This is a genomic window from Loktanella agnita, assembly GCF_046640325.1.
GTDB lineage: Bacteria > Pseudomonadota > Alphaproteobacteria > Rhodobacterales > Rhodobacteraceae > Yoonia > Yoonia agnita.
Window position 1 is genome coordinate 166,388 of record NZ_JBJMBF010000003.1, and the last position, 54,319, is coordinate 220,706.

Consider the following 54,319-nt stretch of genomic DNA (forward strand, 5'->3'; position numbering starts at 1 on the left):
CTTGATCGTCTTTGCCCCCAGTGCCAGCGCCAGCATCTGGTGCCCAAGGCAGATGCCAAAGACCGGCAGGTCGGCCTCAAGCACACCTTTGATGGTCGGAACGGCATATGCGCCGGTCGCCGCCGGATCCCCCGGACCATTTGACAGAAACACCCCGTCGGGGTTCAGCGCCAAAACATCTGCAGCTGTGGCGGTTGCGGGCAGGACCGTGACGTCGCAACCTGCGCTGGCAAGGCAGCGCAGAATGTTGCGTTTCGCGCCGTAGTCGATGGCGACAACTTTATGCTTGGGCTCGGTTTGGGGTTTGTACCCTTCCGGCCAAGCCCAACGCATTTCATCCCAACGATAAGATTGCGCACAGGTAACATCCTTGGCCAGATCAAGCCCCTCAAGCCCTTGAAAGGCACGGGCTTTTGCAACCAAGGATTCGATGTCGAAATTGCCATCAGGATCATGGGCCAGCGCCACATGCGGTGCGCCTTGCTGCCGGATGGCGCGGGTCAGCCGCCGGGTATCGACGCCGCCGATCCCGATCCGGTTGCGCCGCGAAAGCCAGGTGGTCAGGTTCTCTGTGGCGCGCCAGCTTGATGGCTCTGTCGGGTCCCATTTCACGACCATGCCACAGGCGACCGGATCTGCCGTTTCGTCATCGTCCGGGTTCACACCCGTGTTGCCGATATGCGGAAAGGTGAAGGTCACGATCTGCCCCGCGTAGGATGGGTCCGTCATGATTTCCTGATAGCCGGTCATCGCCGTGTTAAAGCAAAGCTCTGCTGTGGTTTCGCCAGTCGCGCCAAAGCCGAAACCATAGAAGATGGTGCCGTCTGCAAGGGCCAGGCAAGCCGTCGGTTTCTGGATCATCGCATACCGCTCCTGTGGTCAAATTGAGCCGGGTTTACGGGGGCAGCTGCCCCGGGTCAAGGCAGGAATGTGCCTTTGAAACAAGGGCTGACGTCACGCAAGTGCTGCTTGTCAGATGAAGCCGGGCACGATAGGCTGGGCGTTCGTTTGAAGGTGATGAACGGGAACATCCATGGACATGCGTGATAGGGTCAACACGGCCCTGAAGAATGCGATGAAGTCGAAAGAGGCGGATCGCCTGTCGACATTGCGGCTGATCAACGCCGCGATCAAGGACAAGGATATCGCGCGGCGCGGGTCCGGTGATGACACGGATGGCGTATCGGATGACGAGGTGCTGTCGATCATGGGCCGCATGGTCAAACAACGTCAGGAAAGCGCGCGTGCCTATGAAGAAGGCGGGCGGCTGGAGCTGGCAGAGAAAGAACGCTCTGAAATTAAGGTGATCGAAGAGTTCCTTCCGCGTCAATTGAACGCGGGTGAAACCGAAAAAGCGGTTGATGCCGCCATCGCCGAGGTAGGCGCGAGCAGCATTCGGGACATGGGCAAGGTGATGGCCGCACTGAAGGGCCGCTATACCGGCCAGATGGATTTCGGCAAGGTCGGCCCGATGGTGAAGCAGAAACTGGGGTGAGCGTGCAAAGAGCCTGTGAGGGCACGGTGAGGCAAGTCCCGACCATGCGAATAATGACGAGTGTGGAAATTTCGATTGCCACGCCGGTCCGGCTGAAGAGTAGCAAAACACTGCCAAGCACACCGTGAAACCGCTCTGTCGCCAATACCAAAATGATTAATTGCGCGTCGGCGCGTTGCCATTCATCCAAGTGCGTATGCTGCCTGCGTGCAAGGGCAAGCGATGTGGCGATCGTCCAGATGGCGGCCAAAGCTGCGATCATTTAGATCGTCAGGGCCCCCATCGGTTTTAACCAAGGTATGGCAGCGAGAAATATGGCTGCAGGTGCGAAAACGAAAATCAGGTAGCGAGCGGTACATCGGTGAGCTCAAAAATGACAGATAAGATATGCGGTAAGTAAGGCATCCTTGTCATAGAGTGTCGCGTTTTTCTCTGGCGTGATCATTTACCGACCGCCTGAAAGGGCTTGCATGAGTTCGCCATGTAATGCTTGCCGTTCCTCTGGGGTCAGGAAAGCACCCAGTTCAACCTCTCGCCCATTGCCGCGCAGCGTCAGATATTTCTCCACCGGGCCGTCATCGCGGATATGGACGCTGATCCAATAGCGGTTCGCCTCCCATTCCTGAATGTTGCCTGCGGGATTGTGCCGTGTCAGATGTGCCGTTGTGTCATCAACGGTCAGTTCTTCAAGGATTTCACCACGACGGTAGCTAATGTGTAGCGCGTACCAGAGGCCACTCAGCATCAGGGCAAAAAATGGCAAAAGCCCCCAGAGCACTGCTGTCCCAATAGCCGCGACAAGCGGTAGTGCGATCAGTGCAGCAGTGGCACCGATGAACAAAACGAAATCCTTGCGCAGAAGCGACCGATAGGGCCAAAGGCTGAGCTGCCAATGGCGCGTTTCTTGCGGGCTAGGGTGGGACCATTCGACGGGCATGCTGCCTTTGTAGCGAAACGGTGGAGGTGAACAAAGGTGCCGATTTGTCGCTGGCCGGTGGCCGAGCAACCGCCATTTTCTAACGGCTAAATCTATAGGTCAGTAATATGCAGCCATGTCGCTGCTTTAGATTTATTGAAGCTAAAGCACTTCGATTTTTACTAGAATCACAATTCGCTGCCTCTCCCTATCGGTCGAACGCGATTTGTGATGTCTGGTGCCTCAAGTTAAAATCGAAACGCTGTAGTCCAAGCGAGAGCTGAGGGTGATCTGGTGGGGCAGGATTTCCTTATGAAACGCACGGTTTTGTATGTTCTCATGAAAAAAGGCCTTACCTGAAAGGTAAGGCCTTTGTTGTGTCACTCTTACGATTTGGCCTAGTGAGCGTGGCCCTTATCCCAGTCTTCCTGCTTGGGCAGGATTTCGAACGTATGCTCTGGCGGTGGTGATGGTAGTGTCCATTCCAGCGTATCGGCAAATTCGTTCCACGGGTTGTTCTCTGTTACGCGCGCGCCTCTGAGCAGCGTGTAAAACAGCACCCCAATGAAGAACACGAAAGAGATGAAGGACAAGAATGCACCGATGCTCGACACATAGTTCCAGATTGCGAATGCGTCCGGATAATCGATGTAGCGGCGGGGCATCCCCTGACGACCCAAGAAGTGTTGGGGGAAGAATGTCAGGTTAGCACCCACAAACATCATCCAGAAATGCAGTTTGGCCGCCCATTCGGGATACATCTTGCCGGACATTTTTGGCAAGTAGAAGTAGATCCCTGCAAAGATGGCAAAGACTGCACCCAGCGACATCACATAGTGGAAGTGTGCAACGACATAGTAAGTGTCATGATATACCCGGTCGACGCCAGCTTGCGACAGCACGATGCCTGTCACGCCACCGACGGTGAACAGGAACAAGAAGCCAAAGGCCCAGAGCATTGGTGCCTTGAACTCGACCGAGCCGCCCCACATGGTGGCGATCCATGAAAAGATTTTCACCCCGGTTGGCACCGCAATCACCATCGTGGCCAGCATAAAGTAGCTTTGCTGGGTCAGCGACATGCCGACGGTGTACATGTGGTGCGCCCAGACGACGAAGCCCAGAACACCAATAGCAACCATCGCATATACCATCGGAAGGTAGCCAAAGATCGGCTTGCGGCTGAAGGTTGCAATCACGTGGCTGATGATCCCGAAGCCGGGGATAATGATGATATACACTTCCGGATGGCCGAAGAACCAAAGGATGTGCTGATACAGGATCGGATCACCGCCGCCAGCAGGGTCAAAGAAGGTCGTGCCGAAGTTTATATCGGTCAGCAACATTGTGATGGCGCCAGCTAGAACGGGTAGAGCCAGCAGAATTAGCCAAGCAGTCACGAAAATCGACCATGCAAAAAGTGGCACTTTGTGCAGCGTCATGCCGGGGGTACGCATGTTCAGGAAGGTTGTGATCATATTGATCGCACCCAAGATTGAAGATGCGCCGGACAGGTGCACCGCGAAGATCGCAAGCGACATCGGTAGAGCGACTCCGGGTTGCGTCGACAGCGGCGGATACAAAACCCAGCCGGTACCTGCGCCAAAGCCATCATTCCCATTCGGCGCCATCAAAGAGGCAATCCCGAGAGCGGCACCAGCGGTAAACATCCAGAAAGATAGATTATTCAGTCGCGGGAAGGCCATGTCCGGCGCGCCGATCTGCAACGGCATGAAATAGTTACCGAAGCCACCAAAAAGAGCTGGGATGACCACGAAAAACATCATCAAGACGCCGTGATAGGTGATCATTACGTTCCACAGATCTCCATCCGGCGTACAAGGTCGCGAGGCATCTACGAAGAAGCGTGCGCCTTCGGTACACATGTATTGCACGCCAGGGTGCATCAGCTCGAGCCGCATGAAAACCGTGAAGGCAACTGAGACAAAGCCCAGTGCGCCAGCGACCCAAAGATACAGGATCCCGATATCTTTGTGATTTGTTGACATGAACCAACGGGTGAAAAAGCCCCGCTCGTCCTCGTGTGTATCGCCGTGGATGGCTGCATCTGCCATGTTTGGCTCTCCCTCGTCTTGGCTACCTGGGCCGCGCGCCGAGTCAGTTTCTGCGCGCGATTTGTTCGCGTTCTAAACGGTTGCCAGTTAAGGGGCAATAAAGGATGCAGCGGTTCGACTGAGTAATATTGGCGCAGGGCAGGCGGGCAGGCAACAGATCAACAAGCTTGCGGACAACGGATATTGCTGTTTTCCTCATCCAATATCAGCGGAGGTCGGTGCATGGTAGAAGAAAGCCCCCCGTTTACGATTGGTATTGAGGAAGAATACTTGCTGGTTGACCAGCAAAGCTTTGCGCTCGCGCGTGCGCCGGATGCGCTGATGGCGGCTTGCAAGGCGGACCTAAAAGGCAAGGTCAGCCCGGAATTTCTTGAATGCCAGATTGAGGTTGGGACAGGGGTCTGCCGGACTATTTCCGAAGCGCGCGAAGACTTACGCTGCCTTCGGCAAACCGTGGCCGATCACGCGGCCAGTTATGGGCTCGCCCCGATCGCAGCCTCATGTCACCCCTTCGGGGATTGGAAAGAGCAGCATCACACAGACAAGGAACGCTATAATCAGCTGCGTCGCGATCTGGCCGGTGTCGCCCGCCGCATGCTGATCTGCGGCATGCATGTGCATGTGGGTGTTCCGGATAAGAACATGCGGATCGCACTGGTCAATCAGTTGAAATACTTTCTGCCACATCTGCATGCGCTCTCGACATCCTCGCCTTTTTGGCAAGGGATCGATACGGGCATGAATTCTTACCGGTTGTCAGTTTTCGATAACCTGCCGCGCACCGGGCTGCCACCACAGATGCGCGATTGGGCCGCCTATAGTTCGGCTGTTGAGACACTGGTCGATCTGGAGTTGATCGAGGACAGCTCAAAGATCTGGTGGGATTTGCGTCCTTCCGCAAAATTCCCCACGATTGAGGCGCGGATCTTTGATGTGTCCCCGCGGATTGAGGTGACACTGACGCTTGCCGCGCTGACCCAATGCCTGAGCCGGATGATCTGGCGGCGTGGGCAAAACGGGGGCGGATGGCGGGCGATGGATAACTTCATGATTAGCGAAAACCGCTGGCGGGCGCAGCGCTATGGCGTGTCCGAAGGGCAGATTGATTTCGGCCGTAAATGTCTGATCTCATTTAAACAGGTGGTGGACGATATTCTTGAACTGATCGCCGAAGATGCACAGGCGCTAGACTGCGTGGCTGAGGTCGAGGCCGTCCGTATGATTTTGCAGGATGGAACGAGCGCCGATCGGCAGCGGCAGGTACGGGACAAGGCGCTGGCAGATGGGGCAAGCGACCACGAGGCGCTGCAGGCGGTCGTGGAATCGTTGATCGCGGAGTTTCAATCGGGTCTTTGAGGGGGGGGGGCGTGCTGATGTCGTCGCCCCTTGTCCGAAATTCATGTGTAATTGATTTTAACCAATTGGTTTTTCGATACCAGTTATCTCGCTTTTCAAGCCGGGCATTTACAGGATCAGATTTAAGAAAAAGATTTGGCTCTGCGGTTCAGATTTTGCTGATGTATTGATAGGGTGCGAGGCTATTGTATCGACTTATTTTCAAGACGCGTTGTCGCTGGCCCATGTCGTCGCACACGACAATTGACCGCCGTTTGGAGGCGCAAACCAAAGCATTAAAGCGTTTCGATTTTAACTTTAGACATTAAGCATCACAAATCGCGTTCGACCGTTAGGGAGAGGCAGTGTATTGTGATCCAAGGATAAATCGAAACGCTGTAGGTCATGATTTATTTTGATCAACATTAGCAACACACTGATAAAGAGTCGCAATCATTTAGCATCAAAGGCAATCTCGTCGCCAGTATGAGCAAGGGCGGGAATTGTCATGGCATTGCAGTTGTAGAGATATTCATCACTAAAACCATGCGAAGTGTCCCCAATATCGGTCTCGCGATGGCTTTCATGTCATGACATGCGTGAAAAACAACACCTTCAAGAGGTGGTTCTGGTGCGGTCGGGGGGACTCGAACCCCCACGAGTGTTACCTCACAGCGACCTCAACGCTGCGCGTCTACCAATTCCGCCACGACCGCTTTGTCTCAGGCTTGGTAGGCGGGTCTGTAACGAAGTGATCGGCGCTTCTCAAGGGCAAAAATCACACCTTGCGCCCGTACAATGCGCGGCCAGAATATGGGGGTTGCATGACAGGGGTGACTTTCGCATCAGCCACCGCCATATGAGACCCCAAAGGAGACGGGGCCAGCCCCGTGGCGATCATGGTAGAATGGATCATCACCGACGGCTTGACCGCATACCCAGAGGCGCTGGCCTTTATGGAGCAGCGGGTTGATGCGATCGCAAAGGGCGAGGCGGAGGAATGCGTGTGGCTTCTTGAACATCCGCCGCTTTACACCGCAGGTACCTCTGCCAAATCCGCCGACCTGATCGACCCGCAGCGGTTCCCGGTGTTCGATGCGCGGCGCGGCGGTGAGTATACTTATCACGGCCCAGGCCAGCGTGTTGTTTATGTGATGCTCGATCTGAACAGACGCGGGCGGGATATACGCAAATTCGTGCAAAGCTTAGAGCACTGGGTAATCGCCACGCTGGACAGCTTTAACATCAAGGGCGAAATCCGCGAGGGCCGGGTTGGCGTCTGGGTGCAGCGCCCCGAAAAGCCGGCCCAGCCTGACGGCAGTCCGGCAGAAGATAAAATCGCCGCTATCGGCATCAGGATGCGTAAATGGATATCGTTTCATGGTATCTCGATCAATGTGGATCCGGAGCTTGACCATTTCACTGGCATCGTCCCCTGCGGGATCAGCGCGCACGGCGTCACATCGCTTGTTGATCTTGGATTACCCGTAACGATGGACGATCTGGATGTCGCACTGCGGCAGCATTTTGATCGGGTGATGGAAGGGCAGGCTTAGGTCCTACCCATGTCACCGCGCTTATTGATCCTTTGGTGCTTCATTGCAGGTATCCTGCGGGCGTACTAACCTTAAGAAACTACAACAAAAGGTCGGTCGCGATTTGCCACCGTGCCAAAGGTGCAGCGCCGTCCGTAAAGGTCTGACAGGACATGTTCTGTAACCGCGTCTTCGTAAGCTCCGGCAGCGATGATTTTGCCTGCTTTCATCAGCACCACCTCTTCGGCGAAGGCTGTCATGAGGTTGATATCATGCAAGACGACCACGACGGTTTTGTTTTCTTCGCGCACCAATTTTTGCAGCAGCAGCATCGTTTCGAACGCGTGCGCGATATCCAGATGGTTGGTCGGCTCATCAAGCAAGAAAAGCGGTGCCTCTTGTGCCAGAACCAGTGCGATCCAGCTGCGTTGTCGTTGCCCGCCTGAAAGCTGGGCCAGGGTGCGATCGCCCAGACCGTTTAGGTTGGTTTTTGCCAGCGCGCCGGTGATCGCGCTTTTGTCTTGGGTCGACAGCCCTGCAAATGGTTTTCGGTAGGCATAGCGCCCCAGTGCGACAAGGTCATTCACCGTCAGCTCGCTGGGTGCTTCGGGTGACTGCGGCAGCATTGCCAGACGTTGTGCCCGCTGGCCTGCCGGTATCTCGCTGATGATATGTGCGCCCAGTTTCACAGCGCCGGTTGTCGGTTTGACCAAGCCGGACGCGATGTGCAGCAATGTCGATTTGCCTGATCCATTGGGGCCGCAAATAACGGTGAGTTTCCCCGGCGCGAACTGGTGGCTTACGTCATGTAAAACCGGCGCATCATTATATGAAAAGCTTATATTTCCAATATCAAGTGTATCAAACATGGCGTATTTGTCTCAGCAGCAGGAATAGGAAGTAGGGTGCGCCGACCAGCGCTGTCACCGCGCCTGTTGGCAGTTCGAGCGGATAGGCGACAACACGCGCGATGATGTCCGCACATAAGACCATTGCTGCGCCCACGATTGGTGTCACGAACAGCAACCTGTCAGTATCCAGCCCCACCAATGCGCGTGCCGCGTTGGGTGCAATCAGCCCCACAAAGGCAATGCCTCCGGCAAAGGAGACAGCCGCGCTGGTCAGCACCACGGATAAGATCAAGATTACCCCTTTGCCCAGAACCGGTACCAAGCCTGTGGCGGTCGCGGTGGTGTCATCCAGAACCATCTGCCCGATGGACCGGCGCAACAACGCCAAAAGGCACAACACTGTGACAAGCACAATCGACAAGATCGCGGCATCTTCCCAATGGGCCGCGTGCACCGATCCCGCCAACCAGATCAGCGCCTGCGATGCCCGATAGACCGGGCCGAGGATCACCAGCACCGTCACCAAGGATTTGGCAAGTGCGGCCATCGCGATCCCATAGAGGATCAACCGCGCGGGCTGTGCGATGTCGCGCCCGGCCAGTATCGCAACCATGACCGCGAAAGTCGTCGCGCCTGCTGTCGCCGCCATCGGCTGCCACTGAATGGACACCATCAGGGCGTTCGCCTCATTTGAGAATACCCAAAGGAACAGAACGACACCCACGGCCGCACCATCGACGATCCCCAGCACTGATGGCGATGCAATCGGGTTTCGCACGACCCGCTGTAACAACAGCCCTGCCAGCCCAAGTGCCGCCCCGGCCAGAACGGCAAGCGCGACACGGGGCAATCGCAGCGTCCAAATGATGATTGTATCCGTCGCAGAGCCTTGGCCGAAGACTGCCAGCAAAACGCGGTCCGGCCCGATCCATGACGACCCGATACCTGTGGCGAGCAACACCAGCGCAAGCAGCGTTACGGCTGGCCCGACCACACGGGCACTTCTCCATGTGATCTGGTTCATGCGGTGGCCCGCAGCTTTCTGCGGCGGACAAGGCTCACCAATACCGGCGCCCCAACAAGCGCCAGGGTTGCCGTTACAGGCACCTCTTGCGGCGAGGCGACAAGGCGGGCGGCGATATCGGCCAGAATGGCCAAGCATGCCCCGATCAGCGCGGTCAGGGGAAGCAGTTGTGTGTGTGATTGCACCGACAAGAGCCGGGCGAGGTGGGGGGCCACAAGACCCACAAACCCAACAGGTCCCGCGACCACGACCGACAGCGCCGCGAGCACCGTCGCAATGCAAAGTGCAAAGATACGCATCCGTGTCGTATCCACCCCCAGCGCACGCGCCGTGTCGTCGCCAGTGACCATCGCATCAAGCGCATGGGTGAAAAAGCAAACGCCGCAAATCCCAAGCGCCAGCATCGGCGCTGCGGCCCAAAGCAGGGCAGGGTCACGATCCGCGAAACCTCCGGCCAGCCAAAACAACAGAGCCTCCATCGTGCCTTCGTCGGTCACGATGAGGATCTGCGTAATAGACCCAAGGAACGCCGCAAGCGTAACGCCTGCCAGCACGACGGATGTCGGTGTCAGCCTGCCTTTGCCAAGTGTTACAAGCGCGAAAATCCCTAGCATTGCAATGGCTGACCCAAGCAATGCGGCCAGTGAAAGCCCGACGAAACCCGAAATGCCCAAAACCGCAAAGCCGAAGACGACACCAAAGCTGGCACCCGCATTAATCCCCAGCAAGCCGGGATCAGCGAGCGGATTGCGCAGCACCGTTTGCATCAACAAACCTGCCACTGCGAGCGCGGCACCCACAAAGATTGCACCGGCGGTACGTGGCACCCTGAGCCCACGAATAATCAGATCATCCTGCGATTGTGTTGGTGACAAAATTGCCTGAACCACATCGCTTGGCGCATAAATGCGCAGACCGATATGCAGGCTTGCCGTTGCGGCCATGACTAGCATGACAGCGAAGAGGGGGATCGTCCATTTCATCGCTGATTGACTTATCTGAGTTTTTTTATCAAGAAAAGGCCCGACAGAATGAGGAAGCCGCCGCCACTGATATTCTGAGCATGCAAGTCAAAAGGATATCAGTCATGTTTCGCCAATTTTTATGCGCCATTGCGTTTTTTCCGTCCGCGCTTTTCGCAGATACAATCGAACACGCGATGGGCACTACAGAGGTCCCAGAGACACCGGCCCGTGTGGTTGTTCTGACCAATGAAGGCACTGAAGCCGTTCTTGCGCTGGGCATTACACCTGTGGGCGCGGCACAGTCGTGGCTGGGTGATCCATGGTACCCGCATATCGCCGATCAAATGGAAGAGGTCACAAGCCTTGGCAAGGAAAGTGCCATCAATCTGGAACTTATTGCGGCGCTGCAGCCTGACCTGATCCTTGGCAACAAACAGCGCCACGAAGAGATCTATCCGCAGCTTTCCGCAATTGCCCCAACCGTCGTCTCGGAGCGGCTGCGCGGTGACTGGCGCCGGAATTTCGAACTTTATGCCCACGCACTTGGCAAGGCGGATGAGGGTGCGGCATTGCTGACCGCCTTCGAAGACAACGTCAGCAGCTTGTCTGAAAAGCTGGGGGAGCACCTGAACGAAGAGGTCAGCGTTATCCGCTTTCTGCCGACCCAAATCCGTATCTATCAACTCGACAGCTTTTCGGGGTTTATCCTAAGCGAGCTTGGCTTCAACCGCCCTGAAAATCAAAATGTCGATGACTTCGCGATCCGGACCGGGAAAGAAAGCATTCCTGACATGGACGGCGACCGCATTTTCCACTTCACATGGGAGACCGGCGACGGTGAGGGCAATGCCGCGCGTGACGATGCGCTGGAAGACCCGCTGTGGCAATCGCTTGAAGCCGTCAAGGCAGGCAAGGTGCATGAGGTCAGCGATCCGATCTGGAACACCGCTGGCGGCATTCTGGCCGCGCATCTGATGCTGGATGATATCGCAGCGCTTTACGACGTGAAGTGATCAGAAGACTGCGTCAATACTCGGGACTGAACGCCGTATCGCGGCGTTCAGTCCCGATATCCTATACATACACGCCAGCCGCTGCTTAAGGCCATTCCGCGAAAGACACCTCTTCCGTGCGCGTCCGGTAAAGCGGCGTATATGTCCTGCGAAACTGCGCAGGGGCGAGGCTTTCGTGCCTTCGAAAGAAGCGCGTGAAATAGGCTGCGTCACTGAAACCCAGCCGGTAGCCTACCTCTGCAACGTGTAGATTTGTCGTCACCAAAAGCGCCTTGGCTTCTTCCATCAGCCTGCGTTGGATATGCGCATGCGGCGGAATGCCGATGGCGCGCCGCACCGCACCATTCAAACGATCGCGCGACACGCCGATACGCTTTGCGTATTCCGCGATGTTCCACTGGTTTTGCAGGTGCAGCTCCACAAGGCTCAGAAAATTGTCGGATATGCGGTGTGGCTGCTGTTCCATGGATGGCCGCGGTCGCGCGTCTGCGCGCCATATATCGATCAGCATCAATGAAATGCAGTGATGCAGAACGGTTTCACTGCCGGGCGCGGCGTCGCGCAGTTCTGTTTCGATCTTTTCGAACAATGTTGTGAAGGACGCGATTACCTTTGATGACAGATCCGACAGGAACATCCGGCGGCTTACCACTTCGCGCACATGGGCGGATAGCACATCCGTTGGCAAGGCGCGGCCAAGGGCACGCTCTGGCATCCGCAAGAGGTAGCCACGTGCCCCTGCCGTAAGTGCGATGCGTGTCGGCCAGCCTGTCGGGGCCCAGACCATACAAGGGGCCGCGATTTCACGTTCCACATCTTCTGAAAAGAAGGTGCCGCGCCCTGACAACAGTAAAAGCAGGACTGCACGCCCGCCCGATGTGGCGAATTCCGTCTTGGACAAGGCGCTCTTGATACGTTCGGCCTGTATGGTCTGTCGTTCCATGGATACGGTCTGCCTTCATCGGATTGCGTCAAAAGTACCATTCTTTCCCCAAAATGTCTATTACGCGATCCGCTGGACAGGCGTAGCCTATGCAACAGGCCAAGCGTGGAGGACGTGCGGCATCGGAGTGCGGCGCGCAATTGGGTCGCGGCGCCCCGCAAAATAGGGAGGAACACCATGATGAATGCATTTTCGCAGGCAGCTTTCGGCGTCTGCCGTTTTTCTGCGCATGCCGCCACTGCGGCACTGCTGGTCACCGCGGGCGCAACGGCGTCGTTTGCGCAGGATGACGATACGGTCACGATCGGCTACGCCGTGTCCAAATCAGGCCCAAACGCGGGCGGTTCGGATATGACCGTCACACCAAACTACGAACTTTGGGTGGAAGAGGTAAACGCCGCGGGCGGGCTGACACTGCCGGACGGCAGCCAGAAGATGATCGAAGTGATTGCCTATGACGACCGCTCTTCAGCCGAGGAAGTCGTGCGCGCGGTAGAACGCCTCGCCACACAGGATGAGGTCGATTTCATTCTGCCGCCATGGGGCACGGGCTTTAACCTTGCCGTTGCGCCATTGATGGCACGGCACGGCTATCCGCATCTGGCCGGCGCGGCCGTGACCGACAAGGCACCAGACTTTGTGCAGCGTTGGGACTCTAGCTTTTGGTTCATGGGGGGCAGTGCGGATTACGTTGATGCGCTGACCGAAATCCTTGTGGCAGAGCGCGAGGCAGGCACGATCAACAACAATATCGCCATGGTTTCCGTAGCGGACGGCTTCGGTATCGACCTGGTAAAAGCCGCACGTCCCGCCTTCACAGAAGCCGGGTTCGAGATCAGCTATGACAAGAGCTTTCCACCCGAAACCTCTGATTTCGCAACGATCCTGAGCGAAGCCTCAAGCGCGGACGCAAACACCTTTGTGGCCTTTAGCTATCCGCCGCACACATTTGCGCTGACCAAACAGGCGCAGGTTGCCGATTTCAATCCGCCGGTCTTTTATCTTGGCGTTGGGGCAGCCTTTCCAGTCTATCCCGGTATCGCGGGCGGATCGGTCGAAGGTATCATGAGCCTTGGCGGCATTGACCCGGACAACACGCTGAACGCGGCTTACCGTGCCCGGCACGAAGATGTCATCGGTCGTGCGCCCGATTACTGGGGATCTGTGCTCGTATATGCCTCATTGCAGATGCTTGGGGAATCCATCCAACGCGTCGGTCTTGACCGGGCGGCGGTGGCCGAGGAACTGTCGACCGGTACATTTTCTACCGTGCTGGGTGAAGAGACTCGCCTGGAAGACAACCAGCTGCGCGCCATCAACTGGGTTGGCCAGTGGCAGAACGGGCAATTCGTCGCCGTTTCCCCAACGGGCGGTGACGGCATGGCTGCTGCGCAACTGCCCAAGCCTGATTGGGACTAAAGCGGTTCGGTTTTAACCTGAGACATCACAAATCACCAATTGCGTTTGAGCCGCAGGCGAAAGGCAGCGATTGGTGATTCAGGTAAAAATCGAAATGCTCTAATCCGCAGGCAATTTACAATAGGGGCGGAGAGGGATGTCCCCCTCCGCCCACCACGCGAACCAATCGGAACCTTTCATGTTAGAACACGTCGTCAACGGACTCGTGCTCGGTGGCACCTATGCGCTTGTCGCGATGGGGCTGACCATCCAGTACGGGATCGCCCGGATAATGAACCTGAGCTTCGGCGACACGATCATTGCCGCCTGCTTTGCCACATACCTGCTGTTTACGGCGTTCCAGATCGGCCCGATCCTTGCGCTGTTGATTCTTGTGCCCACGGGATACGCCCTGAGCCTTGTCATCTACCGCATCATCATGAAGCCACTGGTGGACCGCGCACCTGACGAGGGCGCGCTGGAGGTGGACAGTATCCTTGTGACGTTTGGTTTACTCTTTGTCATCCAGGGTATCTTGCTGACCGTTTTTGGCGGTGGTTACACCAGCTACAGCTTTCTCAATACGCCTGTTGACGTGTTGGGCACAAAGGTCGCGGCCAACCGCCTGCTGGCACTGGCGCTGAGCCTGATCATCGGGGCCGCATTGGTTGTCGTGTTGTTCCGCACCCGCTGGGGCATGGTGTTACGGGCTGTGGCGCTGGCACCGCAAAGCGCCCCGCTTTTTGGGATCGACACCGACCGCGCCGCACGCACGGCTTTTGCCATGGGCGGCGCGCTGGCGGCCACCGGGGGTGTGGTGCTGTCGATGTTCCAGACCTTCACCGCGACCGGCGGTGTCGTCTTTACCATGAAAGCGCTGATTGTCGTCATTCTTGGCGGTAAGGGCAGCGTGCCGGGGGCGATCGTTGCGGGCCTGCTGCTGGGGTTGGTTGAAACCTTCGTCGCGGCCTATGTCGATCCGGGTCTCACACTGGCGGCGGTCTATACCGTGTTTCTTTTGCTCTTGCTGGTGCGGCCAAACGGCCTGTTCGGAAAGGCCTGAGATATGAAAACATCTTATGCATTTATACTGGCCGCTGTTGCACTGGTCATTCTGGCTGCTGCGCCGCTTTTCATCCCTGAATACTGGACGGGCGTCCTGCTGGGCATGACAGGCTATGTCACGCTCGCGACCGCTTGGGCGCTTTTCTCGGGTCCGACGCGTTATGTTTCGCTCGCCACGGTCGCGTTCTTTGGGGTCGGTGCCTATACTGTGGCCGTTCTGAACGAAACGCTGCCCTATCCGCTGGTGCTGCTTTGCGCCGCCGGAATCGGTGCGGTGATGGCGCTGGTTGTGGGGTTGTCGACCTTACGCCTTGCGGGGGTTTACTTCGTGATATTCACCTTCGGGCTTGCGGAACTGGTCCGCCAGACCGTTAGCTGGTGGGAGGTCAACGTGACCTACACGATGGGCCGCTATGTGTTTCTGCCGTTTGAAGGGCGGCATATCTACTGGCAATTGCTGGCGCTGGCGACAGTCACGCTGTTGATCTCTTGGGCGATTGGCCGGTCGCGTATCGGGCTGGCGATGAAGGCCATCGGCGATGATGAAACCGTGGCCGCCCATGCGGGTGTGGATGTCACGCGGCTCAAACTGATGCTTTTTGTGATCTCTGCCACGCTGATCACCCTTGTGGGGGCGATCCAGGCCCCGCGCTGGACCTATATCGAGCCTTCTATCGTGTTTAACCCGACCGTTTCATTCATGACGCTGATCATGGCGCTTTTGGGGGGTGCGATGCGACTCTGGGGGCCGCTGGTGGGGGCTGTGCCACTGTTCTTGCTGTTTGAATGGCTCTCCGTCAGCTTTCCCGATCATTTTTCCATCATCCTGGGGCTGCTGTTCATCCTGATCGTGTTTGTCATGCCAAACGGCGTGCTGGCCAAATTTGACGAGTTGCGCAAAGGGGGCCGGACATGAGCGTTACGTTGCAACTGAATAATCTGCACAAGCGGTTCGGCGGGCTGGTGGCGGTCAAGGACGTGTCCTTTACGCTGTCACCGGGCGAGGTGGTCGGCCTGCTGGGGCCAAACGGATCCGGCAAAACCACGGTGATGAACATGATCTCTGGTGCGCTGCCTTGTGACGGGGGCCGTGTGACAGTCGGTGCGAAAGACATCACCCGGATGAAGCCACATCGTGTGGCCAAACACGGGGTCGCGCGGACCTTTCAACTGGTGCGCCCTTTGCCCACGCTGACCGTTGGGGAAAACGTGATGCTGTCGCTTGCCTTTGGGCACAAACGTTACTGGGGCCGTCAGGCACGTGATCTGGCGGAAGAAAAACTTGCTTTCGTTGGCCTTGAAGGGCGGGGCGATGAGGAAGTGAGCAACCTCAACTACATCGATCAGAAACGCATGGAAATGGCGCGCGCGCTGGCGTCAGAGCCAGAAATCCTGCTGCTGGATGAATGGCTGGCAGGGCTGAACCCGTCCGAGCTGAAGATCGGCATTGATCTGGTGCGGCATCTGCAAGGGCAGGGCATGACCGTGCTGCTGGTCGAACATATTATGGAGGCGGTTCGCGCGCTCTGTTCGCGTTGCATTGTAATGCGCACGGGCGAGGTGATCGCCGACGGACCCTCGGAAGAGGTGCTTTCGCAGCCCGCCGTTATCAAGGCCTATCTGGGGGATGATCATGCTTGAACTGAAAAACCTGACTGTCCGCTATGGCAAACACCTTGCGGTGGATGACGTCAGTCTAAACGTCGGTCAAAGCGAGATCGTCGTGGTGCTGGGGGCCAATGGGGCAGGCAAATCGTCAACACTAAAGGCTGTGGCTGGCATGGTGCCTGCGTCAGCGGGCGAGGTGCGCATGGGCGGTGCGACGCTGACTGGCGTTGCCGCACATAAGTTGACCGCCGCCGGATTGGCCTTGGTCCCGGAAGGGCGCGGCGTGGTGGGCCAAATGACGGTCGAAGAAAACCTGCGGCTGGGGGCCACGCCCACGCGGGCCCGGCCTGCCGAAGAAGACACGCTTGCGCAGGTGTTTGAGATTTTCCCAAAGCTGGCCGAGCGGCGCACACAATTGGTGCGAACCATGTCCGGCGGTGAACAGCAGATGGTCGCCGTGGGCCGGGCAATGATGTCCAAGCCGGATTTCCTGCTGCTGGATGAACCAAGCCTTGGGCTCGCGCCGATTGTCGTTGGCGATTTGTTCCGGGCGCTGGCGCGGGTGCGCGAAACCGGTGTTGGCCTGCTTATCGTCGAACAGAACGTCAAGATCAGCCTGCGGCACGCGGATCGCGGCTACTTGCTAGAGGCCGGGCGGATCATCGGGTCCGGCACGGCGGATGAGCTGATGACAGATAACGCGGTGCAGAATTCTTTCCTCGGCGGCGCCGCCTAACTATTGATAACGGAGAAAAATATGAGTGTTCTTGAACTTCTGATCGGTGGCGAAAAAGTGGCTGCCGAGGGCGGGCGCACCTTTACCCGCAACAACCCCCTGACCGGCGGCGTGGCCACCGAAGCGGCCGCCGCCACCACCGCGGATGCGATCCGTGCGGCAGATGCCGCCGCGCAGGCCTTTCCGGAATGGTCCGATACCGGCCCGGCAAAGCGCCGCGCGCTTTTGATGGCTGCCGCTGACAGCCTTGAGGCGCGCCAAGGTGATATCGCAACCGCAATGGCCGAAGAGCTTGGCGCAACTGCGGCTTGGGCCGGCTTTAACGTGACGCTGGCGGCAGGGATGCTGCGCGAGGCAGCGTCGATGACGACGATGATCAAGGGCGAGATTATTCCATCCAACCGCCCCGGCTCTATGGCGATGGCGATCCGGCAACCGGCGGGGGTTGTCCTGTCGATGGCACCTTGGAATGCGCCGGTGATCCTTGGGGTCCGTTCGATCGCCATGCCGCTGGCCTGCGGCAATACCGTGGTGATGAAATCCTCTGAACTCAGCCCGCGCACCCATGCGCTGATCGTCGAGGCGATGCAGGAAGGCGGGCTGACCAAGGGCGTGCTCAACGTCATTTCCAACGCGCCGGACGATGCAGCAGGCATTGTAGAGGCGCTGATCGCGCATAATGCGGTGCGCCGGGTGAATTTCACCGGCTCTACACGTGTTGGCCGCATCATTGCGCGGCTGGCGGCAGAGAACCTCAAGCCCGCATTGTTGGAGCTGGGGGGCAAAGCCCCACTGGTCGTGCTGGATGATGCCGATCTTGACAAAGCAGTCGCCGCAGCGGCCTTTGGGGCCTATATGAACCAAGGCCAGATCTGCATGTCGACAGAGCGTCTGGTGGTGCACGAAGCCGTCGCCGACGCCTTTGTTGAAAAGCTTTCCGAAAAGGTCCGCAGCCTGACAGTCGGCGACCCGCGTGAAGGGAACACCCCGCTTGGCTGCGTGGTGGATCGCGGCGCGGTGGAGCGTATTCTGGGGCTCATCCGCGACGCTGAGGACAAAGGCGCCAAGGTTGTTGCCGGGGGGCAGGCTGACGGTGTGCTGATGCAGGCGACACTGCTTGACCACGTCACGCCAGCGATGCGCATCTACGCCGAAGAAAGCTTTGGTCCCACAGCCTCGGTCGTGCGGGTGGGTTCGATTGACGAGGCGGTTCGCGTGGCCAATGACACCGAATACGGGCTGTCGGCGAGCATCTTTGGCGAAGATACCGTGCGCGCGATGAATATCGCCAAGCGGATCGAAAGCGGCATCTGCCACATCAACGGCCCGACTGTGCATGATGAAGCGCAGATGCCTTTCGGGGGCGTGAAGGATTCCGGCTACGGACGGTTTGGCGGCACGGCGGCGATTGAAGAATTCACCACCCTACGCTGGATCACCGTTCAGGATGGTCAACCGCAGTACCCAATCTAAGGCGCAGATATGTTCGATCTTGAAGGAAAAACATGTCTGATTACCGGCGGGGCGGGCTCCATCGGGCTGGCCGCCGCCTGCCTGCTGCACCAGCAAGGGGCGCGGCTGGCGCTGGTCGATCTTGACCTCGCGGCGCTGGACGCGGCCTGCGTCGCAGCCTTCGGCGATGACGCAAAAAACGTGCTGTGCATCGCAGCGGATGTCAGTGACGAGGCGCAGGTGCACCGTGCTGTTACACGCACGGCACAGCATTTTGGCGGGATCGACGTGCTGTTTTCGAACGCAGGCACTTTCGGAACCGTGGCCACAATCGCAGACTACCCGACAGAGGTTTTCGACAGTGTTCTGGCGGTACATGTGCGCGGGGCGTTCCTGCTGGCCAAACATGCTGTGCCGCATATGCGCAAAGGGGGCAGTATCGTGCTGACCTCCAGCGTGGCGGCGACACGGGGTGATCCGGGGGTTTACGGCTATATCACGGCCAAACACGCGTTAACCGGGCTGATGCGGGTTCTGGCAAAGGATCTGGCCCCGCGCGGAATCCGCGTCAACGCCATTGCACCGGGTCCGATTGGAAATGATTTCCAACAACGGGTCGAGGATGACCTTGGCGCAGAAATCGGTCGCGACGGTACGGCGTTTTTCAACGAGATGATCCCGCTGGGCCGCCACGGCACGGCCGAGGAGATCGCGGCTTCGGTGCTTTACCTCGCCTCTGCGCAATCGGGTTTCACCACCGGCCATTTGCTGATGGCCGATGGCGGGATGTCGGTATGATCTTGGCGGAACAAACCTTCGATGTATTGGTGGACGTCGAAATACCCGTCCGGCTCGCCCGCTTCATCGAGCCAGATCAACGGGCCGATGACCTTGAAATACATTTTCATCGGGTGGGCATGCTCATAAGCGACGCGCGTATGTCCTTCTTTGACGGCAGGCTGGCTAATCGCGGTGACCATCGGCGGTCTCCGGCTGCAAGACTTGGCGCAGATTGCCAACAGATCTCGCGTTCTGCAAATCGAACCTCACATTTCAGTACGATGACAGTTTCAGAAAGGCGTGACGGATGAAGGATTCCGATGCGATCACCGCGGGCGGCGCGATCTTCAGCAAGCTCAAGGCGTTGGGGGTAGAATACGTCTTTACCAATTCCGGCACCGATTTTCCGCCGATCATCGAAGGGCTGGTCGAGGCGCGCCGCGCAGGGCTAGAGCTTCCCACGCCAGTCACCGTACCCCATGAACATGCCGCCGTTTCAATGGCGCACGGCTATTGGCAGGTGACAGGCCGCCCGCAGGCGGTGCTGCTGCATACCAATGTCGGACTGGCGAATGGTGCGACTGCCGCGATCAACGCGTGGTGTGATCAGGTGCCGATGATCCTGATGTCGGGCCGGACCCCGGTGACCGAACATACACGGTTCGGCGCGCGCACTGTGCCCATCGGCTGGGGACAAGAGATGTTCGACCAAGAGGCGCTGATCCGCGAGACGACGAAGTGGCATTATGAATTGCGCTTTCCCGATCAGATTTCCGAACTGATGGATCGCGCCTGGGCGATTGCGAATTCAACGCCTAAGGGGCCTGTGTATCTCAGCCTGCCGCGTGAAGTGCTGTGCGAACCTTGCCCGCGTGCTGGTCTTGATGCGCCATCCCGGATGGCACCGGTCACCACTGCGCCCGATCCTGATGCCCTCTCGCGTGCTGCCGATGCTTTGGCGCAGGCACAAAACCCACTGATCATCGCGCAACGCGGCGCGGGAAGCGCGGCAGGCTTTGCCGCACTTCAGCGCCTCTGCGAAACATTCGCCATTCCCTTGTCGCACTACTGGTCCAACCAGCTTGCGATCCCACTGTCGCACCCGTGCCAAGTGGGTGCCGATCCCGGCCCGTGGCTGGCAGATATAGATGTGGTTCTTGTGCTTGACGCGCTTGCACCATGGTTTCCGGACAAGGTCAGCCTGCGCGAAGATGTGACCGTGATCCACGCTGGCCCCGATCCGCTGTTCACCCGCACCCCGGTGCGTAATTTTGCGGCTGACATCACGTTGGCGGGGCCGACCGACCGTGTGATCAGCGCCCTTGCAGGGGCAATGCCAAGCACCGTGCCGGATACCGAACGCCTTGCGGCGCGACGTGACGCCATCGCGCAGCGGGCGCAAATCAGCCGCGACAGCGCGCGCGCCGCCGCGCAAGATGGTGCTGGAGCGCCGATGACAAAAGATTGGGTCAGCCTCTGCCTTGGGCGCGCGATCAAGGCGCAGACCGAACAGGGGCGGCGTGCTACGGTTTTTCACGAATTGGGCTGCCCGCTGATGCCGCTCGATCTCGATCAGCCTGACAGCTATTTTCAGGAACCGCATTCCGGCGGTCTTGGTTGGGGGCTGCCTGCGGCCATCGGTGCGCAGATGTCTGACCCCGCGCGGCTGGTTTTTGCCACGATGGGCGACGGCAGCTATATGTTCGCCAACCCCACAGCCTGTCATCTGGTCGCCGAAGCCCATGATGTGCCGGTAATCGTGCTGGTTCTGAATAACGAAGAATGGGGCGCGGTCCGCCACTCGGTCGAAGGGCTGTACCCCGATGGGGCCGCGCGTGCGGCGAATGAGGTTCCGCTGACCTCGCTCCGGCCCAGCCCGGATTTCACCCGCACCGCTGCGGCCAGCCGCGCACATACCGAAACCGTCACCGACGGCGCCGACCTGCCAGCCGCGCTGGACCGCGCCATCGCAGTTGCCATCAACGAACGGCGTCAGGTCCTGCTTAATATCGCCATTGCACGCAGTACACCACATTGAACGACCACGATACGTAAACATCAAAGGGAGGATATTATGAGATTTTTCAACATGCTGGCCACGACGGCCATTGCCTTTGCTACCAATGCGGCCATGCGCAAGAAATTCAGTTCAAGTGGAATAACTTTCTGAGCTCGCAAGCCCCGGCGTATCGCCAGGTGCTACAGCCTTAGATTGATCGTATCGCAGAGTCGCCTGACGGTCACGCCTCGATCGCGATTTTCTGTCCATGACACTGGGCGGTAGGCGCGTGATGGCGTGGTGGATCTTGTCTGGATCGTGAACGCTTAAGCGGCAGAGGCTTTCCAAGGACAGAGGTGTTCGAACTGCCCGCGTGCATCAAAGCGACAACGCGGCTGTGAACCGGGCCATGCTGGCCATATATAACGATTACGTTGCAGATGATTTCGAAGGTGTCGTGTTATTCGGCGTGGTCGCGGTCAACGCTTGGTCGATCCTTGCGGGCTGGCTGATGAACCGCCCGTTTCCGGGTGATTTTGAGCTGACCGAAATGGGCATCGCCATCGCCGTCTTTGCGTTTCTGCCCAATTGTCAGCTGGCCGGGGCCAATGTCTCGGTTGATATTTTTACCATACGCGCCAAACCTTGGCAGATTGCGCTGATCGCAGCGCTTGTGGACTGCGCCTTTGCCGCGCTGCTGATCTGGCGCATGTGGCTGGGTCTTGTGGATTACCGACTTATACCGACTTCACCGGCATTCTTGAAATCCCGATCTGGCGGGCTTTATTTCGGGCTGTTCAATGCACCCCCGCCGCTACTGTGGGTGTCGTGATGGTGGCCTTGATCGGTCTGTTTCGCCGCAAGCTGACATTGCCCGCCACCCGCGAGGCATTATTGGAAAGAGCCCGGATCACGGGCATGATTTTCCTGATATTGCTTGGAGCGGAGCTGTTGAAAATATTCATGGCACGCGGCGGCGTCCCGCAGGCCATGGCCGAGCTGATGCGGGTGATCCTGTTGCTTGCGATGCCGGGGATCGTCTTTTTTCTGCCCAGTCTGATCGGCGGTTGACGTTGTAAGGATTGACTTGCGCCCTCAACCCGCGTGACGCTGTGGCGATGCAGTGACGCGAGGCAGGCCGGATGACCACAGATGAGTTGCAGGACGATACCAATGTGGCAGAGGTGCTCACCACGGGGCCAAGCCTGCGGATGCGCGCAATCACATGGTTGCTGCGTCTGAAAGGCAAGCGCGGCGATGATGCCGCGGTACTGCGCCAGACCTATGATGCGCGCGACTATCCAGAGGCACCACCACCGCCGCAACGTCTGCGCCGTGTGTACGATGTCACGATGCGGGACGTAGACGGATGGCCCGTCTATACGGTGACCCCAAAGGCAGACGCACCGACGAAGCATATTATCTATTTGCATGGTGGTTCCTATGTTCATCAGCTGAACCACAATCACTGGAATGCGGTCACGGCGCTGGCCCAAGCCACCGGTGCGCAGATCACCGTGCCGCTTTATCCGCTGGCGCCGGAGTATGATCACGCTGCGGCTTTTGCATTGGTCGACACGCTCTTCACCGCGCTACTGACGACATATGCGGCGGATGATGTGATCTTATGCGGTGATTCCGCAGGGGCAGGGCTGGCGCTGGGGTTTGCCATAGGCCAGCGCGACCAGGGTGGGTCGCTGCCGGGGCGGTTGATCCTCTTTGCACCTTGGCTGGATATCACCATGGCGGACCCTGCGGCGCAGGCGGTGGAATCATCCGATGTCATGCTGAAAATCGATCGGCTGCGCGAGACCGGGCGCTGGTGGGCCGGCGGGCGCGATCCGCGTCATCCGATCCTTAGCCCGCTTTTTGCCAACCTTACCGATCTGCCGCCAATTGATATCTATCAGGGCACTGCGGATGTTTTTATCGTCGATACACGTCGCTTTGCGTGCCGCGCGGAAGGGGCGGTGGTGACGCTTTATGAATTCAATGGGGCCTTCCACGCCTTCCCCGTGGCGACCTTTCTGCCCGAGGCAAAGACCGTTTATCGCCGTATCGCCCGCGATCTGCAGTAACATCTAACGCCTAAGAACCGCATCATTTTCCCCGACGGCAAGTGGGTTTGTTGGCCAGTGATGTGCCCTTGTGCTTCATCGGGATTTGCAGAACACTGCGCCCATAACGAAAAACAGGGGGTTCCCATGAAAATCGCAACCACGGTCATTCTTGGCTCATTGGTGTCTACACTCGCACTACAGGCCAGCGCTGAAACGCTGCGCTGGGCGCGGGCGGGCGATGCGCTGACGCTTGATCCGCATGCCCAAAACGAAGGTCCGACCCACACGATCCGTCACCAGATTTATGAACCGCTGGTGATTCGTGATGTCACGGGCGAATTTGAGCCCGCACTGGCCACCGAATGGGCCCCAAAAGAGGGCGATCCGAACGTTTGGGTGTTCAAATTGCGCGAAGGTGTGAAATTCCACGACGGCGCTGACTTCACGGCAGAGGATGCGGTGTTCAGCTTTGAGCGCGCCATGCAGCCCAATTCGGACATGAAAGAGCTGATCGGTTCAATCACCGAAGTCCGGGCCGTGGATGATTACACCATCGAAATGGTCACCGACGGGCCGAACCCGATCCTGCCATCCAACCTGACCAACCTGTTCATTCTGGACAAGGGCTGGGCCGAGGCGAACAACACAGTTGACGTGCAGGATTTCGAAGGCGGTGAGATCACCTATGCCACCACCAACGCAAATGGTACCGGGCCTTATGTGCTGCAAAGCCGCGAGCCGGATGTGCGCACGGTGATGGTCCGCAATGACAATTACTGGGGCATCGACCAGTTCCCGATGGAAGTGACGGAAATCATCTACACCCCGATCCAGAACGCCGCCACGCGTGTTGCTGCATTGCTGTCGGGTGAGATCAATTTCCTGCAAGATATGCCGGTGCAGGATTTGCAGCGCGTGTCCGAGGCTGATGGCCTGCTGGTCAAGACAGCCCCGCAGAACCGTGTGATCTTTTTCGGTCTGAACATGGGCGCGGATGATATCGAAGCTGATAACATCGATGGTGCCAACCCGCTGGCTGATGTGCGCGTGCGCCGTGCCATGTCGATGGCGATCAACCGCGATGCGATCCGCCAAGTCGTGATGCGTGGCCAGTCAGAGCCAGCAGGCATGATCGCGCCGCCCTTCGTGAACGGCTGGACCGCCGAGATGGACGCCGCCTCTGCCACGGATGTGGACGCTGCAAAAGCCTTGATGGAAGAGGCCGGTTACGGCGATGGGTTCTCTATCCGGTTGGACTGCCCGAATGACCGCTACATCAATGACGAAGGTATCTGTCAGGCGGCTGTCGGGATGCTGGGCCAGATTGGTATCACTGTGAACTTGGATGCCAAGCCAAAGGCGCAGCACTTTCCGCTGATCACCGAAAGCCAGACCGATTTCTACATGCTGGGCTGGGGCGTGCCGACCTATGATTCTGAATATGTTTTCAATTTCCTGGTCCATGGCCGCGAAGACGATATCGGGACATGGAATGGCACCGGATATGACAATGATGAGCTGGACGCGCAGATCAAATCGCTCGCCTCGAACACTGATCTGGACGCCCGTAACGCAGATATCGCGTCAATCTGGGAAACCGTGCAGGACGAACAGCTGTATATCCCTATTCACCACCAGGTGCTGAACTGGGCGATGAGCGAAAATGTAGGTATTGATGTCGATCCCGAAGATCAGCCAAAGGTCAAATACTTTACATTTGACTGAACAATGGAGGCACCCCCGTGATGGGGGTGCCTGACCGCTTGACCCCCTCTTTCTGCCATTTGTAACAAAGGATATTGACCATGTTTCGGACCGCCCGTTTCGCAGCCTTTGCCGCTTTATTCGCGTCTTCCCTGCCAGCTGAGGAATTCCGCTGGGCCGTGACCACAGACCCGCAGACGATGGATCCGCATGCGGTCAATTCCACACCGGTTTTGGGCTTTCTCAACAACGTCTACGAAGGGCTTGTCCGGCGTGGCAAGGACATGCAGGTTGAGCCATCGCTTGCCACCTCATGGGCGCCGATTGGTGACGGTGAAGGCTGGCGCTTTACCCTGCGCGAAGGTGTCACATTCCACGACGGCGCGACGTTCAACGCTGAAGATGTGTTATTTTCCTATCAGCGCGCTGCGGATGAGGCCGCTGATACCCGCAGTTGGTTTGCGTCCGTGTCCGATGTGGTGATCGTTGACGATTACACCGTGGATATCATGACCTCTGCCCCGAACCCGATTTTTCCCGGTTCCATCGCGAACTGGATGATGCTGGATGCGGATTGGGCTGCGGCGAATAATACGACCGTTCCCGACAAGGAAAACGGCAATTACGCGACCTTGAACACCAATGGTACCGGCCCGTTCCGCCTGACCACGCGCGAGCCGGGGCTGCGTACCGTGCTGGAGCCCTTCGAAGGCTGGTGGGACACGGCAGAACACAATGTCACCCGCGCCGAACTGACCCCGATCCAGAACCCGGCAACGGCGCTGGCGGCGCTGCTGTCTGGCGATGTGGATTTCATCAACCCGGTGCCGATTCAGGACGTGGCCCGGTTGCAGCAAAACGCCGATGTGAATGTCATCCAAGGCGTCGAAGCGCGGGTCATCATGCTAGGCTTCCCGCATGAGGCGGACGCATTGAAATATTCTTCTGATGTGACTGATGCCAACCCCTTTGCGGATCCGCGCGTGCGGCTGGCAGTGGCCCATGCGGTGAATGTGCCTGCGATCTTGCAGACCATCATGCGCGGCAATGCCGAAGCCGTCAGCCAGATGATCACCCCCACGATGAGCGGCTATTCCGCCGCGCTGGCAGATCGCCCCGCCCATGACCCCGATCAGGCCCGCGCGCTGCTGGCCGAGGCAGGCTATCCCGATGGGTTTTCTTTCGGGCTGAAATGCCCCAACAACCGCTATCTGAATGACGAGGCCGTGTGTCAGGCGATCACCGGCATGCTGGCGCAGGTCGGGATGCGCGCCACGTTGGACGCGATGCCGGTGCAGAATTACTGGCCGGAACTGCGGGCTGATAATCACGATATGTACTTGCTGGGCTGGTCCTCTGGCACGCTGGACGCCGAACACCCGATCCGGTTCTTGGCCGCGACACCAGATGAAGAGGCGCGTTTGGGCAGCTGGAACTTTGGCGGCTATTCGAATGCCCGCGTGGATGAATTGCTGCCGCTGATCCAATCAGAGATTGACCCGGCGGCGCGGCAAGCCATGCTGGATGAGACCCACAAGATTTTGCAGGATGAGGTCGCCTATGTGCCGCTTTACGTGCAACCGCTTTTGTGGGGCACACGCAGCAATATCACGCTGGCCCAGCGGCCTGATGATTTCTTTCTGCTGCGATGGGCTCGCGTCAACTGATCTGCTTGACGCGCGCGGCTTTTACGTCCATCTGGCCTGACCCAGCCTGAGCAAGGGAAAGCGAGATCACATGTTGGCTTTCATCATTCGGCGTTTTGGCCAGTCCGTTCTGGTTTTGCTGATCGTAGGGCTTGTTGCCTTTGCAATGTTTCGTTTTGTCGGTGATCCCATCGACAATATGCTGGGCCAGGAACGCACGATCGAAGACGTGCAACGGTTGCGCACCCAACTGGGGCTGGATCAGCCTTTTGTGGTTCAATATGTGAAATTCCTGCAAGAGGCGGTGCAGGGCAATTTCGGGGTGAGCTATCGTCAGGGTCGCCCTGTGTCCGAGATCATCATGGAACGCGCGCCCGCCACGCTGGAACTGGCGGCGGTGTCGGGGGTGCTGGCGATCCTGTTTGGCATCGCGCTGGGTGTGTTCACGGCGATCCGCCGCGACGGCGTCGCGGCCAATCTGATTATGGCCGGATCGCTGATTGGTGTGTCGCTGCCAACCTTTCTAATCGGGATATTGCTGATCTATGTCTTTGCGGTGGAACTGGGTTGGCTGCCATCATTCGGGCGCGGGCAGACCGTGCAGATCGGCGATTGGTGGACCACCGGTTTTTTGACCGCCAGCGGGCTAAAGGCGCTGATCCTGCCTGCGATCACGCTGGGCCTATATCAGATGACCCTGATCATGCGGCTTGTGCGGTCTGAAATGCTCGAGGTGCTGCGGCAGGATTACATCCGCTTTGCCCGCGCACGCGGGTTGCGGAACCGTGTCGTCAACTTTCGCCACGCACTGAAAAACACGATGGTACCTGTTGTCACGGTCATTGGCTTGCAACTGGGGGCGATCATCGCCTTTGCGATCATTACAGAAACGGTCTTTCAATGGCCCGGCGTTGGCCTGCTGTTCATCAATGCGATCCAATTTGTCGATATCCCGGTTATGGCTGCTTATTTGATGATGATTTCGGTGATGTTCGTGGGGATCAACCTGATCGTGGATATTCTTTACGTCTTTATTGATCCGCGTCTGCGCATCGACCGGGCAGGGGGCCACTGATGACCGATACGACCCAAATCGCGCAGGACAAATCCCGCTGGACCCGGTTTCGCGATAGCGACTTTTTCTATGCGTTCAGACGGTCCCCTGTGGCGATCATCTCTTTCACCGTTGTGACCTTGCTGGTGCTGGCGTCGGTGTTCGCGCCGCTGATTGCGCCCACCAACCCGTTTGATCCCGCCAGTCTGAACCTGATGGACGGGTTTACCCCGCCGTTGGAACCCAATGCCTTTACCCAGAATACATTCCTGCTGGGCACCGATGATCAGGGGCGGGATGTGTTTTCGACCATCCTTTACGGGATGCGGGTTTCTCTGTTCGTCGGCACGGCGGCTGTGTTGTTCGCCATGGTGCTGGGGATCACGCTGGGGCTGCTGTCAGGCTACTTTGGCGGCTGGACCGAAACGATTATCATGCGCGTGGCTGATGTGCAGCTGACCTTTCCCTCGATCCTTGTGGCGATGCTGATCTTTGGCGTGGCCAAGGGGGTGACCCCTGTGGAATACCGCGATCAGATGGCGATCTGGGTGCTGATCCTTGCTATTGGCCTGTCCGACTGGGTGCAGTTCGCCCGTGTGGTCCGCGGGGCCACATTGGTCGAAAAGAACAAGGATTATGTGGCTGCTGCCCGGCTGATTGGCCGCAAACCTTGGGCGATCATGATCAAACATATTCTGCCCAATGTATTGTCCCCGGTGCTGGTGATCGCGACAATCTCGCTGGCGCTGGCCATCATCGCCGAGGCGACCCTGTCGTTCCTGGGTGTGGGCGCGCCCCCGACCCAGCCATCACTGGGAACGCTGATCCGGATCGGACAGGGGTTTTTGTTTTCCGGTGAGTGGTGGATCCTGTTTTTCCCCGCCTGCACCCTGCTGACACTGGCGCTGAGTGTGAACCTGCTGGGCGACTGGCTGCGCGATGCGCTTAATCCGAGGTTACGATGACCGAAGCCGTTCTTTCCATCCGTAACCTGTCTGTCGAGATCCCGACCCGTGCCGGTATCGTGAAGCCTGTTGATGGTGTCAGCTATGATATCGGCCGGGGTGAAATCCTTGGTGTTGTTGGCGAAAGCGGTGCTGGCAAGTCGATGGCGGGCAATGCTGTGATCGGCTTGCTGAACCCGCCTGCGCATATCGCTGGCGGTGAAATCTGGCTGAATGGCAAGCGCATCGACGGGCTGAAAGGTGATGCGATGCGCCGGTTGCGCGGCAAAGAGATTGGGATGGTGTTTCAGGACCCGCTGACCTCTCTTAACCCGCTTTTGACCATTGGCGATCAACTGGCCGAGACGATGCTGACCCATCTGCCGATCAGCCGAAAAGACGCTGAAAAACGCGCCATTGCCGCGCTGGAAGAGGTGGGTATCCCCGGTGCGAAGGACCGCATTGGTAGCTACCCGCATGAGTTTTCGGGCGGGATGCGTCAGCGCGTGGTGATCGCGCTGGCCCTTTGTGCTGAACCGTCCTTGGTGATCGCGGATGAGCCGACAACGGCATTGGATGTTTCTGTGCAGGCGCAGATTATTTCCTTGCTCAAAAAGCTGTGCCGCGAACGCGGGACGGCGGTGATGCTGATCACCCATGACATGGGTGTGATTGCCGAAACGGCGGACCGGGTGGCGGTGATGTATGCAGGCCGGCTGGCCGAACTGGGGCCGGTGCGCGAGGTGCTGACCGCGCCGCACCACCCCTATACGGACGGGTTGATGGCCTCCACCCCGCTGGCGGCGGCAGGCCAGACGCGGCTGCACCAGATCCCCGGTTCCATGCCGCGCTTGACGACGATGCCGGATGGCTGTGCCTTTCATCCGCGTTGCCCCAAGGCGCAGGATAAATGCCGCCACGACCCGCGCCCGACGCTGGTGGATGGCCGCGCGGCCTGCTGGTTTCCGCTACATACGGAGGATGCCCGATGAACGCTTTTGTCACGATCAAGGGCCTGAGCCGTGTCTTCGACGTGTCGAAACCCTGGTTGAACCGTGTGTTGGAACGCCGTGAAAAAGCCTATCTGACAGCCGTGTCAGAGGTGGATTTCGAGATCGCAGAGCGCAGCACATATGCGCTGGTGGGCGAAAGCGGATCGGGTAAATCGACCATTGGCCGGATGCTGGTCGGATTGCTGAACCCCAGCAGCGGTGATGTGGAAATCGAAGGCGTCAATCTGGCGAAAGAAACGGATGCGGCCAAGGTCGATGCGGTTCGCTCTGACATTCAGATGATTTTTCAGGACCCTTATGCCTCGCTCAACCCGCGCTGGCGGGTGCGGGATATCATCGAAGAACCCGTTGTCGCCCGTGGCGGCAAGGCCAAGGGGCTGGCTGAAAAACTGTTGGAACAGGTGGGGTTGCATCCGTCTGACGCGGGCAAATACCCGCATGAATTTTCCGGTGGGCAGCGGCAGCGGATTTGTATCGCGCGCGCGCTGGCATCGAACCCGCGTCTGATTGTTTGCGACGAGCCGACATCCGCGTTGGATGTGTCGGTGCAGGCGCAGGTGCTGAACCTGATGAGCGATCTGAAGGACGAACTTGGCCTGACCTATCTGCTGATCACCCATGATCTGACGGTTGTGCGCCACATGGCCGACCGGATCGGCGTGCTTTATCTGGGCCGTCTGGTGGAAGAGGCCGCACCGGCAGATCTGTTTGAGGACCCCAAGCATCCTTATACCCAGATGCTGCTAGAGGCCGCGCCGCGCATGGATGGGTTTGGGCGGGACGTACCCCCGCCCCAAGGCGAAATCCCCGATCCGATCAATCCGCCAAGCGGTTGCGCCTTTCACCCGCGCTGCCCGCTGGCAGTGGATCGCTGCCGTCAGGAACGTCCGCAGTTGCGCAGCTTGGGCGGCACCCGCGTCGCCTGTCATCTGGCCGAGTAGCACCGGCTTGACACCCGCGCCTTGTTGGTTGTGACTGGTCACAGGACAACAAAAGGGGCGCGGCATGATGCGATTTGGGATTTCGGTGGCACTGGTTGGGGCGCTGGCCGCGCCTGCCATGGCCGAGGTGACAATCAGCCATGGCTATTCCGCCTTTGGCGAGCTGAAATACGGCCCCGATTTCACCCATTTCGACTATGCCAATCCCGAAGCACCGCAAGGTGGCACGATGAGCCAGCGCCAGCTTTATGGCTATGGCAGTTTTAACAGCCTGAATATTTTTATCATCAAGGGCGATAGCGCGCCTGAGGTCGGCCATCACGTTTATGATGTTCTGATGGAACGCGCTTATGATGAGCCGGATGCGGTGTATGGGTTGATCGCCGAGACGATCGAATATCCTGATGACCTGTCCTATGTCGCCTTCAACCTGCGCCCCGAAGCGCGCTTTCATGATGGCCATCCGGTGACCGCGCAGGATGTGGTTTTCACGATCAACGCGCTCAAGACCGAAGGCCATCCGTATTACCGGAATTTTCTGGCCGATGTGCTCGCGGTCGAGGCCGAGAACGATCACCGTGTGCGGATTGATCTGGCAGAGGGTGTGGGCCGCGCCTATCCGGGCGAAATTGCGAATTTAGCGGTGTTGCCGGAACATTTTTATGAGGCCTCGCCCTTTGATGAAAGCTGGATGCATATTCCGCTTGGCTCTGGTCCCTATACTGTCACGGCGGTTGATGCGCCGCGCATGATCACCTTTTGCCGCGATCTCGATTACTGGGCGGCGGATTTACCGGTGAATGCGGGCAAGAATAATTTCGACTGTTTTGCATACGAATATTTCGCCGATGACACTGTGGGGATGGAGGCATTTGCGGCAGGCGAATACTTGATGCGGGCGGAATATACGTCGTCACGCTGGGCGACGGGCTATGATTTTCCTGCGGCGCAGCAAGGCTGGGTGCAGCAGGTGCTGGTCCCTGATGGCCGGCCCACAAATGCGCAGGGGTTCTGGCTGAATATGCGCAAGCCTGCGTTACAGGATATCCGTGTGCGGCAGGCGTTGGAATATGCGTTCAATTTCGAATGGACGAATGAGACGGTGTTTTATGATGCTTATAAGCGGTCGGATAGTTTCTTTGAAAACACGGATATGCAGGCCGAAGGGCTGCCGGAGGGTGACGAGCTGGCGATCCTTGAAGATTATCGCGATCAGCTGCCAGAGGCGGTGTTTACTGAGCCCGCCCATGTGCCCCCTGTTAGCCGCCCGATACCGCGCGACCGGTCGGCGCTGCGCGAGGCAGCCCGCCTGCTGGATGAAGCAGGCTGGGTTGTGGATGATGCAGGTGTCCGCCGGAATGCGGCGGGTGAGCCGTTGCGGTTGGAATTTCCCGATGACAGCCGTGGGTTGGAACCGGTGATTACCCCCTATGTGGAAAACCTGCGCAGTCTGGGTGTTGATATCAGTTTCGACCTGATCGACCCCGCCGGAATGAGCGAGCGCCGCCAGACTTATGATTTCGATATTTCAATGTCCGCATGGCAGGTCAGCGTGACGCCGGGGGCGACGTTGCGCGGGTTTTATGGGGCATCCGCTGCGGCAGCGGAGGGGAGTAATAACCTGACCGGTCTGGCTGATCCGGTGGTGGATGCGCTGATCGAACGCATCGCGGGGGTGGATAGTCGGGCCGCGTTGGTGCCGGCGGTGAAGGCGCTGGACAGGGTGTTGCGCAGCAAGCAGATCTGGGTCGCGGGCTGGCATCTGGGCGCGCATCGTCTGGCGATGTGGGATGTGTTCGGCAGGCCGGAGGAACCGGCATTGTATGATTTCAATCGGGGTGTCGATTTCTGGTGGTTTGACCGTCCGAAATATGAGGCACTGGTGGAGGCTGGCGCGCTAACGGATCGGTTTTAGCGCTTGTCGTCTGCGGTTCTGGCGGGTCCGATCTGTTCGGGGGATTTTTGAGTTTTTCGGTGAACGCCTTTCAAGATATTGATTTTAAATGATATAAATGCGTTTCGGGCGATCGGAAAGCCGTCGGACTTGTATCGGACTTTCGTCGGACCACAAGGGACACTCGGGCAGGGTTTTGTTAAGGATCAACCTATCGCTGCGGGATGAAAAACTGCTTACCGTGCCGTGCGTGCCCCACGCTCTTGCGGTTAGGCGACCCTGTGTCCGCGGCTCCAGACGCCGCGCAGCACGGGGGTGTTGCGCGCGCTTGCGACCCGTAGGATATCGCCGCGCAATCCGGGTTTGAGCGTGCCCCGGTCGTTCAGCCCGGTGGCGCGGGCCGGGTTGGCGGTGACGCAGGCCACGGCGCGCGGCAGGTCGTTCCAGATTTCGGCCAGTCGGAAAGCCGACAGAAGAAGGGCGGACGGCACATAGTCGGATGAGATGATGTCGAGCAGTTCGGCCTGCGCCAGTTCATGCGCCGCCACGTTGCCAGAATGCGAGCCGCCCCGGATCAGGTTCGGTGCGCCCATCATCACCGCGATGCCTGCGTCGCGGCATGCCTCTGCCGCTGCGCGGGTTGTGGGGAATTCGGCAAAGCTGATGCCATTGCGCTGCGAGGTCGCGACCTGTTCCGTCGTCGTATCGTCATGGCTGGCGAGTGTCGCACCAAGGCGCTTTGCCTCTTGCACCGCGCCCACCTCGTGCTGTGCCCCGATCCGGGCTTGCAGGGCTTTCAGCTTGTCCACATGGGCCACGAATTCATCGTCAGTCAGGCTGCGTTTTTTGGTCAGATAGGTCTTGAGCGCGCCGAGGTCGCGGAACTGGCGCTGACCCGGTGTGTGGTCCATCAGGCTGACGATGCCGACCCGGTCTGCGGGGCCGAATTCGGCCATCTCTTCCAGCAGGGTTTCGGAACAGATTTCGGCGCGCAGATGCAGGAAGTGGCTGATCTTGAAGTGATTTTCGGCTCGGATTTGCAATAGCTCTGTCGCCAGTCCGCGTGCATAGGGATCATAGCGCGCCTTTTTCCCGGTGATCGAGCCGACGCGCAGCGCGTCAAAAACCGTGGTGATCCCGGTTGAGGCGAGTTCCGCATCATGTGCTAGCAAGGCCGAGACATGCGGCCAGTCCACATCGGGGCGCGGTTCGATATGCCGTTCAAGATTATCGGTGTGCAGTTCCACCAGCCCCGGCATGACATAATCGCCCCGGCAATCGATGGCGCTGGACGGCACGCTATCGCCTTCGCGTATTTCGGAAATTTGCCCTTGTTCGATCCGGATATGCCCGGTCATAACCCTGTCTGACAGAACAAGACGGGCATTCGCCAGATGCAGCGTTTCTGACATGGCACTGTCATGTCGGTCTGCAACAGGGATGGGATCGAAAGGAGAATTCATGTCATATGCTCGTTTTGCTGTCTATTATCTGCCACCTGACGGGGCGTTTGCACAGGCCGGGGCGTCCTGGCTGGGATGGGATGCGGGCCGGGGTGTGTCTGCGCGTCAGCCCGATCTGCCCGGATTGCATGACGTGACCATGACACCGCGCAAATACGGGTTTCACGGCACACTGAAACCGCCGTTCCGGCTGGCCGATGGTATGACCGAAGATGGTTTGCGGGCCGCGATGGCGGTACTGGCAAGGCAGGTCGCCCCGGCGCGCTGTGATGGGTTGGGGTTGCATCGAATTGGCGGATTTCTGGCGCTGACCCCGCAGGGGGATACGGCGGCGCTGGCAGAGGTTGCCGCCGCCTGTGTGACGCAGTTGGATGATTTCCGTGCCCCTGCGCGTGAGGCCGAACTGGCCCGCCGCCGTGCTGGCGGGTTGTCGGCGCGGCAAGATGCGCTGCTGACCCGCTGGGGCTATCCTTATGTGTTGGAGGAATTCCGGTTCCATTTGACTTTGACGGGTCGTCTGGATGATCTGGCCCCGTGGGAGGATGCGGCGCGCGCGCATTTTCCGCCGCTGCCTGCGCCCTTTGTGGTGGATCAGATCGCGCTGGTGGGGGAGCGCCCGGATGGGTGTTTTCAACTGATCCAACGCTATGCCCTGACCGGTTGAATAGCGGCGACAGCTTGGGCGATTGCATCGTCCAGCGCGCCGTCATTGCTGATGGTGACCGTCGGAATGCCATCGGGCAGGCATTTATTGCCTTCGGCGAGCCTTGCCGCGATTTGTGCAGCGCTTTCGCGACCGCGCCCGGATAGTCGCGCGGCGAGGGTTTCAGGTGCTGCGGTGATATTCAGGATCAGAATGTCAGAAAAAACTGTGGCCGCTTGCGCGAGTGCTTTGCGTGAGAAATTGGCGATGCAGGTTTTGCCAGCCGTGATGTCGCGCTGTATCTCAGCGGGGATACCATAGCGCAGCCCGTGCGCTTGCCAGTGGATGCAGAAGACGTTTGCCTTTGCCATTGTTTGGAATTCATCGGCGGTGACGGCGTGATAATCCTCGCCCCCCAAGTCTGCGGACCGGGTGATGATCCGGCGGACCCGCCGCAGTTCAGGCCGCGCGCGGATGATCCCGTCGATCACGCTGTCTTTGCCCACGCCGGAGGGGCCGACGACGGTGATTAGCCGCCCGGTCATGCGGCGACCTGTGGGGTGAAGGCGGAGACGTTGATTTCCCGGTCGCAGACCTGTTCCCGTGCCTCTTGGTCGTGGAAAATTCCGATGATCGCGGCCCCGCGCGCTTTGGCGGCTGTGATCAGGTCCAGCACGACGGCGCGGTTGGTGGGATCAAGGCTGGCGGTGGGTTCGTCCAGCAGGAGCGCGGGGTAGGGGTGCGCGAAGCCGCGTGCGATATTCACCCGCTGCTGCTCGCCGCCCGAAAATGTTGTGGGGGAGAGCGACCAGAGCGTTTGCGGGATGTTCAGCCGGGTGAGCAGGGTATCGGCCTGTGTTTGTGCCTCGGCCGCGGGTATGCCAAGCGTCAGCAGCGGGTCGGCCACCACGTCGCGCGTAGCCACGCGGGGCACCACCCGCAGGAACTGGCTGACGTAGCCGAGCGTCTGACGCCGCAACCGGATGATATCGCGGGGGGCGGCGTTGACGAGTTCGGTTTCGCCGATCCGGATGGAGCCGGATTGCGCCCGGTAGTTGCCGTAGATCATCCGCATCAGGGTGGATTTGCCCGCACCCGAGGCCCCGGTGAGTGCCACGCATTCGCCCGGTGCGACGTGGAGCGACACGCCGGTGAGCACAGAGATCACGGCGCTGCCCTGATTGTGCAGGGTGAAGGTTTTGGAGACGTTATCGAGCGTAATCATAGGTTTATACCTGCAAAACAGAGCTGACGAGCAGCTGGGTATAGGGGTGTTGCGGATCGTCGAGGACTTGGTCGGTCAGGCCGGATTCGACCACATGCCCTGATTTCATCACCATCAACCGGTCCGCCAGCAGCCGCACCACCGCAAGGTCGTGGGTGACGATGATGGCCGACAGGTTCATGTCGCGCACCAGCCCGCGCAGCATGTCCAGCAGCCGCGCTTGTACGCTGACGTCCAGCCCCCCGGTGGGTTCATCCATGAAGACCAGCCGTGGCCCGGTCACAAGGTTGCGTGCGATCTGTAGTCGTTGCTGCATGCCGCCAGAGAACGTGCTGGGCCGGTCGTCGACGCGGGTTTTGTCGATCTCGACCCGCTCTAGCCAGGTTTCGGCACTGCTGCGAATGTTGCCGTAACGGCGCGCGCCCACGGCCATCAACCGTTCGCCCACATTGCCGCCCGCGCTGACGCCCATGCGCAGCCCGTCGCGGGCGTGTTGGTGCACAAAGGCCCAATCGGTTCGGGCGAGCATGCGCCGTTCCGGTTCGCGCATCTGCATCGTGTCGCGGGGGCCGTCGCTGCGGGTGTCAAAGATGACTTGCCCCTGATCGGGGGGCAGGTGCCCCGCGAGGCAGTTCAGCAGGGTGGATTTGCCGGAGCCAGACTCGCCCACGATCCCCATGACCTCGCCGGGGTAGAGATCGAAGGAGACATCCGCGCAGCCGATATGCGCGCCATAGCGTTTGGTGATCCCGTGGACCGAGAGGAGGGGGGTCATCGGAAGGCTCCCGTGCAAGACTTTTCGAAAAGTCTTGCAAAATTCTTCCAAGAATTTTGCTTGGTACTCATGCGGTGTCCTTTGGCGGTGTGTAGCGCAATTCGATCCGGCAGCCGCCGGGTTCGCGCAGCATGGTGTGGATGGCTGGCCCGTTCTTGTTTGGCTCTGGGGCGAATTCGGGTTCTACCCCGGCCATGGCCTGCGCCCGCGCATAGGCCGCGCCGAGCGCCTCTTCGCTTTGCATGGCCAGGCACAGGTGATGCAGCCCGGCATTGGCATGCCGGTCAAAGGCCCCGTTGCCCCGCCGCGCCCACAGGGTCAGGCGGGCGTGACCATCGGTCATCACGATCATCGGATAGCCCGGGTCGCTGCCTGTCTCGCGCCAGCCCAACACGTCGCGGAAAAAGTCGCGGGTGGCGGGCAGGTTTGCGGTGGTCAGGCCCAGATGGTCAATGCCAAGCGTGCTCATGCGGCAGTCTCCTGTCGTTTCTCGCAATAATCGGTGTCAGAACAGACGAACATCCGCCCGCCCGCATCGTCGGTGATCAGCTCGTCCAGGTAGCTGTCCGTTGCACCGCAGAGCCCGCAGGGGTGGTCGGCTTTGGACGCTTCGAAAGGATGATCCTCGAAATCGAGGCTGGCGACCTGCGTGTAGGGGGGCAGCGCATAGATGCGTTGTTCCCGCCCGGCGCCGAAAAGCTGGATCGCGGGGCAATTGCCGAGTTTTGGGTTGTCGAATTTGGGGATCGGGGAAGGGTCCATGACATAGCGTGCCTCTACCTTGACCGGGTAGGCGTAGGCGGTTGCAATGTGGCCGTGGCGGCTGATGTCTTCGTAGAGCTTCACATGCATCAGCCCGTATTCCTGCAGCCCATGCATCTTGCGGGTTTCGCTTTCGCGCGGCTCGATAAAGCGTAGGGGTTCGGGAATTGGGACTTGGTAGACGAGGATTTGCCCGTCGGTCAGTGGCACCTCTGGGATGCGGTGTCGGGTTTGGATCAGCGTTGCATCCGTCGTCGCGGTGGTGGTGGCCACCCCAGCGGTCCGTTCGAAGAAGGTGCGGATCGAAACCGCGTTGGTGGTGTCGTCCGCCCCTTGGTCGATGACCTTGAACCTGTCATCGGGGGTCATCACCGCGGCAGAAACCTGCACGCCCCCGGTGCCCCAGCCATAGGGCATGGGCATTTCGCGGCTCGCGAAGGGCACCTGATAGCCGGGGATGGCCAGCCCTTTGAGGATGGCGCGCCGGATCATCCGTTTGGTCTGTTCGTCGAGATAGGCGAAGTTGTAGGCGTCATTTGTTGTCATGATGCAAGCTCGATCTGATGGGACGGGGTATCCTGTCGCAATTCTGTTACAAGGGCCGTGCGATCCTGTGGGCAGACATGAGACAGAACCGAATTTACAGGTTGATATGACGCGGAGGGGGAGGACAGCTCTGACCCCGTACCAAGACCAAGCGTCGCTCTTGTCTGCATATCTGAAACAAAACAGGAAGAGTGCTCATGCTGAGCTATACTGCGGAAACCGGTTGGGTTTTCGATCCCTATATGTGCGCGCTGGTCGTGGCGGTCGTGGTTTTCCACATTTATCGTGGACGGGTGCGCCGACGCAGCTTGCACCGCGAGGCCGACGGTACCTATGTCTGGATCGAATGGCACGGCGGCGAACGACGGTCTGAGACCGACCCGGCCGCGCCCGGCGGCGCATGGGACAGCGACGGAGACGGTGACGGAGGCGATTGATCGGCCTCTTTTTTTTGTCCAGCGACGCTTTTGATGATGGTCCGACGGGCTTTTTTTTGTGCCCGGTGCTATTGGTCTGGAGCGTTGGATTGCCGGGGTGAACGGTGTCAGCAGACTGGCGACGATGAGGCGGATCATGCTAGCTTTGTGCGCAAAATATCTTTGTTTTAGGGTGAGTGCGCGATGGAAACGTTTTTGACGGCCAGATGCGATGAGACAGTGAGCATTCTGCACGCTGTGATTTTTGGCGCGGGAGAGGCATATATCGACATTGGCATGGCCTCGCTGATCGTTGCGATTGGTGCCTTTTTGTTGGGGGTAACCCTGCTTCAGCTCGTCGCACGCCGACTGTGGCGCAATCCCAGGCAGCTTGCTGCGTTTGTCATCGCGTTGCCCTTGCTGGTCGGCCAGATGCTGCGCGGGCGGTATCGGTCTGATCGTCCGGATGATCGTGCTGCGCCTTATGACGGGCCGATCCGACGTACGCGGTTTTAGCAGCGTCGTCATTCCGCAGCCTCTGCCACCTGCTCGGCCCCTGCTTCGCGGCGTAGTTTGCGCACCAGTTCAAGCTCTGACTGGAAATCGACGTAATGGGGCAGTTTGATGTGTTCGAGGAACCCCGTCGCCTGCACGTTGTCGGCGTGGTAAAGTACAAATTCCGTGTCTTGCGCAGGGGCGCCGACGAAATCTTCGCCTAGTTCTTCCCACCGCATGGCCCGGTCGACCAGCGCCATGGAGATTGCCTTGCGTTCTGTCTGGCCGAAGACCAGCCCGTAGCCGCGGGTGAATTGCGGCGGTTCGGTTTTGGAGCCTTTGAACTGGTTCACGGTTTCGCATTCAGTGACCGTGATTTCGCCGATGTCCACCGCGAAGCCCAGTTCGGGGATGTCCATTTCCACCGCCACGCTGCCGATCCGCAGTTCGCCAACAAAGGCATGATTGCGCGCGTAGCCGCGCTGGGTGGAGTAGGCGAGCGAGAGGGTAAACCCTTCGTCCGCGCGGGTCAGCGCCTGTAGTCGCAGCGCCCGGTCGGCGGGCATTTCCAGCGGTGCGCGCGTCAGGTCTGGCGGGGGGATGTCGTCGGCGCGTGCCTCTTCGATCAGCCCTTCTTGGTTCAGGAATTCGGTGACGTGGGGCACCGGGCCGGGGGTTGGGTCGCGCTGGGCGCTTTCCGGCAGTTCGCCCTCGGCAGCCAGTTTGAAATCCAGCAGCCGGTGGGTGTAGTCGAAGGTTGGCCCAAGGATCTGCCCGCCGGGCATGTCCTTGAACGTGGCCGAGATACGCCGGTCGCAGGCCATGTCGCCTGTGTCGATCGGGTTGGTGTCGCCGAACCGCGGCAGGGTGGTTCGATAGGCGCGGATCAGAAAGACCGCCTCGATCAGATCACCGCGCGCCTGTTTGATCGCGAGTGCTGCAAGGTCGGGGTCGTAAAGCGAGCCTTCGGCCATGACCCGGTTGACTGACAGGGTCAGTTGTTCGCGGATTTGTGCGACAGAGAGTTCGGCGATGGCGATGTCGCCCCGCCGTTCCTCGGCGAGCCATGCGTGGGCGTTTTCGATGGCCCGCTCGCCTCCTTTGACGGCTACATACATGTCAGTTCACTTTCGTGGAGCGGGGCAGGGCGGCGAGCCGGTTGTCACAGGTGAAAATGCAATCCAGCCCCAGCGGGAATTGTGCGTGGTTGGCTTGGAAGAAGGTGGTTTCGGGTAGCGATAGTGTGGCGCTGTCTTTGATCCCCGGTCCGGTAAGCGTAGGCCCGTCGTTGGTGAGCGCGCCCACTTCGATGATCAGCGTGGTGGATCGGTCGGGGTAATCCGCAGTGCCGATGGGGTAGGCCGAAAGTGGTTGTAGGGTGTCCCAGCGTCCGAGTGCGAAATCGGCCTGTGCGGGGGCGACCAGCGGCGCGCCGGTGTGAAAGGCGAGCCAGTCGCGGATGGCGGGGCTGTTGTGGTCTCCGCTGAGGGTCAGCCCGGTGTCCGTATCGCAGAGCGTCAGGAGCACGGCCCCTGCCGCCGCTGACAGCGGCGCGGGCGGGGTGGCGCCTGTGATCTGTTGGATTGTGCCGGGGCGTGCCATCGCATCCATCACTGCGCGGAACGCATGGGCGGCGTCGGTGGCGGGGGTGCTGAACCCGCCGCTGAGCGTTTGGGTCTGCATCAGTCTTCCCCCCGGACCATTGTGAAGAAATCGACTTTGGTTGCGGCGGCCTTGGCGGCGCGGGTGGCGCGGGCGCTGTCGCGTTCGGTTTGCAAGACGTCGATGATTTGGCTGCGCAGCGTTGGGGCGGTGTCAGTTTGCATGAGTGCGTCCACAAGCGCCGCTGCTTCGGCGCAGGTTTTGCGCCGCCCCTGGATATAGGCGTGCCCGATGGTGCCGTTATCCAGCTGCAGGGCGCAGCGCGTGACGGTCATTTCGCCAAGGTTGAAGGGCGCGCCGGTCGCCCCCGCCCGGCCACGCACCATGGTGCTGCCGATTTCAGGCGCGCGCAGCCAAGTAAAACCGGGGCGCGCCATGGTGGCGTCGAGCAAGGCCCCGATCCGCCCTTCGGGCGCTTTGGCCAGCAGCCCCATCCAGGCTTTGCGGGCGGTGTTTTGATCTATCGTGTCTTTCATCTCGACAACTTTGGTTATTACTATACAACTAGACATATCTTATCAGATTGCGTCTGATTCCCAAGTGGAGAAATGTGAAAGTTGCGTGACAGTAAGCCTCGTGGCCGCACCCCTGTCTGGAAAGCGATTGCCGTCGCACTGCGGGGGGATATGTCTGAAGGCCGTTATTCTGTGGGGGATAAGTTGCCGACTGAGGCGGCGCTGGCGGAACGTTTTGGCGTGAACCGTCATACGGTGCGCCATGCCTTGGCGCATCTGGTGGAGGAAGGGCTTGTGCGGACACGGCGCGGGGCCGGGGCCTTTGTCGCCGCAACTCCTACGGATTATCCGATTGGCCAGCGCGTGCGCTTTCACGAAAGCTTGCTTGCTGGCGGGCATCGCCCCGGAAAGCGTGTGTTGCTGATTGAGCTGCGCGCGGCGACGCGGGCCGAGGCGGAAGCTGTGGCCGTGGAGGTGGGCGCGGAGATCTGCGCGATGCACGGGTTGTCCTATTCGGACGGCCAGCCGATTGCGATTTACGAAAGCGTGTTCCCGTCGGGCCGGTTGCCGGGGATTGATGCTGCTTTGGCGGAGGTCAGCAGTGTGACCGAGGCGCTGGCGCGGGTGGGGGTGGCAGATTACACCCGCGCTTCCACCCGGCTGACGGCGGTACGCGCGGACGCGACCCAAGCGCTGCATCTGCAAATGCAAGAGGGTGATCCCGTGCTTCGGTCTACGGGGGTGAATGTGGACGCGGCAGGGGTGCCGGTGGAGTTCGGGCGGACGTTTTTTGCGGGGGACCGGGTGACGCTGACGCTGGAGGGGCGGTAGGGGGTGTTGCTGGCAGGTTCTGGGCGTTCATCGTATCTGTACGAACTTACGCGGCTGCCACGGTCTTTGCATAGCGCGTAGGCGACGTGCCGACATGGCGTGTGAAGGCGGTGCTGAAGGCGCTTGTGGAACCGTAGCCGATGGTGTTTGCGATGTCTCCGATATCGTTTTGCCCAGCCTGCAGCATGTGCTTGGCCAGCGTCATCCGCCAGTGCAGCAGATAGCCTATGGGCGCCACACCGACGATCCGGTTAAACCTTGTGAAAAAGGCGGAGCGGGACAGGCCTGCCTCATTGGCCAGACCGTGAACGGTCCAGGGGTTTTGGGGGGCTGCGTGGATCGCGCGAAGTGTTGGCCCGATCCGTGCGTCAGCCAGACCGCGCAGCAGGCCGGGTGTTGCGCCGGTCTGGGTGGTGGACCGAAATGCCTCGATCAGGAGCACTTGCAGCAGGTGTTCAAGGACAACATCCCCGGCTGGGCGATCCGCGCGGGCTTCGTCCCGTACCAGAGTGGCGAGCGCGGTCAGACGGTCTTGTCCGCTGACGACGACCATATCGGGGAGGAGCGACACCAAGAGATCAGCGTCCGGGCTGCCGAAGCGGCAGTGGCCGATAAGCTGCTGTACCTCTGCGGGTCCGTCCGCTGTGCCGATCCGGAAGATGCCGTCATCGCCAAGCACCGGGCGGCTGCGCAGATTTGGTGGGGCTGGTGGGTCAACGCTGGACACGGTGAAGGCAGAGGCGGCCGGGATCAGCACGAAATCACCGGCGTTGAGCACGAATGGCGACTTTCCGTCCAGCTCTAGCCGGATGCGCCCGAAGAGCTGCATGCAATAAAACACCTCTGCCACATCATCGCGCCGTACCCGAAATGGACCGGAGCCTTCTGCGAGCTTTGAATAGGGCGCGTGTGGGCGCAGCAGGGATATCACATCGGAGAGGGGATCGGCCATTTCGGACTTTCGATAAAACATACCGGATTATGCATAGTAGATCATCCGGCTGTTTAAGTCGACATAAGGGGTATCAACAAAGGAGATTTCGTTATGAAGACTGTTATGATCACCGGGTGCTCTTCTGGCTTTGGGCTAGAGACGGCGCGCCATTTTCTTGCGCAGGGCTGGTCTGTCGTGGCGACGATGCGCAAACCGGATGCTGCGCTTTTGCCCGCTTCAGAGAGGTTGCGCCTGTTGTCGCTGGATGTGACCGATGGTGCCAGCATCGCACGGGCCGTGGCGGCGGCAGGGCCGATTGATGTGCTGGTCAATAATGCAGGTGTTGGCTGGCTGTCCCCGGTTGAGGGGTCGTCTGAAGAGACGGTTGGCCGGATTTTTGAGACCAATACCTTTGGTACTTTCGCGATGATCCGGGCCGTACTGCCGCAAATGCGTGCGAATGGTGCGGGTGTTATCGTTAATGTGTCGTCCAGTGTGACGCTGAAGCCGTTGCCTCTGCTTGCAACCTATACCGCGAGCAAAGCGGCGGTGAATGCCTATACCGAATGTCTGGCGCTTGAGTTGGCGCCCTTGGGTATTCGCACGCGGCTGGTATTGCCCGGTCAGGCCCCGGCGACGCATTTCGGGGCAAATGCGCTGGCCTTGATGGCTGACGCTGATGAGACGCCGGAGGCTTATAAGCCGTTTGTTGATCAGGTGATGCATGATTTCCGCGCAAATGCGGGGAAAGAGCCGACCTGCCCGGAGGATGTGGTGCAAGCTATATGGCGTGCGGTGACTGATCCGAACTGTCCGCTGCTGCTGCCAGCTGGGAGTGATGCGGAGGCTTTGGCTGCGTGATTGTTGGGGGTGGTGGGTGAAGGTCTGTTGGCGGAGGAAACGCCATGGCGGGCAAGGCCGGACAATTGCCAGCCACCCCGCCCGGCGGCACCGCCGGGCATCGCCCGACCTCCCCCAAGAGGGCGATTTTGCTGCGTTTCAAGTGGCGTGAGGGTCGCCGTGTTGCTGATGGTGTGCCAGACGGGAACCTCCCGTACGCCCTCCAGGTTGGGCGATGCCCTCAGCTCTTTTGGTTCTGGTCAGATCGCAAGAGAGGTCCCGGGTTGCGCCCGGGACGGGTGAGGTTAGCCGTTGTAGCGCTCAAGGAATGCTTCGGCTTGCAAAGTCCGGAAATCTGTCAGTGCCTGCCGCAGCCGGGAGTGATCCCAGTCCCACCAGCCGAGAGCGATCAGCCGTTCGGCGATCTCGGTGGGTTGGCGCAGCCGCAATATCTTGGCGGGGGTGCCTGCAACGATGGTGTAGGGGGAGACGTCTTTGGTGACGATGGCGCCGGAGGCGACGACGGCACCGTGTCCCACTGTGACCTCTGGTTTGATCATCGCCCCGTGCCCGATCCATGTGTCATGCCCGATATCCGCCCGCCGTGCTTTGCGCTGGGCGAAGAAGCTTTCATCCAGATCCGCATCATCCCAATAGTCGCTGGACCGATAGAGGAAATGGTGGCAGGCCGCTGTGTCGAGCGGGTGATCTGTGGCCCCGATCCGTACGTAGCTGGCAATGTTAGCGAATTTGCCAACTGTTGCATTTGCGATATCGGCATAGCGGTCGCAATAGCTGTAATCGTCGATGTTGCTATGCGCGAGCTGGCTACCTGCGCCGATTTCGGTATAGGCACCGAAGGTGCAATCGGTGATCGTGCAGCCGTCATGGATGAACGGCTGATCTGCTGTCAGTCGTGCCATGTCAGTCTTTTCGCCCGATCAACCGCCCGCGCAGCCAGCCAGACAGGCTGTCCATCACCATCAGCATGATAATGATCAGGATGATGTAATAGGCGACCTCTTCCCAGTCTTTTTGGGTCTGGATCGCCTGGGTCAGCATCAGCCCGATGCCGCCGCCGGTGATTGCCCCGATGATCGTGGCGGAGCGGGTGTTGGATTCCAGAAAGTAGAATACTTGCGCCAGCAGCACTGGCACCACCTGCGGGATCACGCCGAACCGGTAGCGTTGTAGCGGTTTGGCCCCGGTGGAGCTGATCCCTTCGATTTGTTTTTCATCCACGTTTTCAAGCGCTTCAGAGAAAGTTTTGCCAAAAGTCCCGGTGTCGGTGATCAAAATGGCGAGCGATCCGGTCAGCGGGCCGGGGCCGAAGGCGCGTGCTAGCACGACTGTCCAGATCAGCGCATCCACCCCGCGCACGAAGTCGAAAAACCGCCGGGTGATGCCCCGGATGATAACCAGCGGAGCAAAGCGCTTGGCGGCCAGAAACGCAAGAGGCAGGGCAATGATCGCAGCCCCGAATGTGCCGAGGAAAGCCATCAGGATGGTTTCGCTGATGGCCCATGCGATATCCTTGTGCCGCCACATCGGGTTGTTCCACCAATCACTGATCGCGCCGCTGCTATTGCCGCGTTGCGGGTCTAGCTGTGGCCCGGTCAGCAGTGACCAGATCCCATGCCCGTGGTAGGGGCTGTCGAGGGTGAACCAGAACAGCTCCCACCCCGGAAAGTATCTGAAAACTTCGGTTTTCGATCCGGTCAGCGTGACCCGCCCGTCCGGCAGGGTGATGGTGACCCGCCGGTCAGAGGCGTTGATCCAATCGGGGATCGTTTCCCCTAGATTGGTTGTCACCTGCCGCCCTGTGGCTTGTGCTGTGATTGGGCCGAAACCTGCGATATCGATCTCGGTGCGGTTTTCGGGCAGGAACCGCACAATCGTGTCCGGCCCCAGTGTGACCGTGGTGATGTCTTCGCCGGTGACCCAGTCGGGGCGTGTGCCGTCGGGGTAGGTGCCTTTACGTTCGCCTTCGACCGCGTAGGCGATCTCGCCGGTTCGGTTGGTGCGGGTCACATGCACCTTGTAGGACCAGCTGTCTGACGCGATGGTCACGGCGTTATCCATATTGGCCCGTTGGGCGAGGCTGGGGATATCGAACGCGAAGAAGATATAGGTGAAATAGACCAGCACGATGGCGGGCAGGGCAAAGCCCATGATCCGTTTGCGGGCAAAAAGGCTGTCGGCCTGAGATTTCAGGAGATCAAGTTCTGCGGTGCTCATGCCGTGTGTCCTTCTGTCAGACGGTTGCGGTAGCGGCTGGACAGTTGGTCAAAGAAGACGATTGTGCCGAAAAGCAGGATGAAGATCGCTGCGGCCTCGTCAAAGCGGCCCGGCCCCCAGGCCATGGCGTTGCGCAGCTCATACCCCAGCCCGCCTGCGCCGACAAAGCCGAGGATGGCCGAGGCACGAATGTTGATTTCAAAGCGCAGCAGGCTGTAGCTGATATAGTTGGGTGCCACTTGTGGCAGGATGCCCAGCCACATCCGCTGGGCCCATGTGGCACCGGTTGAGGCGAGCCCTTCGACTGGTTTCAGGTCGGCGTTTTCGGCAACTTCGGAAAACATTTTGCCCAATGCGCCCGCCGTATGGATCGCGATGGCGATCATTGCGGGCACTGGACCACCGCCCAGCACGAAGATCAGCACCAGCGCGATGACGATTTCGGGGATCGCCCGCATGATATCCATGATCCGCCGGAAGAGCGGGATCAGCCGCGGGAAGCGCGCCAGCCCGCGGGTGGACAGCAGTGAAAGGATCAGCCCTGCCACAGCCCCAACCAGCGTGGAGACCGCTGCGATGTTGACGGTTTCCACAAGTGCGGGGAAGAATTTTGCGATCAGCGCGGGCAGGTCGGCCCGTTTGTCCCACGCCTCTGACAGGACATCGGCGGGGTAATCGCCGATCTGGCTAAGCCCCTCCCAGAAGCCGCCGGCGTTGCGGTCATCGGCGACATTGAAGCCAGAGGCCATCAGAAGGACAAATATCAGAAGCGTCAGCCCGCCATAAAGCCGGCGGCGCTGGACCTGCGCCATATAGCTGGCCTGAAGTGTTTCGACCGTATGTGTCCCGGTCATTGTCGCGTCGCTCATCCTGGCCCCTGCGTATAAAAAAGGACCGGGCAGATGGATGCCCGGTCCTGACTGCTGCTTAAATTTATCCGCCGATTTTGGCTTCGCGGGCTGCGATCACTGACAGGTATGTGTCGTGGGTCACAGGCTGAAAGCCCAGCGTTTCGCCTGCGGCTACGCCATAGGCACATTCCTGGTCACGTTCAAAAAGGCCATCGACCAGTTGGGTCATGGTTTCGCGTACGTCAGCGGGCAGCGCCTTACGCAGCACGACCGGGCCTTCGGGGATGACGTTGGATTTCCAGATTTCGACAAGTTCGTTCATATCAACGAGGCCCGCATCCACGGCGCGGCGCAGCGCGCCGGAGTTATAGCCGTCTTCCCAGTTACCCTGGGCGTCGGCCCAGGTCACGCCGCCGTCGATATCGCCGTTGAACACGGCAACGATGGTTTGTTCGTGACCGCCGGTGAATTTGACCTCGCCGAAATAGTCGCCGGATTCCATGCTGGCACCGGTAGCCTGCGGGATTTCGATGGAGGGGATCAGGTAGCCGGAGGTGGAGTTCGGGTCACCGAAGCCGAAGACCTTGCCCTGCATGTTCTCAAGCGAGGTGATGCCGCTGTCGACGCGGGCAAAGCCGATGGAGTGATAGCCGATGGAGCCGTCCATGTTCTGCTTGACGAGAACCGGTTCAACCGCTTCGGGGTCTTGTAGATAGGTGGCGGCGTAAGAGGAGGCACCCAGCCAAGCCATGTCGATGGTGCCGCCCAGCAGGCCTTGGATGACGCCATTATAGTCGGCAGGGGCGAAAAGCTTTACCTCAACACCCAGCGCTTCAGAGGCGTAATCCTGCAGGCAGGTATAGTTGTTCAGCCGATCCTGCGCGTTTTCGCCGCCCAGAATGCCGATCCGGAATTCGGTGATTTCTGCATCCTGTGCGAAGGCGCTGGATGTCAGTGCCGTGGTTGCTGCCAAGGCAAGTGCAAATGTGGTTTTCATCATTTTCTCCGTCGATTTGATGGGGGTTGTTCCGCGCGGTGTCGCGCGAAAAGTCAGTGATCAGACAAGTGCTGCGGTTTTAGCTATTTCGGCTTTGGGCCTGTCCAATGTTTCGATTTGAGTGGATGTTGCGGCTTCGGAAAAATCCGCGCCTGCGCCGTAGATGTCGCGTGCAACGCCGGTGGTGAGCTGGTCGGGGGTGCCGTCAAAGACGACCCTGCCATCGCGCATCCCGATCACCCGGTCGCAATAGCGCCGCGCGGTGTCGAGCGTGTGCAGGTTGGCGATCACCATGCGCCCGTCTTCTTCGTGAATGCGCCGCAATGCGTCCATGACGATCTGGGCATTCATCGGGTCAAGCGATGCGATGGGTTCATCGGCAAGGATGATATCGGGGTCCTGCATCAGGGCGCGGGCGATGGCCACGCGCTGCTGCTGTCCACCGGACAGTGCCTCGGCCCGTTTGGGGGCCTGTTCAGCAATCCCCAGCCGGTCAAGGATTTCGATGGCTTTGTGAATGTCGTCCTGCGGGTAGAGGTTGAACATGGTCGCCCATGTCGCGCGCCGGTTCAACGTGCCGTGCAGCACGTTGGACACTACATCCATGCGCGGGACGAGGTTGAATTGTTGAAAGATCATTGCGCAGCGTGATTGCCATTGCCGCCGTGCAGCGCCGCGCAGGCCGGTCACGTCTTCGCCATTGAAAGAGATCGTGCCTGTGCTGGCCGTTGTCAGGCAATTCAGCATCCGCAGAAGCGTTGATTTCCCCGCACCAGACCGCCCGATCACGCCGATCATTTTGGGTTGTTTGACGTCGAATGAAACCTTGTTCACGGCGGTCTTTCCGTTGAAGGTTTTGGTCAGTTCAGTGATGTGCAGCATGTTGCCCCCAATGGAATTGGGCGAACATGTGCCATTCAATCTTCACTTTTTTTTAAAGCTTTTGACTCTGATTTTTGAAACTAATGAAACAATTGTGTGACCTATCGCGTTCTGATTGCGCCGACCTGTCATAAAAGATTTACAGAACCGCCCGTTTCTTCCTATGCTGATGCTATGAGAATGATCTTTACAGTGCTTGCCGCTGTTTTGGCCTTTGCAATACCGCATCCGGGCTGGGCCACTTTCGGCGATGTGATCTGCGATGACCGTGATCGTTTGCAGCAGCAATTGCAGGCTGATTTCGGATCAGAAAAGCGCGGCAGCGGGATGCGCGGGCCGGATGCGCTGGTTGAAATATGGGTGGATGCTGCGGGCGATTGGACCATGGTGCAGAATTACGCCAACGGCACCGCATGTATTGTCGCCATTGGCGAGCATTGGGAAATGTTTGCGGCACCCAGTGATCCCGCCTGAGATCCTATCCGCAGTTCTATGTTCCGATTGTCTGCGTGACAGCGGGGCCGCTGTTCATTATCCAAGGCGCTGCGAATACCCCCAGCCTGAAAGCCGAGATGATGAGAGCAGAGACATGGATTGACAGGTTCAAAGGGCTGGGCACGCTGTCCCCAGATGTCAAAACGGCGCTGCTGCGCGAAAGTAAGATTGTCAAAGTCACCGCAGGCACGATGGTATTTGGTCCGGGGTCCGTTCCTGACAGTTTGCTGTTTTTGCTGGAGGGTCGGCTGCGGGTGCAGCAAACCTCTGATAGTGGCCGCGACATTATTCTTTATCGCGTCGAGGCCGGGGAAAGCTGTGTTCTGACAACGGCCTGCCTGCTGGCGCATGAGGTCTATGCGGCGGAAGGTGTGGCGGAAACGGATGTGACGGCGGTTGCGATCCCGCGCGGCGCTTTTGATCGCATGATGGCCTCATCCCGTGAGTTCCGGGAGTTTGTGCTGACCGCCTATGCCCGCAGGATTACCGACCTGTTCCGGGTCATTGATGATGTGGCATTCGGCAGGATCGACATGCGTCTGGCGGATCGTCTTTTGACCCTATCGGACGATGCGGACAATGTTGTTGCGACCCATCAGCAGCTTGCGACCGAGCTTGGCACCGCGCGCGAGGTGATTTCGCGGGTGTTGCAGGATTTTCAGAAGCGCGGATTGATTGCTCAGTCACGCGGGTCGATTGCGCTACAGGATCGTGCGCATCTTGCCCGATTGGCGGATAGTGGCGCTTGACCAAGCGTAGGTGACATTATCACTGTTATCCACATATCGCGATAATAGTATGTATCTAGAATATGATTCTGGAGAATACCTATGTCAGTTGGTGCCGATCTTGTCGTCTTGCCGCTTGCCCAGTCGGGAGCGGTGTGATGATGGAAACTGCCTTTACCCCTTATGCATCCCTTGCGGGTGGTGTCCTGATTGGCCTGTCAGCCACATTGCTGATGCTGGTGTTGGGTCGCGTCATGGGTGCTACGGGTGTGCTGACAGGCTTGGTGATGCCTGCCAGTGCTGATGATTTTGCTTGGCGCGCGGCGCTGCTGGCCGGGATGGTCAGCGCCCCTGTGGCGATCATGGCCGTCACCGGGCAGATGCCTGCGGTGCAGGTGCCTGTATCCGCTGCGATGCTGGCCGTCGGCGGGCTGATTGTCGGTCTGGGTGTCACCTATGGTGCTGGCTGTACGTCCGGCCATGGTGTTTGCGGCATGGCCCGGCTGAGCCCCCGGTCCATCGCGGCCACGCTGACCTTTATGATTTTCACCTTTGCGACAGTCTATGTCGTTCGCCACGTGCTGGGAGCGTAAGCCATGCGTTTGATTTTCACCTATTTGATCGGCCTGATCTTTGGCACCGGTATTGCGATTTCGGGCATGGCCAACCCGGCGAAGGTTTTGAATTTCTTTGATATCGCAGGGACATGGGACCCGTCGCTGATCTTTGTCATGGGCGGGGCGGTGGTGACGGCCTTTATCGGCTACAAGCTGGTTTTTGGCCGCAGCGCCCCCATTCTGGACACGGCATTTCACCTGCCCACAAACCGGGTGATTGATGCAAAGCTGCTGGGTGGCTCGGCTGTTTTCGGGATTGGCTGGGGCATTGCCGGTTTCTGTCCGGGTGGTGCATTGCCCGCGCTCGGCACTGGCCGGTGGGAGGTCTTTCTTTTCACCGGGGCCGTGATCGTCGGTGTGTTTCTTGCCAAATTTCTACAGTCACGCGCCAATCGACCCGCGCGTGTGCCGGTCTGACCCACCGGAGACCGGTCGCAATTCTTGAAACAAGGACGTGACGCAATGGATATCCGCAAGATTACAGATGCTTTGTCAGTCAGCCCGCAGATCATGCCCGCCGATCTACCGGCGCTGAAAACGGCAGGGTTTCGCTCGATCATCATCAACCGACCGGATGCTGAGGGCGCTGATCAGCCGGGGCATGAAGAGATCGCGGCGGCTGCCGCCAAAGCCGGGATCGAAACCCGCTATCTGCCAGTGACGCCGGGAATTGTGACGGATGAAACGGCGATTGCGTTTGGTGCGGCCCTGTCCGACTTGCCGGGGCCAGTGCTGGCCTATTGCCGCACAGGCACACGCTCTGCCACGTTGTGGTCTTTGGCAGAGGCGCAGTCGCGCCCGCTGCCGGATATCCTGTCTGCTACGAAGGCGGCGGGCTATGACATGTCTGGTGTGGCTCGCCGGATTGCCAATGGCGGCAAGACCCCGACCGATACAGGCGATGCGAAATATGATGTGGTGATCGTGGGGGCCGGGGCTGGCGGAATTGCCGTGGCGGCCAGCCTGCGCGCCCGTAAACCGGGATTGGAGATCGCCCTGATTGATCCGGCGGATATCCATTATTATCAGCCGGGCTGGACCATGGTCGGTGGTGGTATCTTCGATGCCCAATCCACCGCAAGAACCATGGGCAGCCTGATCCCTGACGGCGTGCATTGGATTAAGGCGGCGGTTGCGGCCTTTGAGCCAAAGGATAATGCCATCGTGTTGGATGGCTGTCGCGTGGTGACATATGATCGGCTGGTGGTCTGTCCGGGGCTAAAGCTGGATTGGGACAAGGTCGCGGGTCTGAAAGAGACGTTGGGCCGCAATGGTGTCACCTCGAATTATCGTTATGATTTGGCCCCTTATACGTGGGAGCTGGTGCAGAATATGCGCAAGGGGCGGGCGATTTTTACCCAGCCGCCGATGCCAATCAAATGCGCAGGCGCGCCGCAAAAGGCGATGTATTTGTCTGGCGATGCATGGTTCCGCAAGGGTGTGCTGAAGGATATTGATATTCAGTTCAATAACGCAGGCGGCGTGCTGTTTGGGGTGAAGGATTATGTTCCGGCGCTCGAATCCTATGTGCAGAAATATGATGCGACGCTGAACTTCTTTCACAATCTGATCGCGGTGGACGGACCTGCCAAAACGGCGGTGTTTGAGGTGAAGGCACCGGATACCGAAGTGCGGCAGGTTGAGATGGCATTTGACATGATGCATGTCTGTCCGCCCCAGAGCGCGCCGGATTTCATCCGTGTGTCGCTGCTGGCGGATGCGGCGGGCTGGGTGGATGTGGATCAGGCGACCCTGCGTCACAAGACTTATGACAATATCTGGAGCCTTGGCGACGTGATGAATGCCCCCAATGCCAAGACAGCGGCGGCGGCCCGGAAGCAGGCCCCGGTGGTCGCTGACAATATCGTGGCGGATATGCGTGGCCGCACTGCTGTGGCGCAATATGACGGTTACGGGTCCTGCCCGTTGACGGTGGAGCGCGGCAAGATCGTGCTGGCCGAATTTGGCTATGGCGGGGTGCTGCGCCCGTCGTTCCCACGCTGGATGATTGATGGCACCAAGCCAAGCCGCGCTGCGTGGCTGCTGAAAGAACGGATCTTGCCGCCGATCTATTGGCGCGCGATGCTGAAAGGCCGGGAATGGATGGCAAAGCCGGAAAAGATTACCGCAGCATCGGACTGAGGTCGCCTGACGTGCGACGCGCCGGATTATAAGGAAATATCATGCAATTGCGCCACTACCTGCCGATCCTTGACTGGGGCCGCAGCTATAACCGCGCCGCCTTGTCGAATGATCTGGTTGCTGCCGTGATCGTGACGATCATGCTGATCCCGCAATCGCTGGCCTATGCGTTGCTGGCAGGCTTGCCGCCGGAGGCGGGGATTTATGCTTCAATCCTGCCAATCGTGCTGTATGCAATTTTCGGCACATCGCGGGCGCTGGCCGTGGGGCCGGTCGCTGTGGTGTCGCTGATGACAGCCGCCGCCATCGGGCAGGTGGCCGAGCAGGGGAGTGTGGGTTATGCGGTGGCGGCTTTGTCGCTGGCGTTGCTGTCAGGCGCGATGCTGGTGGCGATGGGGCTGTTGCGGTTGGGTTTTGTTGCCAATTTCCTGAGCCATCCGGTGATTGCGGGCTTTATCACAGCCTCTGGCGTGCTGATCGCGGCGAGCCAGTTGCGCCATATTTTGGGCATCGAAGCGCATGGCCATACGCTGGTTGAAATCCTTTCGTCACTGGCTGCGCATTTGCCTGAAACGGATATCACCACACTGATCATTGGTGCGGGGGCGACGGGGTTTCTGTTCTGGGTGCGCAAAGGGCTGCGCCCGCTTTTGTTGCGGCTGGGCCTGCCCAAGGGGCTGGCTGAGGTGCTGACGAAGGCGGGGCCTGTGGCGGCGGTTGCTGTGACCACGTTACTTGTGTGGCAACTGGATCTGGCCGCGCAGGGGGTGGCGATTGTGGGTGATGTGCCCAAGGGTCTGCCGCCGCTGACGCTGCCCTCTGTCTCGCCTGATCTGTTGCGGGCGCTGTTTGTGCCTGCGCTGCTGATTTCGGTCATTGGATTTGTTGAATCAATTTCGGTCGCGCAGACCCTTGCCGCCAAGCGCCGCCAGCGGATTGATCCTGATCAGGAGTTGATTGGGCTGGGTGCTGCCAATTTGGGGGCGGCGTTTACCGGCGGTTATCCGGTCACCGGGGGGTTTGCCAGGTCGGTTGTGAATTTTGATGCGGGGGCAGAAACGCCTGCGGCTGGGGCGTTCACCGCCGTTGGCCTTGCGCTGGCTGCCGTCGCGCTGACGCCGCTGGTCTATTTCCTGCCCAAGGCTACGCTGGCCGCGACAATCATCGTGGCCGTGCTGAGCCTTGTGGATTTTTCGATCCTGTCGCGCACATGGCGCTATGCAAAGGCGGATTTCATCGCCGTGAGCGCGACTATATTGCTGACGCTGGGGGTAGGGGTAGAGGCCGGTGTGTCCTCTGGCGTAATCCTGTCGGTGCTGCTGCATCTGTATAAAACAGCCCGTCCGCATGTGGCAGAAGTTGGTCTGGTGCCCGGTACCCAGCATTTCCGCAATATCCATCGCCACAAGGTCGAAACCCGCCCCGGCCTGTTGAGCCTGCGGGTGGATGAGAGCCTGTATTTTGTGAATGCCCGGTTTTTGGAGGATCTGATCCTTGACCGGCTGGCGGCTGATCCCCGGTTGCGCGACGTGGTATTGATCTGTGCGGCGGTGAATGAGATTGATTATTCCGCGCTGGAAAGCCTTGAAGCGATCAATGCAAGACTGGCCGAGCAGGGGATTGGGTTGCATCTGTCCGAGGTGAAGGGACCTGTCATGGACCGGCTGCAGGCCACATCTTTGGCGCAGCATCTGAACGGGCAGATTTTCCTGTCTCAGTATGATGCATGGTGCCGGTTGGGCGGGGACGTATCGGATGGATGCGATGGCGCGGGTGTTGGCACCCCGCTTTAATGTGCGTTGGGGTGGTGGTTTATCGAGGCGACCGCATGGTCGCGACCGCGAAGGACGCATCCCAGCGCCTGTTGTCCCCGGAG

56 protein-coding genes and 1 tRNA gene (1 of these 57 only partly in view) are annotated in these 54,319 nt (G+C 59.3%); 33 read left to right on the forward strand and 24 right to left on the reverse strand.

What is annotated here, in order from left to right; genetic code table 11:
* Positions 1-861 carry the 5' portion of a glutamine-hydrolyzing carbamoyl-phosphate synthase small subunit gene (gene carA, locus ACJ5NV_RS04525; protein ID WP_411642434.1) on the reverse strand. The gene continues 294 nt to the left of window position 1, outside the view, so 861 of the gene's 1,155 nt are visible here — the first part of the coding sequence; its start codon is at positions 859-861; the stop codon falls past the left edge of the window.
* Between the two features lie 172 nt (positions 862-1,033).
* On the opposite strand from carA, the gene ACJ5NV_RS04530 reads away from it, so the two are divergent.
* Positions 1,034-1,495, forward strand: a complete 462-nt coding sequence (locus tag ACJ5NV_RS04530; RefSeq protein ID WP_411642435.1) for a GatB/YqeY domain-containing protein — start codon at positions 1,034-1,036, stop codon at positions 1,493-1,495.
* Positions 1,496-1,940: 445 nt separating this feature from the next.
* Here the strand turns inward: ACJ5NV_RS04530 and ACJ5NV_RS04535 are convergent, their stop codons facing one another.
* Complete coding sequence (locus ACJ5NV_RS04535; protein WP_411642436.1) at positions 1,941-2,432, reverse strand: DUF2244 domain-containing protein; 492 nt, start codon at positions 2,430-2,432, stop codon at positions 1,941-1,943.
* A 377-nt stretch (positions 2,433-2,809) separates the two neighbouring features.
* Positions 2,810-4,486 carry a cytochrome c oxidase subunit I gene (locus ACJ5NV_RS04540; RefSeq protein WP_411642437.1) on the reverse strand — a complete coding sequence of 559 codons (1,677 nt, stop codon included), beginning with the start codon at positions 4,484-4,486 and terminating at the stop codon, positions 2,810-2,812.
* Between the two features lie 222 nt (positions 4,487-4,708).
* Between ACJ5NV_RS04540 and ACJ5NV_RS04545 the strand changes: the two genes are divergently transcribed.
* Positions 4,709-5,842 (forward strand): carboxylate-amine ligase, encoded by a 1,134-nt coding sequence (locus ACJ5NV_RS04545; RefSeq protein WP_411642438.1) that lies wholly within the window; start codon positions 4,709-4,711, stop codon positions 5,840-5,842.
* Between the two features lie 608 nt (positions 5,843-6,450).
* Here the strand turns inward: ACJ5NV_RS04545 and ACJ5NV_RS04550 are convergent.
* Positions 6,451-6,537, reverse strand: a tRNA-Leu gene (locus ACJ5NV_RS04550).
* Between the two features lie 183 nt (positions 6,538-6,720).
* Between ACJ5NV_RS04550 and lipB the strand changes: the two genes are divergently transcribed.
* On the forward strand, positions 6,721-7,377 hold the full coding sequence (gene lipB, locus ACJ5NV_RS04555; RefSeq protein WP_411642567.1) for a lipoyl(octanoyl) transferase LipB: 657 nt from the start codon (positions 6,721-6,723) through the stop codon (positions 7,375-7,377).
* Positions 7,378-7,448: 71 nt separating this feature from the next.
* On the opposite strand, the gene ACJ5NV_RS04560 is transcribed toward lipB, so the two are convergent.
* From ACJ5NV_RS04560 to ACJ5NV_RS04570, 3 genes are read right to left on the reverse strand one after another with little or no spacing between them, the layout of a single operon-like run.
* Entirely contained in the window at positions 7,449-8,225 is a 777-nt protein-coding gene (locus tag ACJ5NV_RS04560; protein ID WP_411642439.1) for an ABC transporter ATP-binding protein, read from the reverse strand.
* A complete protein-coding gene (locus ACJ5NV_RS04565) occupies positions 8,218-9,231 on the reverse strand; it encodes a FecCD family ABC transporter permease (protein WP_411642440.1) in 1,014 nt (337 codons plus the stop codon). Before ACJ5NV_RS04565 ends, ACJ5NV_RS04560 begins: the two co-directional genes overlap by 8 nt.
* Complete coding sequence (locus tag ACJ5NV_RS04570; RefSeq protein WP_411642441.1) at positions 9,228-10,214, reverse strand: FecCD family ABC transporter permease; 987 nt, start codon at positions 10,212-10,214, stop codon at positions 9,228-9,230. The genes ACJ5NV_RS04565 and ACJ5NV_RS04570 overlap by 4 nt, the downstream gene beginning before the upstream one ends.
* Positions 10,215-10,318: 104 nt before the next feature.
* On the opposite strand from ACJ5NV_RS04570, the gene ACJ5NV_RS04575 reads away from it, so the two are divergent.
* On the forward strand, positions 10,319-11,209 hold the full coding sequence (locus ACJ5NV_RS04575; RefSeq protein WP_411642442.1) for an ABC transporter substrate-binding protein: 891 nt from the start codon (positions 10,319-10,321) through the stop codon (positions 11,207-11,209).
* Positions 11,210-11,294: 85 nt separating this feature from the next.
* Here ACJ5NV_RS04575 and ACJ5NV_RS04580 read toward each other — a convergent pair whose 3' ends face one another.
* Positions 11,295-12,152, reverse strand: a complete 858-nt coding sequence (locus tag ACJ5NV_RS04580) for a helix-turn-helix domain-containing protein (RefSeq protein ID WP_411642443.1) — start codon at positions 12,150-12,152, stop codon at positions 11,295-11,297.
* A 177-nt stretch (positions 12,153-12,329) separates the two neighbouring features.
* Between ACJ5NV_RS04580 and ACJ5NV_RS04585 the strand changes: the two genes are divergently transcribed.
* The 7 genes from ACJ5NV_RS04585 (at position 12,330) to ACJ5NV_RS04615 (ending at position 19,209) form a co-directional block, all read left to right on the forward strand.
* Positions 12,330-13,571, forward strand: a complete 1,242-nt coding sequence (locus tag ACJ5NV_RS04585; protein WP_411642444.1) for an amino acid ABC transporter substrate-binding protein — start codon at positions 12,330-12,332, stop codon at positions 13,569-13,571.
* 178 nt (positions 13,572-13,749) lie between these two features.
* Complete coding sequence (locus ACJ5NV_RS04590) at positions 13,750-14,613, forward strand: branched-chain amino acid ABC transporter permease (RefSeq protein ID WP_411642445.1); 864 nt, start codon at positions 13,750-13,752, stop codon at positions 14,611-14,613.
* Between the two features lie 3 nt (positions 14,614-14,616).
* On the forward strand, positions 14,617-15,531 hold the full coding sequence (locus ACJ5NV_RS04595; RefSeq protein ID WP_411642446.1) for a branched-chain amino acid ABC transporter permease: 915 nt from the start codon (positions 14,617-14,619) through the stop codon (positions 15,529-15,531).
* Positions 15,528-16,256 (forward strand): ABC transporter ATP-binding protein, encoded by a 729-nt coding sequence (locus tag ACJ5NV_RS04600; protein ID WP_411642447.1) that lies wholly within the window; start codon positions 15,528-15,530, stop codon positions 16,254-16,256. The genes ACJ5NV_RS04595 and ACJ5NV_RS04600 overlap by 4 nt, the downstream gene beginning before the upstream one ends.
* Positions 16,249-16,959 carry an ABC transporter ATP-binding protein gene (locus ACJ5NV_RS04605; protein WP_411642448.1) on the forward strand — a complete coding sequence of 237 codons (711 nt, stop codon included), beginning with the start codon at positions 16,249-16,251 and terminating at the stop codon, positions 16,957-16,959. The genes ACJ5NV_RS04600 and ACJ5NV_RS04605 overlap by 8 nt, the downstream gene beginning before the upstream one ends.
* A gap of 21 nt (positions 16,960-16,980) precedes the next feature.
* Positions 16,981-18,432: an aldehyde dehydrogenase gene (locus ACJ5NV_RS04610; protein WP_411642449.1), complete on the forward strand. Its 1,452-nt coding sequence runs from the start codon at positions 16,981-16,983 to the stop codon at positions 18,430-18,432.
* Between the two features lie 9 nt (positions 18,433-18,441).
* Positions 18,442-19,209 (forward strand): SDR family NAD(P)-dependent oxidoreductase, encoded by a 768-nt coding sequence (locus ACJ5NV_RS04615; protein ID WP_411642450.1) that lies wholly within the window; start codon positions 18,442-18,444, stop codon positions 19,207-19,209.
* Here the strand turns inward: ACJ5NV_RS04615 and ACJ5NV_RS04620 are convergent.
* The gene (locus tag ACJ5NV_RS04620; RefSeq protein WP_411642451.1) at positions 19,137-19,391 is read right to left on the reverse strand and encodes a cupin domain-containing protein; all 255 of its coding nucleotides are present in this window, start codon (positions 19,389-19,391) and stop codon (positions 19,137-19,139) included. The two genes, ACJ5NV_RS04615 and ACJ5NV_RS04620, sit on opposite strands and share 73 nt — an antisense overlap.
* 107 nt (positions 19,392-19,498) lie before the next feature.
* On the opposite strand from ACJ5NV_RS04620, the gene ACJ5NV_RS04625 reads away from it, so the two are divergent.
* The 11 genes from ACJ5NV_RS04625 to ACJ5NV_RS04675 all read left to right on the forward strand — a co-directional run bounded on the left by ACJ5NV_RS04625 (position 19,499) and on the right by ACJ5NV_RS04675 (position 32,467).
* Positions 19,499-21,229 carry a thiamine pyrophosphate-requiring protein gene (locus ACJ5NV_RS04625; protein ID WP_411642452.1) on the forward strand — a complete coding sequence of 577 codons (1,731 nt, stop codon included), beginning with the start codon at positions 19,499-19,501 and terminating at the stop codon, positions 21,227-21,229.
* Positions 21,230-21,599: 370 nt separating this feature from the next.
* Entirely contained in the window at positions 21,600-22,022 is a 423-nt protein-coding gene (locus ACJ5NV_RS04630) for a TRAP transporter small permease subunit (protein WP_411642453.1), read from the forward strand.
* The gene (locus tag ACJ5NV_RS04635; RefSeq protein ID WP_411642454.1) at positions 22,022-22,261 is read left to right on the forward strand and encodes a TRAP transporter large permease subunit; all 240 of its coding nucleotides are present in this window, start codon (positions 22,022-22,024) and stop codon (positions 22,259-22,261) included. The genes ACJ5NV_RS04630 and ACJ5NV_RS04635 overlap by 1 nt, the downstream gene beginning before the upstream one ends.
* A 71-nt stretch (positions 22,262-22,332) precedes the next feature.
* The gene (locus ACJ5NV_RS04640; protein ID WP_411642455.1) at positions 22,333-23,268 is read left to right on the forward strand and encodes an alpha/beta hydrolase; all 936 of its coding nucleotides are present in this window, start codon (positions 22,333-22,335) and stop codon (positions 23,266-23,268) included.
* Positions 23,269-23,394: 126 nt separating this feature from the next.
* Entirely contained in the window at positions 23,395-24,975 is a 1,581-nt protein-coding gene (locus ACJ5NV_RS04645; protein ID WP_411642456.1) for an ABC transporter substrate-binding protein, read from the forward strand.
* Positions 24,976-25,055: 80 nt separating this feature from the next.
* The gene (locus ACJ5NV_RS04650) at positions 25,056-26,621 is read left to right on the forward strand and encodes an ABC transporter substrate-binding protein (RefSeq protein WP_411642457.1); all 1,566 of its coding nucleotides are present in this window, start codon (positions 25,056-25,058) and stop codon (positions 26,619-26,621) included.
* Between the two features lie 70 nt (positions 26,622-26,691).
* Positions 26,692-27,675: an ABC transporter permease gene (locus ACJ5NV_RS04655; protein ID WP_411642458.1), complete on the forward strand. Its 984-nt coding sequence runs from the start codon at positions 26,692-26,694 to the stop codon at positions 27,673-27,675.
* The gene (locus ACJ5NV_RS04660) at positions 27,675-28,619 is read left to right on the forward strand and encodes an ABC transporter permease (RefSeq protein ID WP_411642459.1); all 945 of its coding nucleotides are present in this window, start codon (positions 27,675-27,677) and stop codon (positions 28,617-28,619) included. The genes ACJ5NV_RS04655 and ACJ5NV_RS04660 overlap by 1 nt, the downstream gene beginning before the upstream one ends.
* On the forward strand, positions 28,616-29,590 hold the full coding sequence (locus ACJ5NV_RS04665) for an ABC transporter ATP-binding protein (protein ID WP_411642460.1): 975 nt from the start codon (positions 28,616-28,618) through the stop codon (positions 29,588-29,590). The genes ACJ5NV_RS04660 and ACJ5NV_RS04665 overlap by 4 nt, the downstream gene beginning before the upstream one ends.
* Positions 29,587-30,552 (forward strand): ABC transporter ATP-binding protein, encoded by a 966-nt coding sequence (locus ACJ5NV_RS04670; RefSeq protein ID WP_411642461.1) that lies wholly within the window; start codon positions 29,587-29,589, stop codon positions 30,550-30,552. Before ACJ5NV_RS04665 ends, ACJ5NV_RS04670 begins: the two co-directional genes overlap by 4 nt.
* 64 nt (positions 30,553-30,616) lie before the next feature.
* Positions 30,617-32,467: an extracellular solute-binding protein gene (locus tag ACJ5NV_RS04675; RefSeq protein WP_411642462.1), complete on the forward strand. Its 1,851-nt coding sequence runs from the start codon at positions 30,617-30,619 to the stop codon at positions 32,465-32,467.
* Between the two features lie 248 nt (positions 32,468-32,715).
* On the opposite strand, the gene ACJ5NV_RS04680 is transcribed toward ACJ5NV_RS04675, so the two are convergent.
* On the reverse strand, positions 32,716-33,909 hold the full coding sequence (locus ACJ5NV_RS04680; RefSeq protein WP_411642463.1) for an alpha-D-ribose 1-methylphosphonate 5-triphosphate diphosphatase: 1,194 nt from the start codon (positions 33,907-33,909) through the stop codon (positions 32,716-32,718).
* On the opposite strand from ACJ5NV_RS04680, the gene ACJ5NV_RS04685 reads away from it, so the two are divergent.
* Positions 33,908-34,573 carry a DUF1045 domain-containing protein gene (locus tag ACJ5NV_RS04685; protein ID WP_411642464.1) on the forward strand — a complete coding sequence of 222 codons (666 nt, stop codon included), beginning with the start codon at positions 33,908-33,910 and terminating at the stop codon, positions 34,571-34,573. The genes ACJ5NV_RS04680 and ACJ5NV_RS04685 overlap by 2 nt on opposite strands.
* On the opposite strand, the gene phnN is transcribed toward ACJ5NV_RS04685, so the two are convergent.
* The 5 genes from phnN to ACJ5NV_RS04710 all read right to left on the reverse strand — a co-directional run bounded on the left by phnN (position 34,555) and on the right by ACJ5NV_RS04710 (position 37,860).
* Positions 34,555-35,097: a phosphonate metabolism protein/1,5-bisphosphokinase (PRPP-forming) PhnN gene (gene phnN, locus ACJ5NV_RS04690; RefSeq protein ID WP_411642465.1), complete on the reverse strand. Its 543-nt coding sequence runs from the start codon at positions 35,095-35,097 to the stop codon at positions 34,555-34,557. The two genes, ACJ5NV_RS04685 and phnN, sit on opposite strands and share 19 nt — an antisense overlap.
* The gene (phnL, locus tag ACJ5NV_RS04695; protein WP_411642466.1) at positions 35,094-35,777 is read right to left on the reverse strand and encodes a phosphonate C-P lyase system protein PhnL; all 684 of its coding nucleotides are present in this window, start codon (positions 35,775-35,777) and stop codon (positions 35,094-35,096) included. The genes phnN and phnL overlap by 4 nt, the downstream gene beginning before the upstream one ends.
* 4 nt (positions 35,778-35,781) lie before the next feature.
* Positions 35,782-36,552: a phosphonate C-P lyase system protein PhnK gene (gene phnK / locus ACJ5NV_RS04700; protein WP_411642467.1), complete on the reverse strand. Its 771-nt coding sequence runs from the start codon at positions 36,550-36,552 to the stop codon at positions 35,782-35,784.
* A gap of 67 nt (positions 36,553-36,619) precedes the next feature.
* Complete coding sequence (locus ACJ5NV_RS04705) at positions 36,620-37,021, reverse strand: VOC family protein (protein ID WP_411642468.1); 402 nt, start codon at positions 37,019-37,021, stop codon at positions 36,620-36,622.
* On the reverse strand, positions 37,018-37,860 hold the full coding sequence (locus tag ACJ5NV_RS04710; RefSeq protein WP_411642469.1) for an alpha-D-ribose 1-methylphosphonate 5-phosphate C-P-lyase PhnJ: 843 nt from the start codon (positions 37,858-37,860) through the stop codon (positions 37,018-37,020). The genes ACJ5NV_RS04705 and ACJ5NV_RS04710 overlap by 4 nt, the downstream gene beginning before the upstream one ends.
* Before the next feature lie 197 nt (positions 37,861-38,057).
* On the opposite strand from ACJ5NV_RS04710, the gene ACJ5NV_RS04715 reads away from it, so the two are divergent.
* Both ACJ5NV_RS04715 and ACJ5NV_RS04720 read left to right on the forward strand, forming a co-directional pair.
* Positions 38,058-38,297, forward strand: a complete 240-nt coding sequence (locus ACJ5NV_RS04715; RefSeq protein ID WP_411642470.1) for a hypothetical protein — start codon at positions 38,058-38,060, stop codon at positions 38,295-38,297.
* A gap of 183 nt (positions 38,298-38,480) precedes the next feature.
* On the forward strand, positions 38,481-38,792 hold the full coding sequence (locus tag ACJ5NV_RS04720; RefSeq protein ID WP_411642471.1) for a hypothetical protein: 312 nt from the start codon (positions 38,481-38,483) through the stop codon (positions 38,790-38,792).
* Positions 38,793-38,800: 8 nt separating this feature from the next.
* Here ACJ5NV_RS04720 and ACJ5NV_RS04725 read toward each other — a convergent pair whose 3' ends face one another.
* Genes ACJ5NV_RS04725 through phnG form a run of 3 tightly spaced genes read right to left on the reverse strand, consistent with a single transcriptional unit; the run spans position 38,801 to position 40,909 of the window.
* Positions 38,801-39,889: a carbon-phosphorus lyase complex subunit gene (locus tag ACJ5NV_RS04725; RefSeq protein ID WP_411642472.1), complete on the reverse strand. Its 1,089-nt coding sequence runs from the start codon at positions 39,887-39,889 to the stop codon at positions 38,801-38,803.
* Between the two features lies 1 nt (position 39,890).
* Positions 39,891-40,454 (reverse strand): phosphonate C-P lyase system protein PhnH, encoded by a 564-nt coding sequence (gene phnH / locus ACJ5NV_RS04730; RefSeq protein ID WP_411642473.1) that lies wholly within the window; start codon positions 40,452-40,454, stop codon positions 39,891-39,893.
* Positions 40,454-40,909 carry a phosphonate C-P lyase system protein PhnG gene (gene phnG / locus ACJ5NV_RS04735; protein WP_411642474.1) on the reverse strand — a complete coding sequence of 152 codons (456 nt, stop codon included), beginning with the start codon at positions 40,907-40,909 and terminating at the stop codon, positions 40,454-40,456. The genes phnH and phnG overlap by 1 nt, the downstream gene beginning before the upstream one ends.
* An 81-nt stretch (positions 40,910-40,990) precedes the next feature.
* On the opposite strand from phnG, the gene phnF reads away from it, so the two are divergent.
* Positions 40,991-41,719, forward strand: a complete 729-nt coding sequence (gene phnF / locus ACJ5NV_RS04740) for a phosphonate metabolism transcriptional regulator PhnF (protein ID WP_411642475.1) — start codon at positions 40,991-40,993, stop codon at positions 41,717-41,719.
* Positions 41,720-41,765: 46 nt separating this feature from the next.
* On the opposite strand, the gene ACJ5NV_RS04745 is transcribed toward phnF, so the two are convergent.
* Entirely contained in the window at positions 41,766-42,671 is a 906-nt protein-coding gene (locus ACJ5NV_RS04745; protein ID WP_411642476.1) for an AraC family transcriptional regulator, read from the reverse strand.
* A 93-nt stretch (positions 42,672-42,764) separates the two neighbouring features.
* On the opposite strand from ACJ5NV_RS04745, the gene ACJ5NV_RS04750 reads away from it, so the two are divergent.
* Positions 42,765-43,514: an SDR family oxidoreductase gene (locus tag ACJ5NV_RS04750; protein ID WP_411642477.1), complete on the forward strand. Its 750-nt coding sequence runs from the start codon at positions 42,765-42,767 to the stop codon at positions 43,512-43,514.
* A 284-nt stretch (positions 43,515-43,798) separates the two neighbouring features.
* Here ACJ5NV_RS04750 and ACJ5NV_RS04755 read toward each other — a convergent pair whose 3' ends face one another.
* The 5 genes from ACJ5NV_RS04755 to phnC form a co-directional block, all read right to left on the reverse strand.
* Complete coding sequence (locus tag ACJ5NV_RS04755) at positions 43,799-44,416, reverse strand: LbetaH domain-containing protein (protein WP_411642478.1); 618 nt, start codon at positions 44,414-44,416, stop codon at positions 43,799-43,801.
* A 1-nt stretch (position 44,417) separates the two neighbouring features.
* Entirely contained in the window at positions 44,418-45,731 is a 1,314-nt protein-coding gene (gene phnE / locus ACJ5NV_RS04760) for a phosphonate ABC transporter, permease protein PhnE (protein WP_411642479.1), read from the reverse strand.
* Positions 45,728-46,600: a phosphonate ABC transporter, permease protein PhnE gene (gene phnE / locus ACJ5NV_RS04765; RefSeq protein ID WP_411642480.1), complete on the reverse strand. Its 873-nt coding sequence runs from the start codon at positions 46,598-46,600 to the stop codon at positions 45,728-45,730. Before phnE (ACJ5NV_RS04765) ends, phnE (ACJ5NV_RS04760) begins: the two co-directional genes overlap by 4 nt.
* A gap of 64 nt (positions 46,601-46,664) precedes the next feature.
* Positions 46,665-47,579 (reverse strand): phosphonate ABC transporter substrate-binding protein, encoded by a 915-nt coding sequence (phnD, locus tag ACJ5NV_RS04770; RefSeq protein WP_411642481.1) that lies wholly within the window; start codon positions 47,577-47,579, stop codon positions 46,665-46,667.
* A 60-nt stretch (positions 47,580-47,639) separates the two neighbouring features.
* On the reverse strand, positions 47,640-48,461 hold the full coding sequence (gene phnC / locus ACJ5NV_RS04775) for a phosphonate ABC transporter ATP-binding protein (RefSeq protein ID WP_411642482.1): 822 nt from the start codon (positions 48,459-48,461) through the stop codon (positions 47,640-47,642).
* A gap of 180 nt (positions 48,462-48,641) precedes the next feature.
* On the opposite strand from phnC, the gene ACJ5NV_RS04780 reads away from it, so the two are divergent.
* The 6 genes from ACJ5NV_RS04780 to ACJ5NV_RS04805 all read left to right on the forward strand — a co-directional run bounded on the left by ACJ5NV_RS04780 (position 48,642) and on the right by ACJ5NV_RS04805 (position 54,236).
* The gene (locus ACJ5NV_RS04780; RefSeq protein ID WP_411642483.1) at positions 48,642-48,935 is read left to right on the forward strand and encodes a hypothetical protein; all 294 of its coding nucleotides are present in this window, start codon (positions 48,642-48,644) and stop codon (positions 48,933-48,935) included.
* 101 nt (positions 48,936-49,036) lie between these two features.
* A complete protein-coding gene (locus tag ACJ5NV_RS04785) occupies positions 49,037-49,705 on the forward strand; it encodes a Crp/Fnr family transcriptional regulator (protein ID WP_411642568.1) in 669 nt (222 codons plus the stop codon).
* 137 nt (positions 49,706-49,842) lie between these two features.
* On the forward strand, positions 49,843-50,277 hold the full coding sequence (locus ACJ5NV_RS04790) for a YeeE/YedE family protein (RefSeq protein WP_411642484.1): 435 nt from the start codon (positions 49,843-49,845) through the stop codon (positions 50,275-50,277).
* 3 nt (positions 50,278-50,280) lie between these two features.
* Positions 50,281-50,718, forward strand: coding sequence for a DUF6691 family protein (locus tag ACJ5NV_RS04795; RefSeq protein WP_411642485.1), 438 nt, complete (start codon positions 50,281-50,283; stop codon positions 50,716-50,718).
* Between the two features lie 45 nt (positions 50,719-50,763).
* Positions 50,764-52,443: a bifunctional protein tyrosine phosphatase family protein/NAD(P)/FAD-dependent oxidoreductase gene (locus ACJ5NV_RS04800; RefSeq protein ID WP_411642486.1), complete on the forward strand. Its 1,680-nt coding sequence runs from the start codon at positions 50,764-50,766 to the stop codon at positions 52,441-52,443.
* A gap of 41 nt (positions 52,444-52,484) precedes the next feature.
* Positions 52,485-54,236: a SulP family inorganic anion transporter gene (locus ACJ5NV_RS04805; protein ID WP_411642487.1), complete on the forward strand. Its 1,752-nt coding sequence runs from the start codon at positions 52,485-52,487 to the stop codon at positions 54,234-54,236.
* Positions 54,237-54,319: the final 83 nt, after the last annotated feature.

Excerpts from the sequence above, each read along its gene's own strand:
- ACJ5NV_RS04530 (WP_411642435.1), top strand. The coding sequence starts at position 1,034 with ATGGACATGCGTGATAGGGTCAACACGGCCCTGAAGAATGCGATGAAG.
- ACJ5NV_RS04535 (WP_411642436.1), bottom strand. The coding sequence starts at position 2,432 with ATGCCCGTCGAATGGTCCCACCCTAGCCCGCAAGAAACGCGCCATTGG.
- ACJ5NV_RS04540 (WP_411642437.1), bottom strand. The coding sequence starts at position 4,486 with ATGGCAGATGCAGCCATCCACGGCGATACACACGAGGACGAGCGGGGC.
- ACJ5NV_RS04545 (WP_411642438.1), top strand. The coding sequence starts at position 4,709 with ATGGTAGAAGAAAGCCCCCCGTTTACGATTGGTATTGAGGAAGAATAC.
- lipB (WP_411642567.1), top strand. The coding sequence starts at position 6,721 with ATGGTAGAATGGATCATCACCGACGGCTTGACCGCATACCCAGAGGCG.
- ACJ5NV_RS04560 (WP_411642439.1), bottom strand. The coding sequence starts at position 8,225 with ATGTTTGATACACTTGATATTGGAAATATAAGCTTTTCATATAATGAT.
- ACJ5NV_RS04565 (WP_411642440.1), bottom strand. The coding sequence starts at position 9,231 with ATGAACCAGATCACATGGAGAAGTGCCCGTGTGGTCGGGCCAGCCGTA.
- ACJ5NV_RS04570 (WP_411642441.1), bottom strand. The coding sequence starts at position 10,214 with ATGAAATGGACGATCCCCCTCTTCGCTGTCATGCTAGTCATGGCCGCA.
- ACJ5NV_RS04575 (WP_411642442.1), top strand. The coding sequence starts at position 10,319 with ATGTTTCGCCAATTTTTATGCGCCATTGCGTTTTTTCCGTCCGCGCTT.
- ACJ5NV_RS04580 (WP_411642443.1), bottom strand. The coding sequence starts at position 12,152 with ATGGAACGACAGACCATACAGGCCGAACGTATCAAGAGCGCCTTGTCC.
- ACJ5NV_RS04585 (WP_411642444.1), top strand. The coding sequence starts at position 12,330 with ATGATGAATGCATTTTCGCAGGCAGCTTTCGGCGTCTGCCGTTTTTCT.
- ACJ5NV_RS04590 (WP_411642445.1), top strand. The coding sequence starts at position 13,750 with ATGTTAGAACACGTCGTCAACGGACTCGTGCTCGGTGGCACCTATGCG.
- ACJ5NV_RS04595 (WP_411642446.1), top strand. The coding sequence starts at position 14,617 with ATGAAAACATCTTATGCATTTATACTGGCCGCTGTTGCACTGGTCATT.
- ACJ5NV_RS04600 (WP_411642447.1), top strand. The coding sequence starts at position 15,528 with ATGAGCGTTACGTTGCAACTGAATAATCTGCACAAGCGGTTCGGCGGG.
- ACJ5NV_RS04605 (WP_411642448.1), top strand. The coding sequence starts at position 16,249 with ATGCTTGAACTGAAAAACCTGACTGTCCGCTATGGCAAACACCTTGCG.
- ACJ5NV_RS04610 (WP_411642449.1), top strand. The coding sequence starts at position 16,981 with ATGAGTGTTCTTGAACTTCTGATCGGTGGCGAAAAAGTGGCTGCCGAG.
- ACJ5NV_RS04615 (WP_411642450.1), top strand. The coding sequence starts at position 18,442 with ATGTTCGATCTTGAAGGAAAAACATGTCTGATTACCGGCGGGGCGGGC.
- ACJ5NV_RS04620 (WP_411642451.1), bottom strand. The coding sequence starts at position 19,391 with ATGGTCACCGCGATTAGCCAGCCTGCCGTCAAAGAAGGACATACGCGC.
- ACJ5NV_RS04625 (WP_411642452.1), top strand. The coding sequence starts at position 19,499 with ATGAAGGATTCCGATGCGATCACCGCGGGCGGCGCGATCTTCAGCAAG.
- ACJ5NV_RS04630 (WP_411642453.1), top strand. The coding sequence starts at position 21,600 with ATGCTGGCCATATATAACGATTACGTTGCAGATGATTTCGAAGGTGTC.
- ACJ5NV_RS04635 (WP_411642454.1), top strand. The coding sequence starts at position 22,022 with ATGGTGGCCTTGATCGGTCTGTTTCGCCGCAAGCTGACATTGCCCGCC.
- ACJ5NV_RS04640 (WP_411642455.1), top strand. The coding sequence starts at position 22,333 with ATGACCACAGATGAGTTGCAGGACGATACCAATGTGGCAGAGGTGCTC.
- ACJ5NV_RS04645 (WP_411642456.1), top strand. The coding sequence starts at position 23,395 with ATGAAAATCGCAACCACGGTCATTCTTGGCTCATTGGTGTCTACACTC.
- ACJ5NV_RS04650 (WP_411642457.1), top strand. The coding sequence starts at position 25,056 with ATGTTTCGGACCGCCCGTTTCGCAGCCTTTGCCGCTTTATTCGCGTCT.
- ACJ5NV_RS04655 (WP_411642458.1), top strand. The coding sequence starts at position 26,692 with ATGTTGGCTTTCATCATTCGGCGTTTTGGCCAGTCCGTTCTGGTTTTG.
- ACJ5NV_RS04660 (WP_411642459.1), top strand. The coding sequence starts at position 27,675 with ATGACCGATACGACCCAAATCGCGCAGGACAAATCCCGCTGGACCCGG.
- ACJ5NV_RS04665 (WP_411642460.1), top strand. The coding sequence starts at position 28,616 with ATGACCGAAGCCGTTCTTTCCATCCGTAACCTGTCTGTCGAGATCCCG.
- ACJ5NV_RS04670 (WP_411642461.1), top strand. The coding sequence starts at position 29,587 with ATGAACGCTTTTGTCACGATCAAGGGCCTGAGCCGTGTCTTCGACGTG.
- ACJ5NV_RS04675 (WP_411642462.1), top strand. The coding sequence starts at position 30,617 with ATGATGCGATTTGGGATTTCGGTGGCACTGGTTGGGGCGCTGGCCGCG.
- ACJ5NV_RS04685 (WP_411642464.1), top strand. The coding sequence starts at position 33,908 with ATGTCATATGCTCGTTTTGCTGTCTATTATCTGCCACCTGACGGGGCG.
- ACJ5NV_RS04680 (WP_411642463.1), bottom strand. The coding sequence starts at position 33,909 with ATGAATTCTCCTTTCGATCCCATCCCTGTTGCAGACCGACATGACAGT.
- phnN (WP_411642465.1), bottom strand. The coding sequence starts at position 35,097 with ATGACCGGGCGGCTAATCACCGTCGTCGGCCCCTCCGGCGTGGGCAAA.
- phnL (WP_411642466.1), bottom strand. The coding sequence starts at position 35,777 with ATGATTACGCTCGATAACGTCTCCAAAACCTTCACCCTGCACAATCAG.
- phnK (WP_411642467.1), bottom strand. The coding sequence starts at position 36,552 with ATGACCCCCCTCCTCTCGGTCCACGGGATCACCAAACGCTATGGCGCG.
- ACJ5NV_RS04705 (WP_411642468.1), bottom strand. The coding sequence starts at position 37,021 with ATGAGCACGCTTGGCATTGACCATCTGGGCCTGACCACCGCAAACCTG.
- ACJ5NV_RS04710 (WP_411642469.1), bottom strand. The coding sequence starts at position 37,860 with ATGACAACAAATGACGCCTACAACTTCGCCTATCTCGACGAACAGACC.
- ACJ5NV_RS04715 (WP_411642470.1), top strand. The coding sequence starts at position 38,058 with ATGCTGAGCTATACTGCGGAAACCGGTTGGGTTTTCGATCCCTATATG.
- ACJ5NV_RS04720 (WP_411642471.1), top strand. The coding sequence starts at position 38,481 with ATGGAAACGTTTTTGACGGCCAGATGCGATGAGACAGTGAGCATTCTG.
- ACJ5NV_RS04725 (WP_411642472.1), bottom strand. The coding sequence starts at position 39,889 with ATGTATGTAGCCGTCAAAGGAGGCGAGCGGGCCATCGAAAACGCCCAC.
- phnH (WP_411642473.1), bottom strand. The coding sequence starts at position 40,454 with ATGCAGACCCAAACGCTCAGCGGCGGGTTCAGCACCCCCGCCACCGAC.
- phnG (WP_411642474.1), bottom strand. The coding sequence starts at position 40,909 with ATGAAAGACACGATAGATCAAAACACCGCCCGCAAAGCCTGGATGGGG.
- ACJ5NV_RS04745 (WP_411642476.1), bottom strand. The coding sequence starts at position 42,671 with ATGGCCGATCCCCTCTCCGATGTGATATCCCTGCTGCGCCCACACGCG.
- ACJ5NV_RS04750 (WP_411642477.1), top strand. The coding sequence starts at position 42,765 with ATGAAGACTGTTATGATCACCGGGTGCTCTTCTGGCTTTGGGCTAGAG.
- ACJ5NV_RS04755 (WP_411642478.1), bottom strand. The coding sequence starts at position 44,416 with ATGGCACGACTGACAGCAGATCAGCCGTTCATCCATGACGGCTGCACG.
- phnE (WP_411642479.1), bottom strand. The coding sequence starts at position 45,731 with ATGAGCACCGCAGAACTTGATCTCCTGAAATCTCAGGCCGACAGCCTT.
- phnE (WP_411642480.1), bottom strand. The coding sequence starts at position 46,600 with ATGAGCGACGCGACAATGACCGGGACACATACGGTCGAAACACTTCAG.
- phnD (WP_411642481.1), bottom strand. The coding sequence starts at position 47,579 with ATGAAAACCACATTTGCACTTGCCTTGGCAGCAACCACGGCACTGACA.
- phnC (WP_411642482.1), bottom strand. The coding sequence starts at position 48,461 with ATGCTGCACATCACTGAACTGACCAAAACCTTCAACGGAAAGACCGCC.
- ACJ5NV_RS04780 (WP_411642483.1), top strand. The coding sequence starts at position 48,642 with ATGATCTTTACAGTGCTTGCCGCTGTTTTGGCCTTTGCAATACCGCAT.
- ACJ5NV_RS04785 (WP_411642568.1), top strand. The coding sequence starts at position 49,037 with ATGAGAGCAGAGACATGGATTGACAGGTTCAAAGGGCTGGGCACGCTG.
- ACJ5NV_RS04790 (WP_411642484.1), top strand. The coding sequence starts at position 49,843 with ATGATGGAAACTGCCTTTACCCCTTATGCATCCCTTGCGGGTGGTGTC.
- ACJ5NV_RS04795 (WP_411642485.1), top strand. The coding sequence starts at position 50,281 with ATGCGTTTGATTTTCACCTATTTGATCGGCCTGATCTTTGGCACCGGT.
- ACJ5NV_RS04800 (WP_411642486.1), top strand. The coding sequence starts at position 50,764 with ATGGATATCCGCAAGATTACAGATGCTTTGTCAGTCAGCCCGCAGATC.
- ACJ5NV_RS04805 (WP_411642487.1), top strand. The coding sequence starts at position 52,485 with ATGCAATTGCGCCACTACCTGCCGATCCTTGACTGGGGCCGCAGCTAT.